53 protein-coding genes, 1 tRNA gene and 1 pseudogene (1 of these 55 running past the window's edge) are annotated in these 57,494 nt (G+C 69.4%); 30 read left to right on the top strand and 25 right to left on the bottom strand.

The window, feature by feature from the left end; genetic code table 11:
- Window positions 1-180: 180 nt before the first annotated feature.
- The 3 genes from NG1_RS26590 to galK form a co-directional block, all read right to left on the bottom strand.
- Entirely contained in the window at window positions 181-435 is a 255-nt protein-coding gene (locus NG1_RS26590) for a hypothetical protein (protein ID WP_040868908.1), read from the bottom strand.
- A gap of 12 nt (window positions 436-447) precedes the next feature.
- A complete protein-coding gene (locus tag NG1_RS26595) occupies window positions 448-2,139 on the bottom strand; it encodes a sodium:solute symporter family protein (RefSeq protein WP_157114255.1) in 1,692 nt (563 codons plus the stop codon).
- A gap of 266 nt (window positions 2,140-2,405) precedes the next feature.
- Window positions 2,406-3,530 carry a galactokinase gene (gene galK, locus NG1_RS26600; RefSeq protein WP_062975239.1) on the bottom strand — a complete coding sequence of 375 codons (1,125 nt, stop codon included), beginning with the start codon at window positions 3,528-3,530 and terminating at the stop codon, window positions 2,406-2,408.
- Between the two features lie 327 nt (window positions 3,531-3,857).
- Between galK and NG1_RS38545 the strand changes: the two genes are divergently transcribed.
- Window positions 3,858-4,052 carry a hypothetical protein gene (locus NG1_RS38545; protein ID WP_245660066.1) on the top strand — a complete coding sequence of 65 codons (195 nt, stop codon included), beginning with the start codon at window positions 3,858-3,860 and terminating at the stop codon, window positions 4,050-4,052.
- A complete protein-coding gene (locus tag NG1_RS26610; protein ID WP_084499208.1) occupies window positions 4,052-5,584 on the top strand; it encodes a GGDEF domain-containing protein in 1,533 nt (510 codons plus the stop codon). The genes NG1_RS38545 and NG1_RS26610 overlap by 1 nt, the downstream gene beginning before the upstream one ends.
- Before the next feature lies 1 nt (window position 5,585).
- On the opposite strand, the gene NG1_RS26615 is transcribed toward NG1_RS26610, so the two are convergent.
- Together NG1_RS26615 and NG1_RS26620 are read right to left on the bottom strand one after the other, a co-directional pair.
- Entirely contained in the window at window positions 5,586-6,347 is a 762-nt protein-coding gene (locus NG1_RS26615; RefSeq protein WP_062975340.1) for a DUF6319 family protein, read from the bottom strand.
- Window positions 6,348-6,678: 331 nt separating this feature from the next.
- Entirely contained in the window at window positions 6,679-7,299 is a 621-nt protein-coding gene (locus tag NG1_RS26620) for a TetR/AcrR family transcriptional regulator (RefSeq protein WP_062975245.1), read from the bottom strand.
- Window positions 7,300-7,509: 210 nt separating this feature from the next.
- Here NG1_RS26620 and NG1_RS26625 point away from each other — a divergent pair, with 210 nt between their 5' ends.
- From NG1_RS26625 to NG1_RS26655, 7 genes are all read left to right on the top strand, one after another.
- Window positions 7,510-8,877, top strand: coding sequence for a flavin-containing monooxygenase (locus NG1_RS26625; protein WP_062975248.1), 1,368 nt, complete (start codon window positions 7,510-7,512; stop codon window positions 8,875-8,877).
- 7 nt (window positions 8,878-8,884) lie between these two features.
- Window positions 8,885-10,042 carry a serine hydrolase domain-containing protein gene (locus tag NG1_RS26630; RefSeq protein ID WP_062975250.1) on the top strand — a complete coding sequence of 386 codons (1,158 nt, stop codon included), beginning with the start codon at window positions 8,885-8,887 and terminating at the stop codon, window positions 10,040-10,042.
- The gene (locus NG1_RS26635) at window positions 10,042-11,088 is read left to right on the top strand and encodes an NAD(P)-dependent alcohol dehydrogenase (RefSeq protein WP_062975342.1); all 1,047 of its coding nucleotides are present in this window, start codon (window positions 10,042-10,044) and stop codon (window positions 11,086-11,088) included. The genes NG1_RS26630 and NG1_RS26635 overlap by 1 nt, the downstream gene beginning before the upstream one ends.
- 28 nt (window positions 11,089-11,116) lie before the next feature.
- Window positions 11,117-12,766: a steroid-24-oyl-CoA synthetase gene (casG, locus tag NG1_RS26640; RefSeq protein WP_062975253.1), complete on the top strand. Its 1,650-nt coding sequence runs from the start codon at window positions 11,117-11,119 to the stop codon at window positions 12,764-12,766.
- Between the two features lie 4 nt (window positions 12,767-12,770).
- Complete coding sequence (locus tag NG1_RS26645; protein WP_062975256.1) at window positions 12,771-14,522, top strand: N-acyl-D-amino-acid deacylase family protein; 1,752 nt, start codon at window positions 12,771-12,773, stop codon at window positions 14,520-14,522.
- Window positions 14,523-14,606: 84 nt separating this feature from the next.
- Window positions 14,607-15,449 carry an alpha/beta fold hydrolase gene (locus NG1_RS26650; RefSeq protein ID WP_062975259.1) on the top strand — a complete coding sequence of 281 codons (843 nt, stop codon included), beginning with the start codon at window positions 14,607-14,609 and terminating at the stop codon, window positions 15,447-15,449.
- Between the two features lie 489 nt (window positions 15,450-15,938).
- A complete protein-coding gene (locus tag NG1_RS26655; protein ID WP_062975262.1) occupies window positions 15,939-17,003 on the top strand; it encodes a DoxX family protein in 1,065 nt (354 codons plus the stop codon).
- A 152-nt stretch (window positions 17,004-17,155) separates the two neighbouring features.
- Here NG1_RS26655 and NG1_RS39090 read toward each other — a convergent pair.
- Window positions 17,156-17,353: pseudogene (locus tag NG1_RS39090) on the bottom strand (STAS domain-containing protein); the annotation flags it as partial.
- A gap of 136 nt (window positions 17,354-17,489) precedes the next feature.
- A complete protein-coding gene (locus NG1_RS26660; RefSeq protein ID WP_062975264.1) occupies window positions 17,490-18,320 on the bottom strand; it encodes a mycofactocin-coupled SDR family oxidoreductase in 831 nt (276 codons plus the stop codon).
- 432 nt (window positions 18,321-18,752) lie between these two features.
- Here NG1_RS26660 and NG1_RS26665 point away from each other — a divergent pair, with 432 nt between their 5' ends.
- The 5 genes from NG1_RS26665 (at window position 18,753) to NG1_RS26685 (ending at window position 24,746) form a co-directional block, all read left to right on the top strand.
- Complete coding sequence (locus NG1_RS26665; protein ID WP_157114249.1) at window positions 18,753-18,980, top strand: hypothetical protein; 228 nt, start codon at window positions 18,753-18,755, stop codon at window positions 18,978-18,980.
- Between the two features lie 112 nt (window positions 18,981-19,092).
- On the top strand, window positions 19,093-19,749 hold the full coding sequence (locus tag NG1_RS26670; RefSeq protein ID WP_062975267.1) for a class I SAM-dependent methyltransferase: 657 nt from the start codon (window positions 19,093-19,095) through the stop codon (window positions 19,747-19,749).
- Window positions 19,750-19,874: 125 nt separating this feature from the next.
- On the top strand, window positions 19,875-22,001 hold the full coding sequence (locus tag NG1_RS26675) for an ArnT family glycosyltransferase (RefSeq protein WP_084499209.1): 2,127 nt from the start codon (window positions 19,875-19,877) through the stop codon (window positions 21,999-22,001).
- Between the two features lie 490 nt (window positions 22,002-22,491).
- Window positions 22,492-23,208 carry a response regulator transcription factor gene (locus tag NG1_RS26680; RefSeq protein WP_062975273.1) on the top strand — a complete coding sequence of 239 codons (717 nt, stop codon included), beginning with the start codon at window positions 22,492-22,494 and terminating at the stop codon, window positions 23,206-23,208.
- The gene (locus tag NG1_RS26685) at window positions 23,205-24,746 is read left to right on the top strand and encodes a sensor histidine kinase (protein WP_062975275.1); all 1,542 of its coding nucleotides are present in this window, start codon (window positions 23,205-23,207) and stop codon (window positions 24,744-24,746) included. Before NG1_RS26680 ends, NG1_RS26685 begins: the two co-directional genes overlap by 4 nt.
- A gap of 140 nt (window positions 24,747-24,886) precedes the next feature.
- Here the strand turns inward: NG1_RS26685 and NG1_RS26690 are convergent, their stop codons facing one another.
- Complete coding sequence (locus NG1_RS26690; RefSeq protein ID WP_062975277.1) at window positions 24,887-25,687, bottom strand: PIG-L deacetylase family protein; 801 nt, start codon at window positions 25,685-25,687, stop codon at window positions 24,887-24,889.
- Window positions 25,688-25,709: 22 nt separating this feature from the next.
- Window positions 25,710-26,105: a hypothetical protein gene (locus tag NG1_RS26695; protein ID WP_245660067.1), complete on the bottom strand. Its 396-nt coding sequence runs from the start codon at window positions 26,103-26,105 to the stop codon at window positions 25,710-25,712.
- A gap of 357 nt (window positions 26,106-26,462) precedes the next feature.
- Here NG1_RS26695 and galE point away from each other — a divergent pair, with 357 nt between their 5' ends.
- Complete coding sequence (galE, locus tag NG1_RS26700) at window positions 26,463-27,440, top strand: UDP-glucose 4-epimerase GalE (RefSeq protein WP_062975279.1); 978 nt, start codon at window positions 26,463-26,465, stop codon at window positions 27,438-27,440.
- 378 nt (window positions 27,441-27,818) lie between these two features.
- On the top strand, window positions 27,819-28,415 hold the full coding sequence (locus tag NG1_RS26705; protein ID WP_062975281.1) for a hypothetical protein: 597 nt from the start codon (window positions 27,819-27,821) through the stop codon (window positions 28,413-28,415).
- Between the two features lie 13 nt (window positions 28,416-28,428).
- Here NG1_RS26705 and NG1_RS26710 read toward each other — a convergent pair whose 3' ends face one another.
- Window positions 28,429-29,754: a cryptochrome/photolyase family protein gene (locus tag NG1_RS26710; RefSeq protein WP_062975283.1), complete on the bottom strand. Its 1,326-nt coding sequence runs from the start codon at window positions 29,752-29,754 to the stop codon at window positions 28,429-28,431.
- A 154-nt stretch (window positions 29,755-29,908) separates the two neighbouring features.
- Entirely contained in the window at window positions 29,909-30,532 is a 624-nt protein-coding gene (locus tag NG1_RS26715) for a lipocalin family protein (RefSeq protein ID WP_309247304.1), read from the bottom strand.
- 166 nt (window positions 30,533-30,698) lie between these two features.
- Here NG1_RS26715 and NG1_RS26720 point away from each other — a divergent pair, with 166 nt between their 5' ends.
- Window positions 30,699-31,544 (top strand): MerR family transcriptional regulator, encoded by an 846-nt coding sequence (locus NG1_RS26720; protein WP_062975347.1) that lies wholly within the window; start codon window positions 30,699-30,701, stop codon window positions 31,542-31,544.
- Window positions 31,545-31,860: 316 nt separating this feature from the next.
- Here NG1_RS26720 and NG1_RS26725 read toward each other — a convergent pair whose 3' ends face one another.
- Window positions 31,861-33,210 carry a TIGR01777 family oxidoreductase gene (locus NG1_RS26725; RefSeq protein ID WP_062975286.1) on the bottom strand — a complete coding sequence of 450 codons (1,350 nt, stop codon included), beginning with the start codon at window positions 33,208-33,210 and terminating at the stop codon, window positions 31,861-31,863.
- Between the two features lie 148 nt (window positions 33,211-33,358).
- Window positions 33,359-34,150: a phosphatidylethanolamine N-methyltransferase family domain-containing protein gene (locus tag NG1_RS26730; protein WP_062975289.1), complete on the bottom strand. Its 792-nt coding sequence runs from the start codon at window positions 34,148-34,150 to the stop codon at window positions 33,359-33,361.
- Between the two features lie 115 nt (window positions 34,151-34,265).
- On the opposite strand from NG1_RS26730, the gene NG1_RS26735 reads away from it, so the two are divergent.
- Window positions 34,266-35,072: a nuclear transport factor 2 family protein gene (locus tag NG1_RS26735; RefSeq protein ID WP_063910444.1), complete on the top strand. Its 807-nt coding sequence runs from the start codon at window positions 34,266-34,268 to the stop codon at window positions 35,070-35,072.
- 42 nt (window positions 35,073-35,114) lie between these two features.
- Here the strand turns inward: NG1_RS26735 and NG1_RS26740 are convergent, their stop codons facing one another.
- Window positions 35,115-36,035, bottom strand: coding sequence for a sterol desaturase family protein (locus NG1_RS26740; protein ID WP_084499210.1), 921 nt, complete (start codon window positions 36,033-36,035; stop codon window positions 35,115-35,117).
- A 223-nt stretch (window positions 36,036-36,258) separates the two neighbouring features.
- On the opposite strand from NG1_RS26740, the gene NG1_RS26745 reads away from it, so the two are divergent.
- Both NG1_RS26745 and NG1_RS26750 read left to right on the top strand, forming a co-directional pair.
- Entirely contained in the window at window positions 36,259-37,416 is a 1,158-nt protein-coding gene (locus NG1_RS26745; RefSeq protein WP_245660069.1) for a sensor histidine kinase, read from the top strand.
- Window positions 37,413-38,069 (top strand): response regulator, encoded by a 657-nt coding sequence (locus NG1_RS26750; protein WP_083863975.1) that lies wholly within the window; start codon window positions 37,413-37,415, stop codon window positions 38,067-38,069. Before NG1_RS26745 ends, NG1_RS26750 begins: the two co-directional genes overlap by 4 nt.
- A 102-nt stretch (window positions 38,070-38,171) precedes the next feature.
- Here NG1_RS26750 and NG1_RS26755 read toward each other — a convergent pair whose 3' ends face one another.
- Window positions 38,172-38,978, bottom strand: coding sequence for a VOC family protein (locus NG1_RS26755; RefSeq protein ID WP_062975293.1), 807 nt, complete (start codon window positions 38,976-38,978; stop codon window positions 38,172-38,174).
- Between the two features lie 646 nt (window positions 38,979-39,624).
- Between NG1_RS26755 and NG1_RS38880 the strand changes: the two genes are divergently transcribed.
- Genes NG1_RS38880 through NG1_RS26775 form a run of 4 tightly spaced genes read left to right on the top strand, consistent with a single transcriptional unit; the run spans window position 39,625 to window position 41,379 of the window.
- Complete coding sequence (locus tag NG1_RS38880) at window positions 39,625-40,050, top strand: SH3-like domain-containing protein (protein ID WP_040868945.1); 426 nt, start codon at window positions 39,625-39,627, stop codon at window positions 40,048-40,050.
- Window positions 40,047-40,346 (top strand): SH3-like domain-containing protein, encoded by a 300-nt coding sequence (locus NG1_RS38885; protein WP_062975296.1) that lies wholly within the window; start codon window positions 40,047-40,049, stop codon window positions 40,344-40,346. Before NG1_RS38880 ends, NG1_RS38885 begins: the two co-directional genes overlap by 4 nt.
- Complete coding sequence (gene scnC / locus NG1_RS26770) at window positions 40,343-41,053, top strand: thiocyanate hydrolase subunit gamma (protein ID WP_062975298.1); 711 nt, start codon at window positions 40,343-40,345, stop codon at window positions 41,051-41,053. The genes NG1_RS38885 and scnC overlap by 4 nt, the downstream gene beginning before the upstream one ends.
- Entirely contained in the window at window positions 41,050-41,379 is a 330-nt protein-coding gene (locus tag NG1_RS26775) for an SH3-like domain-containing protein (RefSeq protein WP_062975300.1), read from the top strand. The genes scnC and NG1_RS26775 overlap by 4 nt, the downstream gene beginning before the upstream one ends.
- A gap of 95 nt (window positions 41,380-41,474) precedes the next feature.
- On the opposite strand, the gene NG1_RS26780 is transcribed toward NG1_RS26775, so the two are convergent.
- Window positions 41,475-41,548 (bottom strand) — tRNA-Met (locus NG1_RS26780).
- A gap of 524 nt (window positions 41,549-42,072) precedes the next feature.
- Between NG1_RS26780 and NG1_RS26785 the strand changes: the two genes are divergently transcribed.
- The gene (locus NG1_RS26785; RefSeq protein ID WP_062975302.1) at window positions 42,073-42,618 is read left to right on the top strand and encodes a transglycosylase family protein; all 546 of its coding nucleotides are present in this window, start codon (window positions 42,073-42,075) and stop codon (window positions 42,616-42,618) included.
- Window positions 42,619-42,707: 89 nt separating this feature from the next.
- Here NG1_RS26785 and NG1_RS26790 read toward each other — a convergent pair whose 3' ends face one another.
- On the bottom strand, window positions 42,708-45,710 hold the full coding sequence (locus NG1_RS26790; protein WP_062975351.1) for a UPF0182 family protein: 3,003 nt from the start codon (window positions 45,708-45,710) through the stop codon (window positions 42,708-42,710).
- Between the two features lie 210 nt (window positions 45,711-45,920).
- Here NG1_RS26790 and NG1_RS26795 point away from each other — a divergent pair, with 210 nt between their 5' ends.
- Window positions 45,921-46,502 (top strand): PPA1309 family protein, encoded by a 582-nt coding sequence (locus tag NG1_RS26795; protein ID WP_040868954.1) that lies wholly within the window; start codon window positions 45,921-45,923, stop codon window positions 46,500-46,502.
- A 243-nt stretch (window positions 46,503-46,745) separates the two neighbouring features.
- On the opposite strand, the gene NG1_RS26800 is transcribed toward NG1_RS26795, so the two are convergent.
- On the bottom strand, window positions 46,746-47,771 hold the full coding sequence (locus NG1_RS26800; RefSeq protein WP_218019003.1) for a YlbL family protein: 1,026 nt from the start codon (window positions 47,769-47,771) through the stop codon (window positions 46,746-46,748).
- Between the two features lie 127 nt (window positions 47,772-47,898).
- Between NG1_RS26800 and NG1_RS26805 the strand changes: the two genes are divergently transcribed.
- The 3 genes from NG1_RS26805 to NG1_RS26815 all read left to right on the top strand — a co-directional run bounded on the left by NG1_RS26805 (window position 47,899) and on the right by NG1_RS26815 (window position 51,664).
- Window positions 47,899-49,311 carry a zinc-dependent metalloprotease gene (locus tag NG1_RS26805; protein ID WP_062975306.1) on the top strand — a complete coding sequence of 471 codons (1,413 nt, stop codon included), beginning with the start codon at window positions 47,899-47,901 and terminating at the stop codon, window positions 49,309-49,311.
- Window positions 49,312-49,396: 85 nt separating this feature from the next.
- Window positions 49,397-50,272 carry a hypothetical protein gene (locus NG1_RS26810; RefSeq protein WP_062975308.1) on the top strand — a complete coding sequence of 292 codons (876 nt, stop codon included), beginning with the start codon at window positions 49,397-49,399 and terminating at the stop codon, window positions 50,270-50,272.
- Between the two features lie 48 nt (window positions 50,273-50,320).
- A complete protein-coding gene (locus NG1_RS26815) occupies window positions 50,321-51,664 on the top strand; it encodes an ABC1 kinase family protein (RefSeq protein WP_062975317.1) in 1,344 nt (447 codons plus the stop codon).
- A 436-nt stretch (window positions 51,665-52,100) separates the two neighbouring features.
- Here NG1_RS26815 and NG1_RS26820 read toward each other — a convergent pair whose 3' ends face one another.
- The 6 genes from NG1_RS26820 to NG1_RS26840 form a co-directional block, all read right to left on the bottom strand.
- Window positions 52,101-52,424 (bottom strand): WhiB family transcriptional regulator, encoded by a 324-nt coding sequence (locus NG1_RS26820; RefSeq protein ID WP_157114250.1) that lies wholly within the window; start codon window positions 52,422-52,424, stop codon window positions 52,101-52,103.
- Window positions 52,425-52,559: 135 nt separating this feature from the next.
- Complete coding sequence (locus NG1_RS37005; RefSeq protein WP_157114251.1) at window positions 52,560-52,898, bottom strand: hypothetical protein; 339 nt, start codon at window positions 52,896-52,898, stop codon at window positions 52,560-52,562.
- 110 nt (window positions 52,899-53,008) lie between these two features.
- Window positions 53,009-55,156, bottom strand: coding sequence for an ATP-dependent DNA helicase UvrD2 (locus tag NG1_RS26825; RefSeq protein ID WP_062975320.1), 2,148 nt, complete (start codon window positions 55,154-55,156; stop codon window positions 53,009-53,011).
- 331 nt (window positions 55,157-55,487) lie between these two features.
- Window positions 55,488-55,952 (bottom strand): MarR family winged helix-turn-helix transcriptional regulator, encoded by a 465-nt coding sequence (locus tag NG1_RS26830; protein ID WP_062975323.1) that lies wholly within the window; start codon window positions 55,950-55,952, stop codon window positions 55,488-55,490.
- Between the two features lie 9 nt (window positions 55,953-55,961).
- Complete coding sequence (locus tag NG1_RS26835; protein ID WP_084499211.1) at window positions 55,962-56,441, bottom strand: EVE domain-containing protein; 480 nt, start codon at window positions 56,439-56,441, stop codon at window positions 55,962-55,964.
- Window positions 56,442-56,548: 107 nt separating this feature from the next.
- Complete coding sequence (locus NG1_RS26840) at window positions 56,549-56,971, bottom strand: SRPBCC family protein (protein ID WP_062975326.1); 423 nt, start codon at window positions 56,969-56,971, stop codon at window positions 56,549-56,551.
- A 117-nt stretch (window positions 56,972-57,088) separates the two neighbouring features.
- Between NG1_RS26840 and NG1_RS26845 the strand changes: the two genes are divergently transcribed.
- A complete protein-coding gene (locus tag NG1_RS26845; protein WP_085994930.1) occupies window positions 57,089-57,319 on the top strand; it encodes a mycoredoxin in 231 nt (76 codons plus the stop codon).
- Window positions 57,320-57,360: 41 nt separating this feature from the next.
- On the opposite strand, the gene nudC is transcribed toward NG1_RS26845, so the two are convergent.
- Window positions 57,361-57,494, bottom strand: the 3' end of a protein-coding gene (gene nudC / locus NG1_RS26850; protein ID WP_062975328.1) for an NAD(+) diphosphatase. The gene runs 772 nt beyond the window's last position; 134 of the gene's 906 nt are visible here — the last part of the coding sequence; its start codon lies off the right edge, out of view — the gene reads right to left on this strand; it ends in the stop codon at window positions 57,361-57,363.

Below are 57,494 nucleotides of genomic sequence, written 5' to 3' on the forward strand. Positions count from 1 at the left end.
CCGGCACCCCTGGTGTCGGCGGGACCGGCACACCCGGAATGGGCGGAACCGGCACGCCGGGCGTCGGTGGTACGCCGGGCACCGGCGGAACCGGCACCTGGCCCGGCGGAACCACCCGCCCCTGACGCCTGATCCGTGCGACAACCAGTGCCCCCGGGTTTCCCCGGGGGCACCGTCGTCTCAGGCGGAGTCGCGCTCCTCATCGGCGCCGTCCGCCGGGCGCGGTTCGGGCGGCACCTGGACCGGGCGCAGCAAGACCCAAGCCACGAAGGCGAGCGCCACGGCCCCCATGCCGAGCCCGGCCCAGAGGTTCACGTTGATCCCGCCGGTCTTGGCCTGCTCCGCCGCGGTGTCGTGCACCAGGCCGGTGACGACGAGAACGACCGCGTAGCACCCGAGCAACGCGCCGACGATGGTGCGGATATCGAAAAGCATTGTGGCGTCTCCTTATCCGACGACAACGTTGAGCGCGATGACGAGCGCGAGCGCGATGCCCGCCAGCAGGACCGGGCGCTGATACCAGGGCAGCGTGCCTGCCTCGGGATCGGTGCGGACCTCCTTGGGTGTCTCCGAGTACACCAGCCCGACCAGTTCGGACGCCGGCTTCGGCCGCGTCACCTGGGTGACGAGGACGCTGACCACGATGTCGACCACGAAGGCCACACCGGCGGCGACGAAACTCGCGCCCTGCCCGGACAACTCGAACACGCCCGTCTCGTGCAGGAGGAAAACCAGGATGGCCGAACCGGTTCCGCAGACCAGCCCCATCCAGCCCGCGGCCGGCGTCATCCGTTTCCAGAACATGCCGAGGATGAAGGTGGCGAACAGCGGCGCGTTGAAGAAGCTGAACAGGGTTTGCAGGTAGTCCATCATGTTGCTGAACCCGGAGGCGATGAACGCGGTGAAGATCGCCGCCACGGTCGCTCCGATGGTGGCCAACCGGCCCACGCCGAGGTAGTAGCCGTCCGGACGGTCGCGGCGCACGTACTGCTGCCACAGGTCGTAGCTGAACACCGTGTTGAAGGCGGAGATGTTGGCCGCCATGCCCGCCATGAACGCCGCGAGCAGGCCGGCCAGCCCGACCCCGAGCAGGCCGTTGGGCAGCACGTCCTTCATCAGGTACAGCAGCGCCTGGTTGTAGGTGGTGTCGCTCTCGAAGTCCGGGTTCGCGGTCACCGCCGCCTTGTACTCCGACATCTGCGGCACCAGCACCGCGCTGATCATGCCGGGGATCACGACGATCAACGGGATGAACATCTTCGGGTAGGCGCCGATGATCGGGGTGCGCCGCGCCGCCGAGATGGAATGCGTCGCCATGGCGCGCTGCACTTCGACGAAGTTCGTGGTCCAGTATCCGAACGACAGCACGAAACCCAGTCCGAACACGATGCCGAGGATCGACAGGAAGTCGTTGCCGAACCCGCTGAGGGCGTTGCCCGGCCAGGATTCCCACTGCTGCGCTCCGCCCGGTGACGCGCCGATCTTGTCGCGCAGGCCGTCCCAGCCGCCGACCTTGTGCAGGCCGACCAGGGTGAGCGGCAGCAGCGCGGCCACGATCACGAAGAACTGGAGCACCTCGTTGTAGATCGCGGCCGACAGACCGCCGAGGGTGATGTAGGACAGCACGATCACCGCGGCCACGATCACCGAGACCCACAGCGGCCAGCCCAGCAGCACGTTCACGATGGACCCGAGCAGATACAGGTTGACCCCGGCGATGAGGATCTGCGCGACGGCGAAACTCAGCGCGTTGACCAGGTGGGCGCCGGTGCCGAAGCGGCGGCGCATGAACTCCGGCACGCTGCGCACCTTGGAGCCGTAGTAGAACGGCATCATCACCACGCCGAGGAACAGCATGGCCGGTACCGCGCCGATCCAGAAGTAGTGGAAGGTCGGGAACCCGTACTCCGCGCCGTTGGCGGACATGCCCATGATCTCCACCGCGCCGAGGTTGGCGGAGATGAACGCCAGGCCGGTCACCCAGGCGGGCAGCGAGCGGCCGGACAGGAAGAAGTCGATGCTGGAGGACACGCGCTGCCTGGCCAGCAGGCCGATGCCGGTCACGAACACGAAATACAGGGCGACCAGCGCGTAATCGACCGGCTGCGCGTCCAACAGGAGGGTCTCGGCGGCTACCAGGTGCGGGGGTGGGGCGGCCGGGTGCAGGTCGGACACGATCGGCACGGCGGCGAGAACGGACGGATCGGCGAGCGGCACAGCGTTCCTCCTGGCGGTGAAACCGGGGCGGCGAGTGAGATCGTCCGTCGTGCGAGAGCATGCGTCGTGCTGGTCCTGCCCGGCGTCGCGCGACCTCCTCGTCGCCCGCCGAATGGTGTCGGCTGACACCACTCTGCGTGATCATGCCCTACCGGCGCGGCACATTCGCGCACAATCAGGTCGGTCGCTCAGCGGGCCCGGTGCGCTCCGGCGGCGGCGACCACCGCGAAGGTGCGCGGAGCAGCCAGACCCGCGTCGGCGAAACGCCGCCGCACCGCCGCCACCACCGCCTCGGTGCCCTCCCGGTCGACGAGCGCGATGGCGCTTCCGCCGAACCCGCCGCCGACCATGCGGCTGCCGTGCGCTCCCGCCGCCACCGCGGCCTCCACCGCCGCGTCGAGTGCCGGGGTGGACACCTCGAAGTCGTCGCGCAGCGAGGCGTGCCCCGCGGTGAGTATCGGCCCGATTCCCCGGGGGTCGACGCCTTCTCGCAATTTCTCGGCAACCGCGAGCACCCTGGCGTTCTCCGTCACCACGTGGCTGGCGCGGCGGCGCAGCACGTCGTCGGCGATCCGGTCGACGTCGGCCGCCGCCACATCGCGCAAGGCGGTGACGCCCAGCGCCTCGGCCGCCGCGGCGCACTGGTCGCGACGCTCGGCGTAGCGGCCGTCCACGAGTTCGTGCGGCTGCCCGGTATCGATCACCAGCAGTTCGAGTCCGAACGCGGCGAGGTCGAAGGGGATCTGCTCGTGCCCGGTGCCGCGCGGCGCGGCGGTGTCGGCGGCGAATGCCCGCACGTCCAGCAAGAGCGCGTGCCCGGCCGTGCACAGCAGCGCTGCCGACTGGTCGAGCAAGCCGGTCGGCGTGCCGACGTAGTCGTTCTCCGCGGCACGGGCCATGTCGATCAGCATCCGGTCGGTCAGGCCGGGCGCGAACAGGTCGCGTAGCACGACGGCCACCGCGCAGGACAGCGCCGCCGAGGACGACAGCCCCGCACCGATCGGCACCGCGCCGTCGAGGTCGAGATCCACGCCGGGAATCCGGTGCCCGCGCCGGGTGAACTCGGCGACCACGCCGAGCGGATAGCGCGCCCACCCGGGCACCAGTGCCCGCTGCCGGTCGAGATCGGATACCGCGAAGAGCACCGGCTCGCCGGGCCGCTGCCGCGAGCCCACCCGCACCAGCCCGTCGCTGCGCGCAGCCGCCGCGCACCGCACCACCAGCGGCAACGCGATCGGCAGGACGTAACCGTCGTTGTAGTCGGTGTGCTCACCGATGATGTTGACCCGCCCCGGCGCCACCCATGTCCGCAAGCTCGTCCCTCGCTGTCCTCGTCGGTCGTGTCAGGGTACGAGACACCCCGCCCGACCGTTGTTCGCGCCGCGCGATCTGCGCTCGTGACGCACAGTCGATTCGACGCAAGACCCGCCTGCGAATTCCGTGGCCGCGCCGGATCGGGAGGGCATCAGGATGCATGACACCCGCGCGGCGATCTCATCGCACGGCAGGTGCCGCATCCCCAGGAGTTTCGCGCCGAGATGGTGGATCCGCGCGTGCGGGAGTACGTGGCGCACACGGTTTCACTCTTGTTGCGCCAACTGCCCGCGAGGGGGCGGCATTCCATGCCATGATCAAATCAGTTGTCCAGGGCATTGGTTGCCGAGCGCGCTGCGGTCGGCTGGGACGTCTGCTCGTACAACAACACTCGGTTCTCGTTCGCCGGCAGCATCCGGGCAGTGCTCGACGAACAGGCGAACGTCGAAGTCGCGGTGGAGGGTTCCCAGATCTATTACGCGGCCCGGTGCACCGGGGATGGAGCGACCAAGGGGGGCTGATGACACCCAGTGAACAGCCACAGCCCGGCTGTCGGCGCGGTATCGGATCGGGCTGGTACGTGGTGCTTCTCGGGGGAGGTGCGGCCGCGATCGCGGTCCACCTGACGCTCGACTCGCAGGTGGTGGCGTTCGCCACGATGGCCGTCATCGTCGGCGAGACCCTCGCCATGATCGCCGTCGGCGTGCGCATCCACCGGCCCGCGCACCCGTTGCCGTGGTATCTGCTGTCCGGCTCGGCGGTGCTGTTCGCCACCGGCACCACGCTGCGTGACATCGGCGACCATGCGCTGCATCCGCTCGACGACGCGTTCACCCTGCTCGGTTATCTCGGCGTGGGGCTCGCCGCGCTGATCTGGTTCTGGCCGCGCCACGTGCACGGCAACTACGACCTGCTGCTGGACTCCGCCCTCATCGGGCTCGGCGCGCTACTGGCGTCCTGGACCTTCCTCATCTCCCCGATCCTCCGGTCCACCGAGACCGGGCTCGACGCGGTGGTGGCCGCGACCTACCCCGTGCTGGACGCCCTGCTGCTCACGTTGGTGGCGCACTCGATGGCCACCTCCACGCGCGCGGAGACCTCGCTGTGGCTGTTGCACGCCGGGCTGATCGCGGTGCTGCTCGGCGACCTGGGCTACAGCCTGGAGACCGCGGGCGCGATCGCGTTCGGGCGCGAGGTGCTGCTGGCTCCCCTGCTCGCTGCCTACGCCACCGTGGGCGTCGCGGCGCTGCACCCGACCATGGCAGCGCTCGGCATGCCGCGGCGCATCCACCCGCACCACTCCCGACAGCGCGCCAGCCTCATCGCGATCGCGCTGATCGTGGCCTCGCTGGTGCCGGTGGTCGGGTCCAGCATGCGCCCGCTCGACCGCCTGGTGGTGTCGTCACTGTTCGCGCTGTTGCTGATCGGGATGCTGGTGCGCAGCGAGCGCGCGATCGTGCGCAGTGCCCGCAGCGAGCGGCGCGCGCAGTACCAGGCCGACCACGACATGCTCACCGGATTGCTGAACCGGGCCGCGCTGCTGCGCGCGCTGCGGCAGCGCGGCGAACAATGGGCCGAGCGACCGATCTGCCTGCTGTTCATCGACCTCGACGGCTTCAAGCGGGTCAACGACAGCTACGGCCACGCCGTCGGCGATGAACTGATCGCGACGGCGGCGAGCCGGATCCGGCGGGTGGTGCGCCAAGAGGACGTGGTGACCCGCTACGGCGGCGACGAGTTCGTCGTGCTCGCCCCGCTCGCCCGGCCGGAGGCCGCCGTGCTGGCCGAACGGCTGCTCGGCGCGTTCGTCCGGCCGTTCGGGCTGAGCGCGGGCGAGATCCCGATCACCGCGAGTGTCGGCGTGGCGTGCCTGGGTCCGCGCAGCTCGGACACCGACGCGCACAGCCTGTTGCGGGACGCGGACGCGGCCATGTACCACGCGAAGCAGTACTCGCTCGGCTACGCGTTCCACGACGACGTGCGGCGCGAGACTCCCGGCGCCGAGCGCCGGATCTGGCGCGCGGCCGCCCGATCCGCCAGTCCCGCGGTGTGACTCAGTCGCTCAGCTCGTTCAGCAGGCGCTTGGCCTCCTCGAGCTCGGCCTGTAACTGCTGCACCTTGGCCTCCTGCACGCCGCGCAACGCGTCGAGGACCCCGGCGACCACCTCGGCCACCTCCGGATGCAGGATCTTCGCCGCCTGCGCCACGGTGGATCCGGCCACCGGAAGGCCGCGCAGGGTGCGCTTCTTACCGCTGACCACGTCGATCGACCACTCGCCGTCGGCGGTGCCGGTGAGCGTCACGGTGACCTCGGGCGCCTTGGTCTTGCGAGCGGCGGCCGTTTTGGCGGGCTTCGGCGCCGTCGCCGCCGCGGCTTGTTTGCCCGCGCTCTCGGCACGGCTCGCGGCCGCGGTGGTCTCCGCGGGCTTCGGGCCTGCCGGCGGTTGGGGTGCGCTCGCCTGCGCGGGCTGAGTCGCGGTGCTCGTCGTGGTCGACGACTGGGTCACAGGGGTTTCCTTCCTAGGGGTCGACTTCGGCTGTGCGGTGGCGCCCGCCGCCCCTCGCGGCGGCTTGGTCAAGGTCACCTCGATGGGAGAGAAGGACAGTACATCCTTCGATCCGGTCGGGCGGACCTGCAGGAAGTCACCGTCGGCAGGGTCGCCGAGGGCGATCACCTTGCCCGAGCGCCCCTCCGGAACGCCGACCGCCGCGGCGGTGAACCACACCATGGGCGGGCGGCCACCGGCGATCTCCGTGGCGATCTGCTGAATCTCGCTGTCCGACAATGGTTGCGGCTTCGTTCGTGGGGAGGGCATGGTGACTCCGAGCGATTTCGTGGTTGGCTGCGTGCACAGATGATGCCCCACGCCGCCGACAGATTTGCGGGCCACCGTCGGATAGAGGCCGCGGATAGTCCGATCCGAGCAACCAGCGAATATCTGGCAACAGATCACGGGCTCCGCGAGCGGCGACTCGGCAGTCGACTCATGCGCGACATGATCCGCTCCGGCGAATCGGTAAGCAGCACCGGCGATCAGGCGCCGCTCCCCTCGAACCGGTATCCGGCAACAGGGCGACATCAGCGATGTGCGGCATACGACGGTGCTCGCCGAGGCGGCACCGCACACCGGATTCCCCGCAGAGCGCTCAGCTCGACGCCGTCGGCGCGCGCAACGCGGGGAACCAGATATCGGTGAGCACCTCGACGGCTTGGTCCGCCGAGACGTCGATGGTGCCCTGCATCGCCCAGCGGGTGAAGAATCGTTCCAGTTGCGCGACAAGCAATTCCACCCGCAACCTCGCTTCGTCGTGCCGATCGGCGGGCCACCCGGCGAGGTAGGCGGTCATCGCGTTGGGCAGCGCGAGGATGCCGTTGCGGGCGATCTCGCGGAACTCCGGCTCCAGCGCGGTCGCCTCGTCCCAGGCGAGCAGCATGTCCTTGTACTCGTGGAACCACTCGATCGCCCGGGTCATCCAGCCGGCGAACTCGTCGCGTGAACCGGTCTCGAGCACCCGGTCGAGGTCCTGATAGAAGTGCAGCGCGGTGGGTGCGGTGCCCTGCTCGGCGATCGCGCGCAGGATTTCCAGCTTCCCCGCGAAGTGCAGGTAGAACGTGGCACGGCTGCAACCGACCGCGGCGGCGATCTCGTCCACCCGCACGCCCGCGTAGCCGCGGGTGGCGAACAGCTCCTTGGCTGCCTCCATCAGGCGGGCCCTGGTCTGCTGCTTCTGCTCGTCCCGCAGGTTCGTGTTCGCGTTGGTCCGCATGGGGAACCGGTACCTCGTCTCCGTAAAAGCCGGGCTGACGTGCTGCTTCCGCTGACCGAGTCTACGCATGAGCGGTCTTGATAGACAGTGCGTCATTCACTGGACGCGATGTCTAGTGAGTGTTATTTTGTTGCCTACGTCACTCCGGCGCTACCCGCGCCGGACGGTTCGGCCGTCATCGACGACGGCCCTCCAGCACGAGGACAGTGAATGACGTCAACCGCACTCCCCCGCGTCTGCGTGATCGGGGCGGGCCCCTCCGGGATCACCGCCGCCAAACGGCTGAACGACCACGGCATCCCCTTCGACTGCTACGAGGCGTCCGACGAAGTCGGGGGCAACTGGTACTTCAAGAACCCCAACGGCATGTCGGCCTGCTATCAGAGCCTGCACATCGACACGTCCAAGTTCCGCTTGGCCTTCGAGGACTATCCGGCGCCCGACGAGTGGCCGGACTTCCCGCATCATTCGCAGCTGTTCCAGTACTTCCGCGACTACGTCGACCATTTCGGCATCCGCGACCGGATCGTGTTCAACACCGAGGTGACCGCCGCCGAGCGCGGGGCGGACGGTCGCTGGCTGATCACCACGAGCGACGGGCGCACCAAGGACTACGACGCGCTCGTCGTCTGCAACGGGCACCATTGGGATCCGCGCTTGCCGGACTACCCGGGCGAATTCGACGGCAGGCTGCTGCACAGCCACGCCTACAACGACCCGTTCGACCCCGTCGACATGCGGGGCAAACGGGTCGTGGTGGTCGGCATGGGCAATTCGGGACTGGATATCGCCTCCGAGCTGTCGCAGCGATTCATCGCCGCGAAGCTCTACGTCTCCGCCCGGCGCGGGGTCTGGGTGCTGCCGAAGTACGTCAACGGCAAGGTCGGCGACAAACGCTCGATGCCACGATGGATGCCGCCGAAGCTCGGTCTCAAGCTCAAGCAGCGATTCGTCCGGAAGGTCCGCGGCAATATGCGGGACTACGGCCTGCCCGAACCGGACCATCTGCCGTTCGAGGCACATCCCTCCGCGAGCGAGGAATTCCTGCACCGCGCGGGCTGCGGCGACATCGTCTTCAAGCCCGCGATCACCGCGCTGGAAGGTCCGCGGGTGCGCTTCGCCGACGGCAGCGTCGAAGAGGTGGACGTGATCGTCTGCGCCACCGGTTACCGCATCTCCTTCCCGTTCTTCTCCGACCCCGAGCTGCTGCCCGACCGCGACAACCGTTTCCCGCTGTTCAAGCAGATGATCAAGCCGGGCATCGACAATCTGTTCTTCCTGGGGCTGGCCCAGCCGCTGCCCACGCTGGTGAACTTCGCCGAGCAGCAGAGCAAGCTGGTCGCCGCCTATCTCACCGGCCGCTATCACCTGCCGTCGGCGGAGGAAATGCGGGCGGCCATCCGATCCGCGGAATCGGCCAGGACGGGCCGCTACTACGACTCGCCCCGGCACACCATCCAGATCGAATTCGAACCGTACGTGCGGGACCTGCGGCGGGAACTCGCGCGCGGCGCGAAACGCGCCACCGCCGCGGGAAACGCGTTGCCGGTGCGGGCCCGGGCACTCGAACAGGTGTGAGGCGGCGATGACCACTATCACGGGAACTGCCACATCGGGCTTCTGCGCCGAGCGATTCGCGCGGGTCCGAACGGAACTGGAGACCCGGCTCGCTTCCGGTGACGAACTCGGCGCCTCGATCTGCGTCACCGTCGACGGTGAACCGGTCGTCGACCTCTGGGGCGGGTACCGCGACCCCGGACGCACCGCGCCGTGGACCGAGGACACCTTGGTCAACGTCTTCTCCCTCACCAAGACCATGACGGCGTTGTGCGCCCTGCTGCTGGTCGAGCGCGGGGAGCTGGACGTGTACGCGAAGGTGGCCGAGTACTGGCCGGAGTTCGCGGCGAACGGCAAGGGCGACATCGAGGTTCGTCATCTGCTGGCGCACACCTCGGGTGTCTCGGGGTGGCAGCCGCCGATCGAACTCGCCGACATCTACGACGCGGAAGCGTCCGCCGCCCGCCTGGCGAGCCAACCGCCGTGGTGGGAGCCGGGCACCGCCTCGGGGTACCACGCGCTCGCCTACGGCCACCTGATCGGCGCGGTGATCCGCCGCGTCACCGGACGCTCGCTGGGCGAGTTCTTCGCCGCGGAACTGGCCGGGCCGCTGGGCGCGGACTTCCACATCGGCACCGCGCCCGAGCACCACGGGCGGATCGCCACCTTGGTACCGCCCACCATGCCGGAGTTCGACATGGCCGCGCTCGACCAGGACAGCGTGCTGGTCAAGACGCTCACCAGCCCGCTGCTCGACATCGCCGAGACGGCGAGCGCGGCATGGCGGCAAGCCGAGATCGGCGCGGTGAACGGTCACGGCAACGCGCGTTCGGTGGCGCGGGTGCAATCACTGGTCTCCTGCGGCGGCGAACTCGGCGGACGGCGACTGCTGTCGGAGGACACCATCGAGCTGATCTTCCGGCAGCAGTCCGACGGCGTGGATCTCGCGCTCGCGACGCCGCTGCGGTTCGGCATCGGCTACGGTCTGCCGCAGCGGCAGACCGCCCCGGAGGTGCCCGACGGCCGGGTGTGCTGGTGGGCCGGGTACGGAGGCGCGATGGTGGTCAACGACCTCGAGCACCGCACCACGTTCGCCTACACCATGAACCGGATGGCGCCGGGCCTGATCGGCTCCGACCGTGCCGACGCCTATCTGCGCGCGACGTTCGCGGCGGTACGCGGATGATGCGAGCATTGCAGCTCACCGACCCCGGCGTGCTGGAACTGCGCGAGGTGCCGATTCCGGAGATCGGGCCCACCGATCTGTTGCTGCGCGTCGGCGCGACCGGCATCTGCCATTCGGACCTGCACGTGCTGCACATCCCGTTCCGGATGCGCGAGGAGCCGTTGACCCTGGGCCACGAGATCGCGGGCACCATCGAGGCCGTCGGCGACGGGGTGGACGGCCGCAGGACCGGCGAGCGCGGCATCGTGTATCTGTGCTGGTCGTGCGGGGTCTGCCGGGAGTGCGCGGGCGGCGACGAGAACGTCTGCCGTGCCGCGGGCCGCACCGCCATGCCGCCGTGCCCCGGTCTCGGGCCGGACGGCGGGATGGCCGACTACATCCGAGTGCCGGCGAGTTCCTTCGTGCCGATCGGCGACCTCGATTTCGCCCAGGCCGCGCCGCTGGCCGACGCCGCGCTGTCGAGTTATCACGCCATCCGCGGCGCTCGCGAGCACCTCGGCCCCGGGTCGGTGGCAGTGGTCATCGGGATCGGCGGGCTCGGTCACGTCGCGGTGCAGATCCTCGCCGCGACCACGGCCACCCGGGTGCTGGCCGTGGACGTGAGCGCCGACAAACTCGAACTCGCCGCGCGCTGCGGAGCGGCGGAGGGATTCGTCGCGGGCGACGACACCGCCGGAGAGATCCTCGACCGGACCGCAGGCCGCGGCGCCGACGCGGTGTTCGACTTCGTCGGCGTCCAGACCACCGCACGGCTCGCGGTGGAGTCGGTGGCGCCCAACGGGGCATACCGCATGATCGGCCTCGGCGGCGGCGCACCGGAGATCACCGCGGCGCCGGCCGACGGCACCGGTTGGCCCTGGGGCGCGTCGGTACGGAAGACCTACGGCGGCACCAGATCCGACTTGATCGACTCCGTGGCACTGGCCACGTCGGGCAAGCTACGCGTCGAGGTGGAGCGCTACCCCTTGGCCGAGGGTCGCGCCGCCCTCGACCGGCTGGAACGCGGCCTGATCACCGGCCGAGCGGTCCTGATCCCCCGGCCGTGACTCATCGACCCACGAGGAAGTACTCGTTATGACAAAGCCCTTCGACCAGCAGGCATTCGTGGCGGAGGCCGCGGGCAGGCTCACCGGCCCCGGCGGTCGATTCGAGATGGTGATCGAGGACGTGCTCGGCGCACCGATGCCGGTGGTACGCCACCGCAGGTCCTCGCTGCGCGAGGTACTCGTCGCGGCGTCGGCGCACGGCGACCGGGACTACCTGGTCACCGCGGACCGCCGGATATCGTTCACCGAGCACGCCGCCGCGGTCGCGGCGCTGGCCACGGCCCTGCGCGACCGATTCGGCGTCGGAAAGGGCGACCGCGTCGGCATTCTCGCGGCGAACACACCCGAGTGGGTCATCACCTTCTGGGCGGCCCAGGCGCTCGGCGCGATCGCGGTGGGTTACAACGCGTGGTGGGCGCCGCGCGAGATCGCCTACGGCGTCGAGCACACCGGCCCCACCGTGCTCGTCGTCGACGCGAAGCGCGCCGCGGCGGCGGCGGAACTGGACATCCGGATTCCCCTGCTCACCATGGAGCACGACGTACCAGCGCTCATCGCCGAACACCGGACCGACGAGTTGCCGCACGCCGATATCGAGGAAGACGACCCCGCGGTGATCCTCTACACCAGCGGCACCAGCGGACGCCCCAAGGGGGCGGTGCACTCGCACCGGAACCTGGTGGCCGTCACCGATTATCACCTCTTCAACGACGCGCTGGCCGCCGCGCTCACCGGCGCGACCGAACTGCCCAGCGGTCGGCGCTTCCTGCTCACCTCGCCGCTGTTCCACATCGCCAGCCTGCACAACCTGGTGGTCCCCCGGCTGGTCACCGGCGACGCGGCGGTGATCCACCAAGGCTCGTTCGACGCCGATCAGGTGCTGCGACTGATCGAGACCGAACGGGTCACCAACTGGGGCGCCATGCCGACCATGGCCACCAGGATGCTGGATCTCGACCTGTCCGGCTACGACCTGTCCTCGCTGTCCTCGTTCTCACTGAACTCGGCGCCGTCGTCGGCCGCGCTGCAACAGAAGCTGCGCGATCAACTGCCCGTCGCCCGCAACGCGCTGGTGACCAGCTACGGGCTCACCGAATGCAGCACTGCCGCGACGCTGGCTAGTCCGGCCGAACTGGCGGCGTTCCCGGACACCGTGGGACGACCGGTCGTCGGGGTCACGCTGGAAATCCGTGACAGCGCGGGCAACGCGGTTCCCGACGGCGCGGAAGGCGAGATCTGGGTGCGCAGCCCCTACGTGATGCTGGGGTACTGGCGGGACGAGACGGCGACCGCGGCGGCGATCACCGCGGATCGCTGGTTGCGCACCGGCGATATCGGGATCCTGGAGGACGGCAGGCTGCGGTTGTCGGGGCGCCGTTCGGATCTCATCCTGCGCGGCGGGGAGAACGTCTATCCCACCGAGATCGAGCAGTGCCTCGAGGAGCATCCCGCGGTGCGCGAATGCGCGGTCCTCGGCGTGCCCGACGCCGACCTGGGTCAGCAGGTCGCGGCGTTGGTCGTGGTCGACAACAGCGCGGCCATCAGCGAAGACGAGCTGCGCGCGTTCACCGCCGAGCGGCTCGCCTACTACAAGGTGCCCGCCCGATGGCGGTTCACCACCACCGCACTCCCCCGCAATGCGACCGGCAAGGTCGTACGCGCCCAACTCGAGGTGTGAAGCCATGTACGACACCATCATCGCGAACGGCCGCTGGTTCGACGGCACCGGCGCGCCCTCGGCGATCAGGCACCTCGGCATCCACGACGGGCGGATCACGACCATCTCGGCCGAGCCGATCGACGACCCGGCGTGCCCGAACGTCGTGGACGCCACCGGGAAGTGGGTGATCCCGGGGATGCTGGACATCCACACCCATTACGACGTGGAGGTGCTCCAGCATCCGGCGCTGACCGAATCGCTGCGGCACGGCATCACCACGGTGCTGCTGGGCTCGTGTTCGTTGTCGACCGTGCACGTCGACGCCTCCGACGCGGGCGACCTGTTCGCGCGGGTCGAGGCGATTCCGCGCAAGCACGTCGTCGCGGCGGTGGGCGAGCACAAGACCTGGCGCTCGGCGCACGAGTACGCCGCCGCCCTGGACCGGCTGCCCTTGGGCCCGAATGTCGCCGCGTTCATCGGGCATTCGGATATTCGTGCCGCCGAACTCGGTCTGGAGCGCGCCACCCGCAAGGACGTCCGGCCCGATGCCGCCGAACTGGCCGGGATGGAGGCGAAACTGACCGAGGCGCTGGACGCGGGCTTCGTCGGCATGTCCTCTCAGCAGTTGCTGTTCGACAAACTCGACGGCGAGGTGTGCCGGTCGCGCACGCTGCCATCCACCTACGCGACGCTGCGGGAACGGCACCGGCTCAACACCGTGCTGCGACGGCGCGGCGGGGCGTTGCAGGGCGGGCCGGACGTGTCCCGGCCGCACAGCCTGGTCACCATGGCGGCCAGCAGCCTCGGCCTGTTCCGCAGGCCGCTGAAGGTCAGCCTGCTCTCGGCCGCGGACATCAAGGCGATTCCCGCTGTCGTGCACCTGTTTCCGCTGATCGCCCGGGTGCTGAACAAGCTGGGCGGCAATTTCCGCTGGCAGCACCTTCCGGTGCCGTTCGAGGTCTACGCCGACGGCATCGACCTGGTGGTGTTCGAGGAGTTCGGTTCCGGCGCCGAAGCGCTGCACCTGGCCGATCAGGTGGACGAACGACGGGAACTGCTGCGCGACGAGAACTATCGGCGCCGCTTCCGCGCGGATTACGACAAGAAGTTCGGTCCGCGGGTATGGCACCGCGACTTCTTCGACGCGCAGATCGTCGAATGTCCCGACCCCACGGTGATCGGCAAGACCTTCGGCCAGGTGGGCTCGGAGCGCGGCGGCGCGCATCCGGTGGACGCGTTCCTCGACCTCGTGGTGGAGCACGGCAGCAAGGTGCGTTGGCGCACGACGATTTCCAATCATCGACCGGAGGTGCTCGATCGGCTCGCCGCCGATCCGGGTGTGCAGCTGGGCTTCTCCGACGCGGGGGCCCATCTGCGCAACATGGCGTTCTACAACTTCGGGCTCCGCTTCCTGCGCCGCGTGCGTGACGCCGCGGACGCCGGTCGCCCGTTCCTGTCGGTGGAACAGGCGGTGCACCGGCTCACCGGTGAACTCGCGGACTGGTACGGCTTGGACGCCGGGCATCTGAGGGCGGGCGACCGAGCCGACCTCGTCGTCCTCGATCCGGCCCGCCTGGACGATTCGCTCGACGCCTACCAGGAATCGCCGATCCCCCCGTTCGACAACCTGCCGCGCATGGTGAACCGCAACGACGACACGGTCACCGCGGTGTTCGTCGGAGGCGTGCGGGTCTTCGGTGACGGCGCTCCCGCCGAGGTCCTCGGCACCAGACGGACCGGCCGGTTCCTGCGCGCGACGACCGCCGTCCGGTGATCGGAACGCCCCTGCCCGGCCGTGCCCGCCGGTAAAATCGCGGGGACCGGCGGCTCGGTCGCCGGTCGTTCGTAGGGAGTCGGCGTGGACGTTTTCGAGCATCGGGGCAGGGCCGTCGTCTACGACCGCGTTGGCAGCGGGTCCGCGATCGTGTTCCTGCACAACGCCGGAACGCAACGCCGGATCTGGGACGACCAGGTCGCCGCACTGCGCGACGAGCACGAAGTCTTCGCGCTCGATCTGCCCGGCTACGGGCAATCCGACCAGCCCGCCACGGGCTACCGCCTCACCGATTACGTCGACATGCTCGCGGCGTTCCTGGACGCCCACGGGCGCACCGACGTGGTGCTGATCGGCAACTGCCTCGGCAGCGCCACCTCGCTGCGCTACACCATGGGTCATCCGGAGCGGGTGCGCGCGCTCGTGCTGATCAATCCGCTCACCCTGGACACGGTCGGTTCGGGACAATCGGCGGGCTTGGCCTGGCTCGACGCGCGGCTGCCGCTGGCGCCGCTGGCCCGCCGGATCAGTCTGCCGGACCCGGTGGTCTCGCTGATCGTCGGCAACCAGCTCGGCCCCCGCGGGCGAGACCGGAACATCCGGCACGAGCCGCGCGTGCGGGCGCATTGGACGGATCGGGGCAGGCTGCTGGCCCTGCACGGCTTGGTGCAGGATTTCCCGTCCTACCGCGCGCTGGACACGTTCGATCCGCCTGCCGGCTTCCCGCCGATCTGCACGATCTGGGGGCGGCGCAATCGCATTCTGTCGGCGAAGGCGGGCGGGCGGCTCAACCACAGGCTGCGCCCACACACGGCGGTGGAGCTAGCCGACTGTGGTCATCTCCCGATGGTGGAGGCCCCGGAGCGGGTGACTTCGATCATCACCGGCTTCCTCGCCGATACCGGCGCGCGGGAGCGGGCGGGCTAGCGCTGAGCCGCGCTCAGAGCGGAGCCGCGGTCGGGCAGAGTTCGGCGAAACTGTCGGAGTGCACGCCGCATCCGGCGCATTCGAACACCATGCCGATATCAAGCATCCAATGGATGCGGGTATGGCAGGTCTCGCAGAGGAAATCCACACCCGCCGGGTGGCAGCAGGACCGTTTACGGATGAACCATTCCGCGCGATGGCGACACGGGACGGAGTCGAAGCGGAACGTGCACCTCGGCGCAGCGGGCAGCTCGGCGACAACGGCTTCGAAAGCCGTTGTGGCCGTATAGGTGTTCACAGCGGATACCTTCCAGCGGAGCAGGGCGGGAGGCGGGAGCGTGAGCCGCGGCGCCTTTCCCCCTGAATCGATCTCTCTCGATTAGCTGTTACCCGGATGAGGCGGCCTTCACACGGCGGCGGACCGGCTTGTTTGGTGACGAAGCGGGCGGGAATCCGATTCGTGACTACATCAAGGGAAGGGGTTCTGTCATGTTGTTGCGCCGACTCGCCCGGCCGCTACTGGCCACCGCGTTCGTAGTAGACGGGGTCGATACGCTGCGGCGCCCGGATGAGCGGGTCAAGGCCGCGAACGCACTGCTCGAACGGGGGCACCGGCAGCTGCCCGAAGAAATAGCCACAAAATTGCCGTCCAATCCGACGACGGTCGTCCAGGTCAACGCCCTCGCTCAGGTGAGCGGCGGCGTGCTGCTGGCGCTGGGCAAGGCGCCACGACTGGCCGCCTTGGTGCTCGCGGCGACCGTCGTGCCCGCGGCGGTCACCGAGCAGGATTTCTGGAACGAGCAGGATCCGGCCCGCAAATCGGCGAAGCGGACCGCGTTCCTCAAGGACCTCGGTCTCCTAGGCGGGCTGATGATCACCGCGGCCGACACCGAGGGCAAGCCGTCGCTGGGCTGGCGCGGCCGCCGGGCCGCCCGCGACGCCGCCGCCGCGGTCACCGCCGCACTGCCGTTCGGCGCTACCTCCGATACCGCCACCGGCGCGGCATTGCGCAAGCAGGCGCAGGAGGCCGCGGAACGGGCGCGCGCGCTCGGAGCGGCGGCGGCGAGCAAGGGCGCGGAACTCGCCGAGACGGCTCAGCGTCACGGCCCGGGATGGGCGGAGGCGGCCAAGGAACACGGCAGTGAGCTGGCCGGTACCGCCAAGGAACACGGGTCGGAGTGGGCCGAGGTCGCCAAAGAGCGGGGCGCCGACTGGGCGGAGGTCGCCAAAGAACGGGGCGCCGACTGGGCGGAGGTCGCCAAAGAACGGGGCGCCGACTGGGCGGAGGTCGCCAAGGAGCGCGGCGCGGAGTGGGCGGAGATCGCCAAAGAGCGGGGCGCTGAGTTCGCGGAGATCGCCAAGGAACGGAGCGCCCATCTCGCGGATCTGGCCAAACAGCGCGGGGCCGAGTGGGCGGAGGTCGCCAAGGAGCGCGGACCGGAGATCGCCGACGCCGCCCGGGAACGCAGCGCGCACACGGCGCAGCTGGCTCGCGAACGGGGCGTCCGGAAAGCGCAGGCGGCCCGCGAGGCGATCGAGTCGCGGCGCCACTGAGGCTGCGGACGAGCAGGGCGGGCGCCTCGCCTCGGGGCGCACCGCCCACGCGTCGGCGACCCCTCTCCGGCCGCGCCGGTCAGGCGGTTTCGTCGTAACCGGGCGCTAGGCCGACGAGGGCGCACCCGATGGAATCGGCCGCTCAGCCCCGCCGCCGCCAGGAAGGTGACCGGTGAGAGGTCGAGCACGAGTGTGGCCGCGGGGCGCAGGCAGGCGCCCGCCAGCTCCGCGCGAAACCGGGGCGCCGTCGCGGCATCGATCTCGCCCTCGACCATCAGCAGGATGACGTCGCGGCGCGGGCGGCACACCGAAAAACGAAGCGGGTCAGTCCATTCGGCGTGTCGGGACATGCGCTGACTCCTGGCCGGAAGCTGGCACTGCACAGACTTTGCGCTTCCAGTGAAGCATGGTGCGCGAGGTCTGTACAGGAGCGCCACGGCGCGAACTGTGTTCGCGGACTACGCTTTCCGGTCAGGCGCTCGGACCCTAGGACGTACTCGCGCTTCCGCCGCAGGAGATGGTGACGGCCTCCCCGTTGAAGTGGCGGCCGTGCTCGGAGACCAGCAGCAGCACCGCCTCGGCCACCTCGGCGGGCTGGATCAGATCGCCGTTGGGCGGGCCGGATTCGATGATCGCCATCCAGTCCTCCTTGGTGGGATTCTCCTTGTCCGGCATCATGAGCCGCCAGGTGGCGGGGTTCTGGATCATGTCGGTGTCCACCCCGGACGGCAGCAGGGCGTTCACCGTGATGCCGTACTCCGCCACCTCCAGGGACAGCGACTTCACCAAGCCCAGCACGCCCCATTTGCTCGCGGCGTAGTGCGCCGCGTTGCGCACGCCCATCTTCGCCACGATGGACGAGGTGGCCACCACTCGACCCCACCGACGCTCGATCATGTGCGGCACGACCGCGCGGAAACTGTGGAACACGCCGGTCAGGTTGGTGTCGATCATGTCCTGCCACAACTGCTCGTCCATCTCCGCGACGGGCGAGTTGGAGGCGATGCCCGCGTTGGCGATCAGGATGTCGATGCGGTCGAATTCCTCCAGCGCGCGCTCGGCGACCGTCCGCATCTGTTCCAGGCTGCGCACGTCGGCCCGCACCGCGACGCAGCGGCGGCCGGTGCGCTCGACCAAGGCGGCGGTCTCGGCCAGATCGTCGGGAGTACTCAGCTCGTAGGGAAGGCCGGACAAGGGTGCGGCGATGTCACACACCACGATGTCCGCGCCCGCGTTCGCCAGCGCGAGGGCGTGCGCGCGCCCCTGTCCGCGGGCGCCGCCGGTGATCACCGCCACCCGATCGTCGAGATGCCCCATCACTGGCCCTTCATCGGTCGGTACCTGCTTCGGCCGCCACCCATCGTGTCATGGGTGGACGGCGTGGGCTCCCGATTTTCGGCAGGCCGGGCCACCGTCGAGCGATTTCCCGCCGATGGGAACGAGCGGCGGGCGCGTCCGCGCGTGGCCACCGGTGTGCGCAGCGCCACGTCCGCGACCTGCGCCGACGAGATGGTTTGCCGAAATCTCCAGGGACAGTGGAACAATGGGTGCGGTCTCGGCGCCGGAGCGGGCACGGCCACGGCGCGCACGAACCGACCCGACTGCGGCACGGAGACAACATGCAACCTTTCCGACCCGGTCCAGCGACCAACTGGGTGCGATGTACGCTGCGCCCCGGAACGATTTCGCCCGTGCCTACCCATCGTTCCTGGCACGGTCGGCGCATCCACAGTGGTTCCAGGGGGCCCGATGACCGATTGTGAGTACCTTCCCGTGAATCTCGACCGACAGCTCGACACCGAACCGACCGAGCACGACAGCACCCTGGCCGCCCGGCTGACCAGCCCGCGGCTGCGCAAGCTGCTGCACACAGCCATCGGCCTCTCCGAGGATTCCGTGGATCTGCTGACGACCATGACCACGCGCCTGCGTGCCGCCGAGGGCATGATCCTGCGCGACCCGCTCGACGACTGCTGACACCCGGGCGGGCGTGACGGGGCCCCGGCGGCCCCGCCGCGGCCGTCCGAGGTGGTTGCCGAACCGGCAACGATATTTGCCGATACGTCCGGTCCGGTGGATGGTGGGACGCATGAGTGCGACACACCACCACCGGGACGGGACCACGTCGACGACGGTCGAGTTCTGGGAGTCCTTCTACCAGGAACGCGAGCAGATCTGGTCGGGACGGCCGAACTTCCTGCTGGTGCGGGAGATCGAAGCGGTCGCCCCGGGTACGGCACTGGACCTGGGCTGCGCCGAGGGCGCCGACGCGATCTGGCTGGCCGAGCGCGGCTGGCGGGTGACGGCGGTGGACGTCTCGGAGACCGCGCTGGCCCGCGCCAGGGCACAAGCGGCGCGACAGCAGTTGGCCGGCGAAATCAATTGGCAGCGGCACGATCTCGACCACACCTTCCCGTCCGGGCGCTACGACCTCGTCACGGCGCAGTATCTGCACTCACCGGCGGCCCAGGACGGTGAACGGACGCGAATCCTGCGCCGGGCCGCGGAGGCGGTGGCGCCCGGCGGGCTGCTGCTGATCGTCGGGCACGCGGAGTGGCCCAGCTGGGTGCTGGAACCGCCCGCCGACGTGCACTTCCCGACCACCGCCGAGGTGCGCGCCGACCTCGCGCTCGACCCGGCCGAATGGCAGGTGGAAGTGGAGGACGTGGTCGAGCGCGAGCACGCGGGCCCGGAGGGGCAGCCGGGCACGCGGAAAGACAACATCCTGCGAATTCGCCGCCGCTGACCCGAGCCGGAAACCCGCTCGGCGCCGTCGGCCCGCACAGCGCACTCCCAGGTTTGCCCCAGGTTGCGGGCAGACAGCCTTCCTAGCCTTCGAAGTGAGGTTCACACGGAAGGAAGGCGAACATCATGGCGTCGATTACGAGCGTCCCGCCGGGCGTGGAGGCCGTCGCGAGACCCGTCGGCGCCCATCGCGCCTCCACCCACGAGCGATCCTGGGCGGATCGCGCGTTCTTCGGGCCCGCGACCCAATCGCGGTGGGCGCGCCCGGCGCTGTTCGCGCTGCTGCTCGCGACCGCGGTGCTGTATTTCTGGAATCTGACGGTCTCCGGATGGGCGAACGAGTATTACGCCGCGGCGGCGCAGGCGGGGACGCAGAGCTGGAAGGCGCTGCTGTTCGGCGCGCACGACGCGGGGAACGCGATCACGGTGGACAAGCCGCCCGCGTCGCTGTGGGTGATGGGGCTGTCGGGGCGGTTGTTCGGATTCGGCTCGTGGTCGCTGCTGGCGCCCCAGGCCTTGATGGGCGTCGGCTCGGTGGCCCTGCTGTATGGCGCGGTGCGACGGTGGAGCGGCCCCGGCGCGGGCCTGCTGGCCGGTGCGGCGTTGGCGGCCACTCCGGTGGCCGCGTTGATGTTCCGCTTCGACAACCCCGACGCCCTGCTGACGTTGCTGCTGGTCGCGGCGGCCTACTGCACGGTGCGGGCGATCGACTCGCACGGGCTGCGCTGGCGTTCGGCGAGTACCGGCTGGCTCGCCCTGGCCGGTGCGGTCATCGGTTTCGCGTTCCTGACCAAGATGATGCAGGCGTTCCTGGTCCTGCCCGCGCTGGGGCTGGTGTTCCTGGTCGCCGCGGCGGGAGGCTTCTGGGCCCGGATCGTCAAATTGATCACCGCGTGCGCGGCCATGGTGGTCGCGGGCGGATGGTATGTGCTGCTGGTCGAGCTGTGGCCCGCGGATTCGCGCCCCTACATCGGCGGGTCGACCGACAACAGCCTGTGGGAACTGGCGCTCGGCTACAACGGGATGGGCCGACTGCTGGGCGGCAGTGGCAATCCGAGCGGGGGCTCGGGCGGCCCCGGAGGCGGCGGCATGGGCGGCGCGTTCGGCGGCGACACCGGACTGGCCCGGCTGTTCAGCGGCAGCATGGGCACCGAGGTGTCCTGGTTGCTCCCCGCGGCGCTGATCGGCCTGGTCGCCGGACTGTGGCTGAGCCGCCGCGCACCGCGCACCGATCGGCTGCGGGCGGCGATGATCCTCTGGGGCGGGTGGCTGCTCGGCACCGGCCTGGTATTCAGCTACATGAGCGGCATCATCCACCCGTACTACACGGTGGCCTTGGCGCCGGGCATCGCCGGTGTCGCCGGAATCGCGGTGACACAGTTGTGGCGGCGGCGCGGGCACGTGGCGGCCAGGATGACGTTGGCGCTGCTGTCGGCGGTCACCGGCGTCTGGGCCTTCGTCCTGCTGGACCGCACGCCGGACTGGTTGCCCTGGCTGCACTGGACGGTGCTGATCTCGACCGCGCTCGCGGCGATGGGCCTGTTGGTGGGCGCGCACCGGTCGCGTGGGATCGCCGTGACGATCGCGGCGGCCGCGTTGCTCGGCGGGTTCGCCGGATCCACGGCCTACGCGGTCGAGACGGTCACGCACGCGCACAGCGGCGGCATCCCCACCTCCGGGCCCGCGCAGGCGAGTTCGATGGGCGTGCCCGGCGGAGGCGCAGGAGCGGATGGTCCGCCCGCCGACGGCCGCACCGGCGCGACGGACGGCACCGATCTGCCGACCGGAGACGCGGCTCCCAGCGGCAGCGAGCTGCCGACCGGCGACATGCCCGCCGCCGACGGCGGACGGTCGACCGGCGACTCGACTCCCGCGAGCGGCGCGGGCGGGCCGAGCGGAAACGCGGGTAACGCGGAGCTGGACGCCCTGCTGGAGAACACCGACAGCCGGTGGTCGGCGGCGAGCATCGGCTCCGGTACCGCGTCGAGCCTGGAATTGCGCACGGGCACGTCGGTGATCGCGATCGGCGGCTTCAGCGGTGGCGACGACGCGCCGACGTTGGCGCAGTTTCAGCAGTACGTGGCCGATGGCGAGGTGCACTACTTCGTCGCGCAGGGTCAGGGCATGCGCCCCGGCTCCAGCGGGGAGAAGTCGGCGGCGGACGAGATCACCGAGTGGGTGAAGGCGCACTTCACCGCGAAGACGGTCGGCAACATCACCGTCTACGACCTGACCGCACCCACCGGCAGCTGATCGCCCGGATCCCGACCGCAGGAGTATCGCCGCAGCGTAGGGTGCGCGATACTCCTGCGGCATGTTCGGCGGCAGCGCCTCGAACATCGCCGCCGACGGCCCTTCGAGTTCGCCCGGCACCGGAAACCGCCGGAGCGGCCGACGCGGATCGCACCGGCGAGGGCGCGCCGAGGCGTATAGCGAGCCCATGTTCAGTTCGCCGGTCCGACGATCGACACGAACCAGGGGGCCGCAACCCAGGGCACGCACCGTCGCAGACAGTGATGATCTGCGGTTTGCGGCGCACAGCATGCCGATCGGCAAAGACCCCTCGCTGACGCCCACCGCCTCGCTTGCCGCCGACGAGCGAGGTCACCCGATCGGACACCAGCCCCACCAGGCATGATGGACGCGGACGGCGGCGAACAGCGCGCCGGGCCGGTGGCGCGCTCCCAGGAAACACCCAGCTTGCTCGCAGGTTGCTCCGTGCCTGCGAGGCAATCATGGACTCATGACCGGCACCGAACCCGAAGCCCGCGTCCTCATCGTGGACGACGAACCGATGATCATCGAACTGCTCGCCGTGAGCTTGCGGTTCCAAGGGTTCGAGGTGGCCACCGCCCTCAGCGGCACCGAGGCGCTGGATCGGGTGCGCGGATTCCGGCCGGACGCGGTGATCGTGGACGTGATGATGCCCGGCATGGACGGGTTCGGGATGCTGCGGCGGCTGCGCGCCGACGGGGTGACCGCGCCCGTGCTGTTCCTGACCGCCCGCGACGACGTCGACGACAAGCTCACCGGACTCACCCTCGGTGCGGACGACTACGTGACCAAGCCGTTCAGCCTGGAGGAGGTCATCGCGCGACTGCGAGTCATCCTGCGCCGCAGCGGAATACAGTCCGCTGTCGAAGGCGTCAACCGGATGACGGTGGGCGATCTGGTGCTCGACGACGACAGTCACGAGGTGTGGAAGGCGGGTGCGCCGGTGTCGCTGTCGCCGACCGAGTTCACCCTGCTGCGCTACTTCATGGTCAACGCGGGCAAGGTGCTGAGCAAGCCGAAGATCCTGGACCACGTCTGGCGCTACGACTTCGGCGGTGACGCGGGCGTGGTCGAGTCGTATGTGTCGTATCTGCGGCGCAAGGTCGACACCACCGAACCGAAACTGCTGCACACGCTGCGCGGCGTCGGTTACGTGCTGCGTGAACCCCAGGTGAGCCGGAGGTGAGCGTACGAACGGAACTCGCGCGGCGGATATCGGCGGTCCCGCTGCGGGTCGGGCTGGTGATCGTGCTGCTGCTGCTGACCGCGGCGGCGCTGTTCGCGTCGGGTGCGGCGGTGACCTCGGCGCTGAGCCGATCGCTGACCCAGCGCACCGACGAACAGCTCTACGACGCGGCGCGGTCCTGGGCGCAGCCGCGTCCGATGCGGCAGGTGACCACCCCCGACGGTCGCACGCAATGGATTCCGGCTGATCTCCCGGCCGCGCCGGTGCAGCCGAGATCGGTGGGCGAGCAGCCGCGCCGGTTCTTCGAACTGCGCACGGGAGCCGACGGCCAGGTGTATCCGGACCCGCCCGGCGGCAACAGCGCCGCGGGGGTCCCGGATCTGGGCGGCTCGAGCGCCCAGACGCCGAGAACGGTGGATTCCTCGGACGATTCGTCGGTGCGCTGGCGGGTGCTGACCACGACCAACGAATACGGTTCCACCACCATCGGCCTGCCGCTGACCGACAACCAGGAGACGGTCTCGCGGCTGATCTTCTTCGAGGTCGGCACGGGGGCAGCGGCTCTGCTGGCCCTGGGCGCCGTCGGCTACCTGGTGATCCGGCGCAGCCTGCGGCCGCTGCGCGAGGTGGAGCAGACGGCGGCGGCGATCGCGAGCGGCGACCTGCACCGACGGGTGCCGGTGCGGGGCGTCGACACCGAAGTCGACCATCTGGCGCGGTCCCTGAACGAGATGCTCGCGCAGATCCAGCACGGCGTTGCCGCGACCGAGGCCTCCGAGGAAGCCGCCCGCCGCTCGGAGGCGCGGATGCGCCGCTTCGTCGCCGACGCCAGCCACGAACTGCGCACGCCGCTGACCACGATTCGTGGTTTCGCCGAGCTGTACCGGCAGGGCGCCAGCACCGACGCGGTAATGGTGGTCGGCCGGATCGAGGCCGAGGCCGAGCGCATGGGTGTGCTCGTCGAAGATCTGCTGCTGCTGGCGCGGCTGGACGAGAAGCGCCCGCTGGAGCGCAGACCCGTCGACCTGCTCGCGCTCGCCGGTGACGCCGTGCACAACGCGCGGGCCATCGCCGCCCGCCAGAAGCCGTCGCCCGACGCGCCGGACCGCCCGATCACCCTGGTGATCAGCGAGGGCGAGGGAACCATGGACGTCGTCGGCGACGAGGCGCGCCTGCGCCAAGTCCTGGGCAACCTGCTCGGCAACGCCCTCACCCACACCCCGCGCGAAGCGGCGATCACGGTGCGGCTCACGGCCGCGCCCGATCGCGTCCGCATCGACGTGATCGACACCGGCCCCGGCCTGTCGCCCGACGCCGCCGCGCGGGTATTCGAACGCTTCTACCGCGCGGACGCCTCACGCACCCGCACCAGCGGCGGCACCGGCCTCGGCCTGTCCATCGTCCAGGCGCTGGTAACCGCCCACGGTGGACGCGTCTCGGTCGACAGCGAACCGGGCCGCGGGGCGACCTTCACCGTGGTGTTGCCCCGTGAACCCGCCGATACGCGGCCCACAGGAGAGTGGGCTCGATCCGGGTAGCACGGGTCCCTCGGCGCGATCACAACCGGAACCCGCGCCGTGCCGATGCGCGGCGCCGCCGAGTCACCGATCGCGCCGACTGGTGGATCGCCTGGTTCGGCGGTGCGCATCGGATCGCCGATGGCGAAGAAGGCGGCCGCTCAGCGCGGCGCGGGTAGGAAGATGTCGTCGAGCGGGGCCCCGGAGCCGGGGGTGGCACCTTCTTCGGCGAACCATTCCCAGTGCATCACGCGGGCGAGGATCGGGGTGGGCAGGCGCAGGAGCACTTTCGCGATGGTGGCGAAGCGACTGGAGCCCTCGGCGATCGAGCGGTGGGCGGCCAGAGCGGTTCTGCGTTGCGCCGCGTGGGCGGCGACGTCGATGCGATGGGTGATCGCCGAGCGCGGACTGAACAGCGAGGCGAGAACCGAAGGGTCATAACGAAAGGGGACCCGCAATCGCTCCAGCGAACGAACGAGACGCGTGTAACCCTCGCGCGGCAAGGTGGCGTCCAGGACTCGCGACACGCCGGCGAGTTCTGCCGCGCGCTTGCCCACCTGGTGCACGCGGACGTGGTCGCGATGTCCGTATCCGCCGTTGCGGTCGTAGCTGAGCAGAATTTCGGCGTGCTCCTCGCGCAGGATCGCGGCCAACCGCCCCGCCGCCTCCTCCGGATCCGCGCGGGCGAATCGCATCCGGTCCGGCGGGTCGGCGTACAGCACCGCGCCGTGTCCGCTGTCGGCGTAGCCGAGGTGCACCACCCGGTGCACGCCGAGGGTGGCGGCGCTGGCCGCCAACTCGCCGAGGCGCAACGGCTTGCGGCCATCCAGATCCGCCATGTGGCCATCGGTGGCCACCACGATCACCGTCCGGTGCCCGGCGGCGGACAGCTTGGCCAGGGTCCCGCCGGTCAGCAGGGTCTCGTCGTCCGGGTGCGCGTGGAATGCCACAACGGTCGCCATCGCACCAGTGTGCCAAAGGCATTCACGAGAGATCCTCGGCCAGCCGGGTCGCGCCGACGAGCATATAGCCGCCGGTCAGGGCGACCATGGCCACCGCGGCCGGGCGCGGGGCGTCACTGCGCAGGAGGCGCACCCCGCCGTGCGTGGTGTCCAGGATGTCCACCAGCAACGCCAGACGCTGCCAGCGTGGCAGTTCCTCGGCGGGCGCGGTCAGATACCCCAGGCCCAGCGCGATCGCCCGTGCGCCGAAGATCCGGGTCATGTAGTCGAGTTCGGGCGTAGGGCGTACGCCGAGCGCCTTGGTCAACGTCCGTGGCGCCACGAGCGCGGCCGACCCCAGCGCGACCCGTCCGAGCGCCAGGCCGCGCAGCGCACCGGCCAGTGGGGAGCGGGTTTTCCGCATGCTGTTCGTCACCATGTCCCGAGCCTCGCCCATAACGCCGATCAGGTCGATTACCTGCGAGGTAATCGACCTGACGACGGTAGGGGCGAAGGACTCATGGCAGCGGAACCCACCGCCGCCTTCGCCACCTTGGACTTCAACACCTTCATACTTCTCCTCGATCCGGCCCGTCGGGCTCCCGGCCGAACTTCGACCGCGCAGACAATCCTCGGTGCGCGATCTCGAGACACCCCGATACTGCGCTGGGAACCTCCTGGCAACCCGAATCTGCTCCTACAGCGAACTCCCAGCTTCGAGAACGCTCCGGCTCCGGGCGTTCGCCACGGTCTACCCTGAGGTCTTCCGCGAGCCACTGACCAGGAGAGGACAGCCGTGCAGCTTCTCGTCACCGGCGGCGCCGGTTACATCGGCAGCGTCGTCGCCCACCAACTCGTCGCCGCGGGCCACGAAGTGGAGATTCTCGACGACCTGTCCACCGGCTTCCCGGAGAACCTTCCGGCGCGCGCGGCATTTCACCAGCTGCCGGTTCACCGTGTCGCCGACGTGCTCACCCCCGCGTCCGGCTTCGACGGCGTGCTGCACTTCGCGGCCAAGATCGAAGTCGCCGAATCGGTCGCGAACCCCGAAAAGTACTGGTGGAACAACATCGAAGGCTCGCTCGCCTTGCTGCGCGCCATACGCGCCGCAGGCACCCCGCGACTCATCTTCTCCAGCACCGGCTCGATGTACACCGGCGACGGGAGCACACCTTTCGACGAGAACGCCGAAGTGCGTCCGGCCAATCCGTACGCGGCGACCAAGGCGACCGTGGACATGATGATCGCGGGCGAGTGCGGCGCGAGCGAACTCGGCGCCGCGTCGCTGCGTTACTTCAACGCCTCCGGCGCCGTCGTCACGCACGACGCGCGGCTGGGCGAGCGGCACGACCCGGAGTCGCACTTGATCCCGATCCTGCTGCAAGCCGCGGCGGGACAACGTGATTCGTTCACGCTCTACGGCACCGACCATCCGACGCCGGACGGCACATGCATCCGCGACTACGTGCACGTGGCCGACCTCGCCGCCGCTCATCTGCTGGCGCTGGAGGCCATCCGCCCCGGCGAATACGACGTGTACAACCTCGGCAACGGCAGCGGCTACTCCAATCGGCAGGTGCTCGACACGGTGCGGGAGGTCACCGGACGCGACTTCCCGGTCCACTACGGCCCACGCAGGCCGGGCGATCCCGCCGTCTGCGTGGCGGCGAGCGGCAAGGCGGGCACCCGGCTCGGCTGGAAGCCACAGCGACCGGATCTGGCCGACATCGTCTCCGACGCATGGCACTTCCACCGGTCGGTGTACGGCGACTGATCGACCGAGCAACGTTTCGGCGTATTTCCGCGAAGTCCCGGGCAACCTCCATTCGCGCGCCCGGGCATCGCGAGTCGATCAGAGAATGAGCAGAATCAGCGCCTTCTGCAGCGTGTCCACGATGCGGCCGATGGTGATCGCGATTTCGACGGTGCCCACGACAGGCCCCTTTCCTCGGACATGGCAAATCCTCGACACATCAATTCAAGCGCGCGCGAACGCGATTCGCCAAGCTCGCGCCGGGTCTCGTTCGGGCGGATCGGGGAGGTTCATCCACGGCGCCCCGCTCTTCGAATCATCTGTGTCGCGCGATCGGTCGCGACAGCGGGGCGGATCAGCGCACCGCACACGCATTTCGATCCATCGACAGGAGCACAGGTGACGTCGTCGCAACCGTTGGTCCGGGAGGACTCGCACGACTGTTCTCGGCATGCGGCCGATACGGTCGGGCAAGCCGCGGCGGTACTCGGCATGCTCCATCGAATCCCCGCCGACCACGCGGAGGTCTCCGCGCGCCTTGCGCTGCTCGCCGAGCGCAGTGCCGACATCGCGTGCGAACTGCTCGGCGAGTCGGCAGGCCGGTGCGCGCTCGGCCGGGCGCTGCACGGCGTCGTCATCCATCTCCGGACGACGGCCGAGCTCGCCGACCGGCACCGCGTGACAGTGCTCGCCGACGAACTCGTCGAGGTCATCGGCATAGTGCAGGAGTGCGGGCAGAACACGGCCCGATCCCTCACGGCGCCGCTGGATTCCGTGTGGGCGGCGCACTACCGCGCCGAGGTCCTGCGACTGGCCGACGACGCCGACGACGCTTTCCGCCGCCTGTTCGCGCGGTGGTACTTCGACACCGACGACCTGACGACAGTGGCCGGTATGCGGGAGGTCGGCGACGAACTGGAGAACGTGATGCGAGCCTTCGAGTCGGTCGCCGATGCCGCGGTGGCCGCGGACCGGCCGGGTGAGCCACTCAGGTGACCGTTCGCGGCCACTACATTCCGACGAAATCGATGATCGGCGCCGGGTAGTCCGCCGGATCGATCCGCTCCCGCCACGGCCGGTGGATGCGCGCACCGGGCAGGTGCGCCAACTCGGGGATCCAACGCCGGACGTACGCGCCGTCCGGGTCGTAACGCTCGGCTTGGCGCAGCGGGTTGAGCACCCGATTCGGCCTGGTGTCGGTCCCCGTCCCCGCGACCCACTGCCAGTTGAGCTGGTTGTCGGCCAGGTCGCCGTCCACCAGCCAGCGCAAGAAGTGCTCCGCCCCCACCCGCCAGTCGACGCGCAGCGACTTGGTCAGGAAACTGGCCGTGATCAGCCGCGCCCGGTTGTGCATCCAGCCCTCCGCGCGCAGTTGCCGCATGCCCGCGTCCACGATCGGATGCCCCGTGCGCCCCTCCCGCCAGGCGTCGACGGCTTGCGGGTCCTCGCGCCAGCGGATGTCGCGGGCACGGTAGTCCGACCAGGCCGCGGACGGGCGGGCGGCCAGCACCTGGTGGTGGAAGTCCCGCCAGGCCAGCTGCCGGGCGAACGCGCGCCCGCCCTCGGTGGACATGTCGACCCGGTGCACCAGCTCTACCGGGGACACGCAGCCGAAATGCAGATACGGCGACAGCCGCGAGGTGGCGTCGGCGGCGAGGTCGTCGTTGTCACGCGCGTAGTGCTCGACCGGCCCGGACAGCCAATCGCGCATCATCTTTCGGCCCGTCGTCGCACCGCCCACCGCCAGCCGCGGCGATGTCCGGCTCGCGCACAGCTCCCCCGCGTCGGGCAGGGGCAGGCTCGACACGCGCGGCACCGTGAGGCCACGCGGCGTGCCGAGCGGTGTGCGCCGCGGCGCTTCGGACCAGCGCCGGAAATACGGGCCGAAGACGGCGAAGTGGTCGCGCCCGGTGGCGGGCAGCAGCGCTTCCCGATCGGCGGCGGTGATGGTGGCGGGATGCGTGTGCAGCAGACAGTCGCGGCGCGCGAGTCGTTCACGCAGAGCGCGTTCCCGGCGGAGGCTGTAGGCGCTGACGTCGGCGGCGACGTGCACGCTCTCCGCGTTCACCTGGGCGACCACGCGATCGACCTCCGCGGCCACGTCCCCCCGGCGCAGGACCAGGTTGCCGCCGATGGCACGCAGTTCGTCGTCCAGCTCGGCCAGAGCGGCGGCGAGGAACCGGGCACGGTTCGGTGCGGCGAAGCGGCCGGAGAGGATGGCGTCGTCCAGCACGAACAACGGCACCACCGCGGCGCCCTCCCGGTGCGCGGCGGTCAGCACCGGGTTGTCCCGCACCCGCAGGTCGCGGGTGAACAGAGCGATCGTCACGGTCATCGCGCACCCACCCGTCGTACGGCGCGAATTCTCATCCTCGGGCCTCCTCGCCGGAAGGTGCGCTCGGCGCCCGTGAGGGCCGCGCCGGCGCGGCATCGGGCGGCTCGGCCATACCGCCGACGACGCGACCCTCGCGGGCGCCGAGCATCCCGGATCACCCCGCGCAGAGTGGGACGATGCGCGACTCACCGCCCGTCGTCGGCGAGGTCAGGTACAGGCACGGGTTCTGGCCGGCCGCGGTGATCGCCGTGCGCGCCTGCTGCCAGGTATCGGCGTCCAGCGAAGCCGCGCGAGCCAGGACGAACCCGGAAATCCGGCTCGGGTCGGTCACCACCGCCCACGAATAGTCCGGGCCGAGCGCGGTGACGATGTAGTTGGTCGGCCCTTCCCTGCGATCCTGGGTGGGCACGCCGGGGAAGCTGACGTGCAGCTGCGCCCCGGTCTCCCGGTCGTTGACCGTCGCGGTGCCGTTGATCTCGTTGCGCGTGTTCGCCCACGTGGTGCAGGTGTTGCGCACCGCGATGTCGCCCTGCGGATCGAGTGCGTAACTCGCCTGCGTGTCGCGCGCGCAGTCCAGATCGAAGTATTGCGGGACCGCGGCGAGCTGACGCCAGGTGCCCAAGTACCGCTCCAGCTCGAGCCGCGGCACCGGCGCCGGCCCGTCGGCAGGGCTGGGCGCCGCGGCGGAACCGCCCGCCGCCAGCGCCGTCGCGCACAGTGCCGATACCACCCCGGCGAGCAGTCGGGTCGACCTACGCAGCAGATTGCGACGATGCACGCTAACTCCTAGAAATCGGCGACGCTGTCCACGCTAGCACAGAACGATGCATAATTGATGCATCCTATTCATTTCCCGGAGGATCGATGACGTGGCGCCGGCGCGCGGACCCACCGACAACCCGGGCGGGACGGATCCCGTCGGCGGCGACGGGCAGAATAGGGCGATGCCCGCCGGTCCCGTCCCCGTGTCCGACGCGGCCGGATACACGGTGCGCGCGGTCGCCGAACGTCTCGGTATCCCGACCGCGACGCTGCGCAGCTGGAATCGCCGCTACGACATCGGTCCACCGCAACACCGCCCGGGTAAACACCGCCTCTATACCGAGGCCGACATCGCCATGCTGGAGCGGATGCTGACCCTGATCCGGGCGGGTGCGAGCCCGGCGGGCGCGGCGGCGGCGGTGCGCGGACCCGCGCCCACGCTCGGCCGCCGGGAATCGCTGCTGGCCGCGGCTTTCGCGCTGGACACCACCTCGGTGTCCGCCCAGCTCGAAGCGCACGTGCGCGCGTTCGGCGTGGTGGACACCTGGGACCTGCTGTGCCGCCCCGCTTTCGCCGACATCGTCGACCGCCAACTCGGTGGCGAGGGATGCATCGATGTCGAGCACCTGCTGTCCTGGTGCGTCATCTCGGTGCTGCACCGCACGAACCCGCCGTCGGTGGCCGGCGGCACCACACCGGTGGTGCTCGCCTGCACCAGCGGAGAGACCCATTCGCTTCCACTGGAGGTGCTGCGAGCGGCCCTCGCCGAACGCGGCGCGGGAGCGCGAATGCTCGGCGCCGACGTGCCCGCCGCGGCGCTCGCCGACACCCTCGCTCGGTTCGACCGTCCCGCCGCCGTTCTGCTGTGGTCGCAGCAGGAGTCAACGGCGTTGACCTCCGCCGTCCGCGCCTGCCTCGGCGCGGGCGCACGGGTGCTCGTCGGCGGCCCCGGATGGGAGGCGGTATTCCTCCCCGAGGGCGTGGAACGAGTCGACAGCCTGCTCGACGCCGCCGACCGGCTCGCCTGAACGCACAACTCGGCTTCGACGCGGAGGGCCGTGGGCCAATCCATCACCGAACCCGACACGAATCCCCTCCCGACGCGCTTCGGGCTCATGCCCTACGAAAGTAGCTTGCTTCGCTCCACATTCGATGCGAAATCAATGCACGTGCCACTTGGAGGCCGTTTGCCGCTGAGCGAGCCGCAACGTTCGCGCACACGTCGCCGCACTCGGCACCGATCCGATTTGCCGATGGCGCTATCTCGCCTACGCCGAAGCCGGGTCCCACAGCCGCTATCCCAAGGGGACACCTAGAGCCCGGCTGGGACCAGGTCCCCCCGAGTCACCCCGCGGGCCTGCCGAGCAGATGACGCAGCGCAGGTTCCAGGGCCGGGGCGCGGAATCGGTGACCGGCTTCCGTCAGCCGGGTAGGAACGACGCGCTGACTCGCGGACGCCACTTCCCGGTTCCCTTCGCGGCCCAACAGGAACGCGGGACCGAACCCGGGTACCGGGAACAGCGCGGGCCGGTGCAGCACGCCCGCCAGGACCTTGGTGTACTCCGCGTTGCGAACCGGTTGCGGGGCAACGGCACTGACCGCTCCGGACAGGCCGGTGTCCCAGAGCGCCCGATGGTAGACGTCGATCAGGTCATCGATCCCGATCCACGACAACCACTGCCGCCCGCCACCGATGCGCCCGCCCAGCCCCGCCGAGAACAGCGGGCGCAACAGCCGCAGCGTGCCGCCGCGCGGGGACTGCACGATCCCGGTACGCACGCGCACCACCCGCACACCCGCTTCGGCGGCGGGCACCGTCGCGGCCTCCCACTCCTCGACCACGTCGGCAAGGAAGCCGTCGCCGCGCATCGACCGCTCGGTCAGCGTCTCGTCGCCGCGATCGGCGCCGTAGTAGCCGATCGCGGAGGCACTGGCGAAGACCGGCACCGCCGCCCGCGCCGCCACTTCGGCGAGTCTCCGGGTCGGCCCGATCCGGCTGTCCGCGATCGCGCGCTTGTGCCGCGCGGTGAATCGGCCCGCGATGGAGGCCCCGGCCAGATGCACCACCGCGTCCACGCCGTCCAGCAGGTCCGGCGCGGGATCCGCGGGGTCCCATCGTCTTTCGTCCGCGGCGCGCGGCGCGTGCCGGACCAGGCGCACCACACGATGCCCGCCGGTGGACAGGAACGCGGTCAGCGCCGAACCGACCAGGCCGGACGCTCCGGTCACCGCGACGGTCCTGGACACGAAACCCTCCCCCGCCGCCCGCGCGTGCGCCGCGAGGTCGTCGGCGAGCTGCCGGTGGCGGTAGGCGAACATGGGCCGAAGGACCGTGGCGGGCACCGGCGCGTCCACCCGGTCGACCACCCGGGTATGCGTCCGGTCGACGACCTCGAAATCGTGGGTGTGCCGCCACGGCAGCAATCCGGCAGGCAGCGAGCCGACGCCGTCGACGGTGACCGCGTCGACGAACCGGCGCGGCGGGTCGTACTCGGCGGGATCGTGCCGGGCCACCCAGCGCAGGCCACCGGGCAATCCGAGCACCGCCTGCCCGTCGGACAGCGAGTCCGACTCGGCGCGCGGTGACACCGGCTGCCACGGCGGCGCCAGGCGGGTCAGCGCCCCGGGGCGGGCGTGCCAGGCGAACACCTCGGACCGGGGTAGATCGATGACGCTCGCGTACTCGATACCCATGACCCGACTGTAGCCCGAAACCGACCCGATGCAGCGTTTCTGCATCGTTCCTCGACTCACAATCTCATAAACCACAGGAAACGGTCGATGAACAGGACGTCCGATGCAATTTTCTGGCTCGAAACCCCTCGGTCGGCAGGGCCGCGGGTCAGACCACGAAGGGAATCAACGCTTTCCGGTCCGCCGGATAGTCGGCGAACTTCTCCCGGTACCACTTGTGCGTGGCGAAGGCGCGCGGTACCAGATTGCCCGCCGTGATCAGGAAGATCACCACGCCGGCCAACGACCACGTCGCCAGCGCGAAGCCCGCCCATGCGATCAACTCACCCAGGTAGGCCGGGCTGCTGACGAATCGGAACCCCGCGCCGTGCGGAATCCGGTATTCGGCGGCGCCCGGATCGTTCTTGTCCCGCAGGTTGCGCACGATCGATTCCGAGCGCACCAGCAACGCGAACCCGCCCAGATAGACGACGAGCCCGAGCAAGAACCGCGGATCGGTCAACCACTCCGGTCCGTATTGATCGAGATAATCGTGACCGAACAAGGTGCCGTTGAGATAGCCGTGCAGCGCCGTGACGAACATCCCCGCGGCGAGCACCGAGATGTTGAAGCTGCTCCGCTTACCGGGCATCTGCCGGATGGACAGCGGGAAGAACCAGCCGCGGTTGCCGTAGTGCAACACCCAGATCGCGGCGAGCGCCAAGGAGGTGGGTTCGAAGCGGTTCGGGCCCGCGAGGTAGCAGATCGCGAAGATCACCGTCGCCGGAATCTCCATCAACCACCAGCCCAGCTTGGTATCGAGATTGAAACCGATCCCGGTCGAGGCGAACCGCCCGTAGGGACTCTGCGCGAAGAAGCCGCCGACGACCACGAACGCCGCGAACGCGAAGCCGATCGTCAGTACGGTGTCGTAGGCGGTGTTCCCGGTATACCAGTCCATCGAGTTCCCTTGCCGTGCGGAGGCGACCGGCGTGAGAACCGGAACGCGACGCCAAAATTAGAACTTGTTCTACCATGTGTCCAGTCCCGGCTCGTTGTCAACGGAGGTACTGCCCATGCCGCTGGATCCCTCGGCCGCGGCGCTGCTCGCGGCCGTCGAGGCGTCGCCGCGCGCGGTCGGCGCGCACGACAGGTCCGCGTGGGTCGGCCTGTTCGCCCCCGGCGCGGAGGTCAACGACCCGGTGGGATCCCGCCCGCACGTCGGCCGCGCCGCCATCGAGCGGTTCTACGACACCTTCATCGGGCCGAACACCATCGCGTTCCGGGTCGACCGCGACCTGGTCCATCCGCCGATGGTGGTGCGCGATCTGACCATCGTCACCACGATGTCCACCGGCGCCACCGTCTCCGTCCCGATGCATCTGCGCTACCGGCTGGTCGAGCGGGACGGCGCGTGGCAGATCGTCCACCTGGCCGCGCATTGGGAGCTGGCGGGCATGATCTGGCAACTGCTGCGCACCGGGCTGCCCGGATTGGCCGCCGCGCTGAAGCTCGGGCCGCAACTGATCGTCAACCAGGGCGTCGGCGGGGCGCTGGGCATGCTACAAGCGCTCGGCGGCGTGGGTCGCCGCGGAAAACGTGCCACGACAGGGCTTTTCGCTGCCGCGGCGAGCACCGACCTGAGCCGCGTGCGCGAGTTGCTCGGAGATCGGGCCGATCTCGAGTTGCCCGCGGGCACGCCGGTATCGGTGGAGGAATTCACGAATCGGGTGCGCAACATGCGCTGGAGCAAGGTGATCGCCGCGGGCAGCACCGTCACGGCGAGTGTGCGGCTCGGCGCGGTAGCCGGAGTGGCGGTCGTGGAGTTCGCGATCGGCAGCGACAGCATCGCGAGTGTGACGTTCTATCTCGACGGTGACTGACCCCGGGATCATCCGCCGCCGCACCCGGCTACCGCACCGCGATCAGGACGTGAGCTGTCCCGCGCGTTCCACCGTCCGGCCGGTTGCCGGAACTTCGACCACCTCGGACGCCGGTGCCGCATGCTCGGTCCAGCCGGGCGGACCGAAAACGTATCCGAGCCGCCCGCGCCAGGTGCTCGCTCCGCGCACGTCGCGGATCAGCGCGGCCAACTCGTGATAGTTGACCTTCAGCGGGTTGTCGGTGCCGATGTTCTTGATGAGGCCGTATCGGACCGGTTCCGATTCGGCGGCGAAGCTGCCGAACATGCGATCCCAGATGATGAGGATGCCGCCGTAGTTCTTGTCGATGTAGGGCTTGTTCGAACCGTGGTGGACACGATGGTGCGACGGCGTGTTGAACAGGAACTCGATCGGGCGTGGCAGCGTCCGGACACGCTGGGTGTGGATCGGGAACTGGTACAGCAGCCCGATGCCCTGCAACAAGAAGATCATCCAGGCCGGGAACCCCAGCAGCGCAGCGGGCACCCACGCCAGCCCGCGCAGGATGTTGGGGACCGGATGCAGCCAGGAGAGGCGGATCGCGGTGGAGAGGTTGAAGTACTCGCTCGAGTGGTGCACGTTGTGGGCGGTCCACATCAGCCGCACCCGATGGTCGGCGCGATGCGCCCAGTAGTAACAGAGATCCGTGACGATCAGTCCGAGTACCCAGACCCACCACGAGCGCGGCGAAAGGTGCAGCGGAGTGATCGCGGCGGCGCCGACCACCGCCGAGAACGGCAACAGGTACTGCATCAGCGGTTTCACCAGCCGGCCCAGGGTGAACGTCGCGATGTTGGACGCGGTGTCGCGGGCCGACCCGCTGTTGCCGGATCGGTCGGGATCTCGCCGATAGGCGAGCCATTCCACCAGCATGAGCACCGCGAACGCGGGAATGGCATAGCTCAACAACTCCACACGGCCCATGAGTTCTCCTTCATCGTCCACCGTCGGCTTCGACGCTACGGCTGCGCGGCCGCGAGAACATCGCGCCGACGAGGGATCGCGCGTCCCCCGCGCGGGGGACGCGGGCGGCTCGGTCGGCGGGCACAGTGAGTGGTCGGCGTCCCCGGCGCGGCCGGGCGCGCTCGCTAGGATCGCCGCGTGACTCGGCGCTGAACCGGACGGAGGCGGTGGCGAACTGTTGGATGTGAGCAGGTCGCTGGCCCGGCAGTCGGTGGTGGTCGCCGTCGCGGCGGCCCTGATCGACGCGGTGGTGCTGGGGCTGTGCGGCGTATTCGCCGTTGCACCGTGGCAGACGGCCGCCGCGATCACCGCGATCGTCGCCGCCGATCTGGCCTTGGCCGCGCCGCCCAGGACCGCCGGGGTGGTGGCGGTGGCGCAGGTGCTCGTGCGATTGCTGGCCGCATTGTTGCTGCACCGCCACGGGTTCCCGGTGCGGTTCGCCGACGTGGGTTTCCTGGTGGCCGGATATCGCGCGGGTGCATGGCTCGCCGGGCCGAAATCCGTGCTGACCATGCTGCTGCTGTGCGGCGGCGTGGCCACGGCCCACGTGCTCACCGGCAGCAACGCCGCCCAGGACTGGCGGCTGCTGCTCGCCTCCACGGTGGCCGCGGGATGCGTGCCCTGGCTGGTCGGCCGTTACACAGCCGCGCGCGGCGCCTACATCGCCGACCTCGAGCAGCGTGCCCGGTTGCGACAGCAGGAGCACCGGGCGGCTCTGGAGCGAGCGGTCACCGAAGAGCGGGCGGCCATCGCCCGCGACCTGCACGACGTGATCTCGCATCACGTCAGCGCGATCGGCATCCACGCCGGCGCCGCCAGGCTGGCGCTGGGCGGCGCGGCGCCCCCCGCCGCCGCCCGATCGCTGTCCGCGGTGGAATCCAGCAGCCGGGCCGCGATGGTCGATCTGCGCCGCCAGCTCGATCTGTTGCACGGACGCGATGACGACGGTCAGCGCCAGCCGGGACTCGCCGACATCGACGGGCTGATCGAGCACGTCCGCGCGGCCGGGCTCGAGGTCGAGACGACGGTGCGCGGGGACGCGGTCGAACTGCCCGACTCGCTGAACATCACCTTGTACCGCATCGTGCAGGAGATGCTGACCAACGCGCTGCGGCACGGGGACGGCACGCACGCGCGACTGGAGGTGGAGTACCTACCGAAGCGGGTGGTGCTGCGCGCGACCAATCCCCTCGCCCGCGAACCGGCCGCCGCCGACACCTCGGTCCCGCGTGGACTCAACGGGATCCGCCGCCGCGCCGAGCTGTTCGGCGGCGAACTGGACTACGGCAGCGACGCCGCGCAGTGGCACACCACGGTGTCCGTGCCGATCGGAGGATCGTGAACCCACCCATCCGCGTCCTGATCGCCGACGACCACAGCATGTTCCGCTCCGGCCTACGCGCCGTCGTCGACAGCCAGGCGGACCTCGATTGCGTCGCCGAAGTGAGCGACGGCCGCGCGGCCATCACCGAGACCGCCCGGCTGCGACCGGATGTCGCGATCCTCGATGTCCGGATGCCGAAGCTGGACGGGCTGGCCGCCACCGGCGCGATCGTCGCCGCGGGCGGAACGCACGTCCTGGTGCTCACCACCTATGACAGCGACGCCAACCTGTATCGCGCCTTGCAGGCGGGTGCGAGCGGATTCCTGCTGAAAAGCCTGCCGCCAGAGGAGTTGGTCACGGCCATCCGGATCGCGGCACGCGGCGACGCGCTGATCGATCCCTCGATGACCCGCCGCCTGGTCTCCCGCTTCGCGAGCACGCTCGCACCGCCGCGCACCCCGCAGGAAGTCCACCAGCTCACCGCTCGTGAACTCGAGGTACTGCTCCTGCTGGCCGACGCGCGCAGCAATGCCGAGATCGCCGCGCAACTGGGCGTCGGCGAGGAGACGGTGAAGACCCATGTCTCCCGTATCCTCGCCAAACTCGGCGTGCGCGATCGCATCCACGCCGTCGTCTACGCCCATCAGCACGGGCTGGTCACGCCGGAATAGGCGCGCTCGCCTGTGCCGCCGAGGCGCGGGACCACCCGACCACTCCTCGACGCCGGCCACTACGGCGGAGCGGCGCTCACCTCGCCGCTCCGCCGACACGGCTCAGGCGCCGCTGGGCGCTTCGCCGACGGTGGTCGTGGGATCGATGATGCCGAAGACCTCGCCCTGCGGGCCCTGGACGATGCCCATCCGCCCGAAGGGGCTGTCGTCGGGCCCGGACATCACGGTGGCGCCGAGATCGCCCGCCTGGGACAACGCCTGGTCGGTGTTGTCGACCTGGAACCAGGCCAGCCAATACGACGGGTTGTCGCCCGGCATCTTCGTCGAGTCGTTGACGCCGCCGACGGCGTCGCCGCCGGGCGTCAGGCTGATGGTGGAGTAGACGAAGCGCTCGCCGTCACCGATCTCGGCGTAGTGCCAGCCGAACACGTCGGCGTAGAACTCCTGCGCCTGCTTGTAGTCGCTGGTGTGCAGTTCGTTCCAGCAGTAGGCGCCGTGCTCGTTGTAGATGCCCGCGCCCGCGTGGGCCTTGGCCTCCCAGACCCCGAACACCGCGCCGGTGGGGTCGGCGCCGACGAACATGCGGCCGACATCGAGCACGTCGAACGGTTTCATCATCAGCGCACCGCCCGCCGCGCCGACCTTCTCCCCGATCGCGTCGGCGCTGTCGGCGGCGAGGTAGGTGGTCCACACCGAAGGCATCGGCATGCCTTCCGGCTTGGGGCCGATGCCCGCGGCCGCGCGGCCGTTGCGCATCGCCATCAGATATCCACCCGCCTCCGGCGGGCTGTCCTGGATCTCCCAGCCGAAGAGGGCGCCGTAGAATTCGCGGGCGCGCGCCGGATCGTCGACCTGGCAGTCGACCCAGCACGGCGTTCCCTGCGGCCAGCTTCCGTCATGAGTGGGCATTGCGAGTGCCTCCTGACACGGGTTGCCGATGTGCGGCCGAGACAGCCGGCACACGGCTAGTCAACCACCAGCACTCCGTGGAAGTGAGCCGATTCGGCCGACCGCTCGATCGGGTTCACGAGCGTTGGGGACTCAGGGGAAAGACCCCTTACACAGATCAGTCCCCGGTAGTCTTATCGAAACCGTGAGCGTCGGTCGTCGCTGACGACTCCGGTGTTTCGACTGGCTTGCCGGGGGCCTAGCCGGATCCTGGGTCGGTGTCTTCACTGCCTGCCGACGTCTCGGCTGACAGTGCGCTCACCTACCGGTGCTCCGGTGTAATAACTAGTCTCCTCCACATTTTCCGCTAGTCAAGAGGTCGAACCGCCGATTCTCCGAGCCGGCGCGCGGCCGCGCCGCGCACCACAGACATCCTTCAGCAAATCGATCTTGACGTGTACTCTTGGCATCCGAACCATGCGATTGTGACTGGGGTCACAGCCCCGTCGCCCGACTGCTCCCGTCTGCCCGATGGCCGGGCAGACCGTCCCGTTGGAGTCCCCATGGCGCTCGTCCTCGGTCCCGCTTCGACGAGTGCGGGCGTGCGCGCACATATCCACCGCAACCGCGCCGCCGGGGACACCGGATCCGTCGCTACGGAGTCATCATGAGCGCACCGAACCGATTCGACGAGTTGCAGCATCGCGTCGCGGACCTCGCACCGGTCTTCCGCGAGCCGCTCGACTCGCCCTACGAGATCTCCAACGAGTTGTTCGCCGCACTTCGGCACGTTCTGCACGACGTGGGCGGCCAACCGGACATCCCGGTCGAGTACCGGGAGAAGGAGGAAGAGCCCTGGGAGATGAGCACCTACGTCACGTGCGAATGCCTCGGGTGGCGCGGGGTGTGGAACTCCGAGGAACGCAGGCGAGCGGAGAACGATCTCGGCGCGACGCTGTATTTCGGTCTCCCCTACTACGCGCGCTGGGCGACCGTCGCGGCGAAGACTCTGGTCGCCAAGGGATTGATCACCCCCGACGAACTCTCGGCCAAGTTGGACGAAGTGCGCGCCCGTAGGGAGGCGCGGCCATGAGCAGGAAGTATCGGATCGGCGATCGCGTGCGGGTGCGCGACGCCACGTCGATGTTCCACACCCGTACCCAGGCCTATACGCGCGGGCACACCGGCGTCGTCGTCGAGCACCGGCCGGAGTGGATCATCCCCGAGGACGAGGCGTGGGGACGCGAGGACGGTCGCGTCGAGCCGTTCTATGTCGTGCGATTCCGTCAGAAGGATTTGTGGCCCAAATACACCGGCTTCGACGCCGACACCTTGGAGACTGAGGTCTCCGAGCGCTGGCTCGAGCCCGCAGAGGAGGACGCCCAGTGAGCCGGACCCACGATCACGACACCCACGCGCCGATCCGGACGAGCGACGAGATCAGCGAATTCGAAGTGCTCGAGACGGCGGTCCGCGAACTGGCCATCGAAAAGGGGCTCTTCTCCCAGGAAGACCACCGCAGGTTCGCCGAGTGGGCCGAATCGGTCGGTCCGCACGGCGGATCGCGACTGGTCGCCAAGGCGTGGACCGATCCCGACTTCAAGGCGCGCCTGCTCGCCGACGGGACCGAGACGTGCAAAGAGGTCGGCATCGACTGGCACGATCCAACCGGCTCCGGGACGCCGAGCGACTACACCTACTTCTACGTGCTGGAGAACACCCCGCAGGTGCACAACGTCATCGTGTGCACGCTGTGTTCGTGCTATCCGCGACCGGTTCTCGGTATGTCCCCCGACTGGTATCGCACACCCAATTACCGTCGCCGCCTGGTGCGCTGGCCCCGCGAGGTACTCGCCGAGTTCGGCTTGCACTTCCCGCCCGACGTCGAGATCCGGGTGCACGATTCGAACCAGAAATCCCGGTTCATGGTGCTGCCGATGCGCCCAGAGGGCACCGAGGGCTGGACCGAGGAGCAGCTGGCCGCCATCGTCACCCGGGACACCATGATCGGAGTGGCGCTGCCCCAGGTCGACTGGACCGCGCAGCAGCCGCCGAACCGAGTCGAGACCGCGACAGGACAGGAGGGACGCCGGTGACGAGCGGTCCGTACGAAGTGCTGCTGAACACCCTGGGTCCCGCGTCGCACCGGGAGAGCACCCTGCCCGAACTCGATGGCAAGCCGGACCCGTGGGAGTCCAGCATGCAAGCCACGTGCGAATGCCTCTCCTGGCGCGGCGCCCTGGACAACCTGGAGCGCCGCCATGCCGAGGACGAGCTCGGCGAGACCATCTACCAGGACTTCCCGGTACGCACCCGATCGGTGGTGGTCACCGCGCACGCGCTGATGGACTTGGGCGTGATCAGCCCGGAGGAACTGCACGCCCGCATGGAAGCGGTCCGGGAGCGATTCCACCGGCAGTAGGCGCACCAGAACCGGCGGGGAGCCGCGGAGACCGCCGAACGAAGCATCGCAAACGAAAAGGCCCGGAACCTCATGGTTCCGGGCCTTTTTGCTAGTAGCGGGGACAGGATTTGAACCTGCGACCTCTGGGTTATGAGCCCAGCGAGCTACCGAGCTGCTCCACCCCGCGTCGGTGAACACAACATTACACACGGGTTCACGCAGTCTGCAAATCACCAGCTCAGCAGCGGTTTCGACGCGGTATACGGACCACAAACCGTCGGCGGGACCCTGTAGCCACCCCGGAACGCGCGATGCGATCTCGGCGAGAAGCACATTCGACACCGCGCGCACAAGATTTGCCACACGTTGACCACTTCAAACGTGACGTACTTCACTATTTCGACGTGATCTCACTCACATAACGATGCGATAACTTACCACTGCCCCGGCGTGTTGATGCCGTTTCCCACCTGGAAAAACGGGGATATTCCTGTTATTCGCTTCATGCAATTCCGGCGTTATCCAGATGTGATCTGCTGAGATTTCTTCGTTACCGTCAATCCACGGCCCGGATCATCCGAGACGGGCTCGAACTCGAACCGCCGAACACCGGCAACCCTGTCCCGCGGTTCGAGGATCCCCGACGACCTGGGGACAGGGACGCGGCAGAGTTCCATCGCCGTGCCGGCGGGCGCAGGGAGGGAAACGACCATGACTGAGAACCGGAAGATCAGCACCCGCGCCCTCGGCTTCGCCGCCATCACCGGCGCTCTTGTTGCCGTCCCGTTCGCATTCTCCACCGCCTCCGCCTCCGCGGCGTCCCACAACTGGGACGGCGTCGCACAGTGCGAGAGCGGTGGCAACTGGGGGATCAACACCGGGAACGGCTACTACGGCGGCCTGCAGTTCTCGCAGAGCACCTGGGCCGCCAACGGCGGCAGGGGCTCGGCGCACAACGCGAGCAAGGAAGAGCAGATCCGGGTGGCGGAGAACGTGCTCGCCACCCAGGGCCCCGGCGCGTGGCCGGTGTGCGGCCAGTACCTGCGCCAGGGCACCTCCGAGCCCGAGCCCCTCGTCGCGGCCGAGGAACTGCCCGCCGTGCCCGAACCCGCCCAGCCGGCCGTCGGCGCCGCGCAGTCGGCGGCCGAGCAGGCCCGGTCCGCCGCGGACGAGCTCGCCGAGCAGTACGGCGTGAAGGACCAGTTCCAGCAGATCCTCAGCCAGAACAGCGCGCTGATCGACGCTCTCGGTCGCTGACCCTCCCGCGTCACGAACACCGAAGACGCCGCCATCGTGAACGATGGCGGCGTCTTCGGTGTTCGGGGCTGTTCGAACGGCGTCGCTATTCAGCGACCGGCGTCCTGGTACGCCTTGACGGCGGCTTCCAGCTCGTCCAGTGCCCGGCCGAAATCTTGGAAGTTCCCGCTGCGCATGGCATTTCGCACATTCTCGATCTTCCGGTTCAGCTCGGCCGCCGCGGCGTCCTTGGCGGGGGACGATCCGGGCACGGGCGGCGAGACCGATGCGGGCGGCGGCGTCGCGGCGGTGCCGGTCCCGTTGTTGCCCTGATCGGCGGGCGGCGGAACGGTACCCGGCTTGGGCCTGGTGCCCGAGTCACCGCCGAACGGCGTCGCCAGCGCGCCCGCGCCGGGGAGGACCTGGTTCAGCGCGTCCGCCAATGTCGAGGCGTAGCCCACCTTGACGTTGCCCGCCTCGTCCCGATAGCTCACCAGCACGCGCAGCAGCTGCGGGAAGGTCGCCGTGTTCGGCCCGGTGTTGCGTTCGTTGTAGAACGGCTCCACATAGAGAATGCCGCCGTCCGCGACCGGCAGGGTCAGCAGATTGCCATATTTGATCTTGTTCGAATTCGACAGCAGCGTTTTCTCGCGCGATACGTCCGGCGAGGTCGTCATCCGGTTCTGTGTCTGCTGCGGACCCAATGTCTGTGTATCCGTGGGCAGTCGAAGAATCGTGAATTTCCCGTACCCGTCCGGATCGGAGCGCACCGAGATATACGCCGCGAGGTACGGCCGGTTGTAGCCGGTCATCGCGCTGGTCAAATTGAACGTGGGCTTGTTCGTCTTCGAGTCGCCCAGCAGCACGTAATACGGCGGCTGATTGGCGGTGGTCCCGCCCTCGGTCGTGGGATCGGCGGGCACCGACCAGAAGGCGTTGTTGGTGAAGAACTCCCGTGGATCGTCCACGTGGTACTTCGACAGCATTTCGCGCTGGACCTTGAACAGATCCTCCGGATAGCGGAAGTGCGCCCGCAGTTCCGGCGAGATCTCGCTCTCCGGCTTCACCGCACCGGGGAACACCCCGCGCCATGCCTGCAGCACCGGATCCGACGAGTCCACCTCGTACAGGGTGACGCTGCCGTCGTACGCGTCGACCGTGGCCTTCACCGAGTTACGGATGTAGCTGACCGACTTGCGCGGCAGCAGACGCCCGGTCTTCTTGTCGATGCTGTCCTCGACCGCGCCCTCCAGCTCGGTGTTCTGCGCGTACGGGTAGTTGTCCAGCGTGGTGTAGGCGTCCACGATCCAGACGATCCGTCCGTCCACCACCGAGGGGTAGGCGTTCCCGTCGGTGGTCAGCCAGGGCGCGACCTTCTGCACCCGCTCGCGCGGGCTGCGGTTGAAGATGATCTTCGAGTCGTCACCGATGGCCGAGGAGAAAAGGATGTTGCGCTCGGCGTACTTGGCCGCGAAGGCCAACCGGTTGAACCAGTTGCCGATCGGCACGCCGCCCTTGCCGGTGTAGGTGAATTGCGCTGTGTCGGAGTCGTACTCGCGCGGACGCTGGCCGTCCATCGCGCCGACGATCGCGTAGTCCGGGTTCGCCTGTGAGATCAGCTCGCCGAAATACACCCGCGGCTGGTCCACCCTGATCCGCTGCTTGTCCGCGGGCGTGAACAGGTCGCTCACCATGAAGATCGGGTAACCGCCGTCGCCGCTGCCCCCGGCGGCGTTGGGATCGTCCGACGGCGGCTTGTTCACCCGGTTGGCGGGGGCGGCGACGAAGCCGTTGCCGTGGGTGTAGACGGTGTGCCGGTTGATCCAGTCGGTCTGGTTGCCGCTCAGCGCCGCGGGCGAGAGCTCCCTGGCGGCGACGATGTAGTCCTGTACGTCGCCGTCGAGGTTGTAGCGGTCGATATCCAGTGACTCCGGGAAACCGTAGAAGTTCTTCAGCTGGCGCAGCTGAGTGAACGTGGGCGAGAGGATGTTCGGATCGAGCAACCTGGCGTTGCCGATGGTGGCGGCGTCCACCGGCACCTCGAGCGGGTTCTTGTTGCTCTCGCCCTTGTAGTCCTTGTAGTCGATCCTGTCATCGGTGATGCCGAACGCCTGCCTGGTCGCGGCGATGTTGCGTTGGATGTACTCGCTCTCCTTGTCCGCGGCGTTGGGACGCACGGAGAACTGCTCGACCACCAGCGGCCACACCGCGCCGACCAGGATCGAGGACAGCACCAGCAGCGCGGCGGCCATCGCGGGCACCCGCAGATCGCGCAGCACGATGCCGGCGAAGAAGGCCAGCGCGCAGATCACCGCGATGGACAGCAGGATCAGCTTCGCGGGCAGAACCGCGTTGATGTCGGTGAACGAACCGCCGGTGAAGGTGGGCTCCTTGCGGCTGCTGGAGAGCAGTTCGTACCGGTCGAACCAGTACGCGATCGCCTTGAGCAGCACGAAGGTTCCGGCCAGCAGCGCGAGCTGGATCCGCGCGGCGCGGGTGAGCGTGCCCTCGCGACCGGTCAGGCGCAGTCCGCCGAAGACGTAGTGGGTGACCAGGCTGGCGAAGAACGCGATGACCACCGCGACGAAGAGCCAGTTCACCACCATGCGGTAGAAGGGCAGGTCGAAGGCGTAGAAGCCGACGTCGAGGCCGAACTCCGGGTCCTTCTCGCCGAACGAACCGCCGTGCAGGAACAACTGCACCGTCACCCAGTTCGACTGCGCCACCAGGCCCGACAGCAGGCCGAGCAGCACCGGGATGCCGATGCCGAACAGCCGCAGCCTGCTCATCACGGTGGTGCGGTAGCGCGCGATCGGATCGTTCGGGCCGGCCACCGGCACGAACACCGGCCTGGACCGGTAGGCCATCAGCAGCGCCAGCCAGACCACCAGTCCGACGAAAGCCGCCACGACGAGGAATAGCAGGACCCGGGTTCGCAACACCGTGAGATACACGTTGCGGAAACCGACCTCGCCGAACCACAGCCAATTCGTGTAGGTGTCCGTCAGCCGCGGCCCGAGCAGCAGCAATGCCGCCAGGACGATGGCTGCCACCAGCAGCACACGGCTGCGTCGGGACAGCGAAGGTAAGCCGGTGGGGGGCCGCATGCCCACGATGCCACTCTCCAAGGTCCGGCGACGCTCGCACCGAGAGGCCCGGCCGATGCGCCGCAGTCCGATGTTGCGGGTGGTCCTTCCGGACCGTCCCGGCCCACTCTACGGAAATCGGACACCGTGCAGCTGACAGGGTTGCGCTTGCCGCGCCGGAGAAACCAACCTCCGGGCTTCCGGCTGCCCCCGTGGGCGGTTTGGTTGGATGGTCGCGTGACCCCAGACCTGCACGCCGAACTCGTCCTTGCCCGATCCGTCCGGGAGGTGGCGGAATTCGTCGACGCCGAGGGGTGGGGGAATCCCCCGCAGATGTTCGCCTTGGTGCCGACCGCGGACCTGGTCGCGGCGCAGCCGGAACTGGAGGAGCAACTCGACGAGGGCGACGAGCTGACGCCGGTCGCGCAGGAGGCTTTCCCGGACGACATCACCGGCGGTTCGATCGCCTTGGACGAGTTCCTGGCCACCACCAGCTGGCCTCCCGCCGTCCGCGGTTGCGTGCTGGTGCAGGAGATCGTGGTGCTCCCGCCGGACGCCGAGTCGACGCTCGACGACGCGCTCGCGCCGCTGCTGGCCGATCACGACGCCGCCGACGCGGCCGCGCGCGCCGCCGCCGAAGCGCACCCGGAGCGCCGGGAGGCCCGGTTGTTCGCCGCGGTGCTGCGCGACGGCGCGTCGCTGTGCCTGCTGCAGCTGCGCCCCGAGGACGACGCCGACGATTTCGGCGACCTCGACCTGCGCACCTATCCCAACCTGGCGCCCAACCTGGTCGAGGCCCTGCACCATACGTTCGAGTGAACGAACCCGGTCAGGTGCTCGGCCGGCTCGCCACGGACATCGGACGCCCGCAGGGCCCCACCGCCACGGCGGCGCTGCTGCCCGCCGCAATCCCGGATGCAGGGCCCGGAGCGGCCGGAGAGCGAGAGCCTGCTGCTCCTCGCCGCACGGGAAGCCGCCCACCTGCCCTGCTGAGCCCTCGCGGTGAACACCCGAACGGCTCGCACGGCTTCCGGCCGGGGTCACCTGCCTCGCGTTGCGACCTCAGCCGCAGCTGACCGGTTCCTTGCCGGTGTTGATCTCGTTGAGCGACTGCACCGCGCCGGTGAGGTTCTCGACGCGCACCAGCCGCAGGCCGTCCGGGGTCCGCTGCTTGGCCTCGTTGCAGTTGGCGGCCGGGACCAGGAAGGTCTCCGCGCCCGCGTCGCGCGCGGCCATCATCTTGTACTGGATGCCGCCGATCGGACCGACCTTGCCGTCCTGGTCGATGGTCCCGGTGCCCGCCACGAACTTGCCGCCGTCCAGCTCGCCGGGGGAGAGCTTGTCGATCAGGGCCAGGCTGAACATCAGTCCCGCGGAGGGCCCGCCGATGTCGGCGAGGTTGAAGGCGACCTGCACCGGCGGGCGGGCGCCCTCCCCCGGCGTCACGCCGAGGTAGCCCTTGGCCGGGTCGCCGGGGCGCGCGCCGAGCACGATCGTCGCGGTCTGCTCGGCGCTGTCGCGCCGGTACACCACGGTCAGCGTGCTGCCGGGCGCCTGGGACGAGACCGCGGTGACGACGTCCTCGGGCGCCGTCACGGGCGTGCCGTTGATGCTGATCAGCTCGTCGCCCGCGCGCAGCACATCGTGGGCGGGCCCGTCGTCGGTCACCTTGCGCAGCAGCACCACCGTGGGCAGCCGCAGGTAATGCAGCGCGGCGACCTCGGCGTTGCCCTCGGAGTCCTTGAAGTCCTCCTGGTTGGACTTGTCGATCTCCTCACGCGAGACGCCCGGCGGGTAGACCTCCGAACGCGGCACCAGGCCGTGCTTGCCGCTGGCCCAGAAGCCGAATGCCTCGAAGATGCTCAGCCCGTCGCGCACCGACACCGTGGTCATATTGAGATGGCCCGTGGTCTGATCGACTTCGGTGCCGCGCACGTCGACGACGTCCTTGCCGTCCACCTCGCCGAGGGTGTCGAAGGTGGGGCCGGGCCCGAGTGCGACGAACGGCACAGTCAGCACACTGCCGACGACACCGAGCACGAGCACCGGGATCAGAGCGGCCACCAGGGTGAGGATCCGACGATTCACCCGGACCACAGTAATGACAGCAGGCGACGCGAGGCGCCGGAGGCGGTCATTTTCCCCGGGCGCGCCGCCCCCGGTTTCGCGCCGCGCGAACATCGGGACGCTGTGCTACGCGCGTAACGTGAAGGGCATGAACGACCTCCCCTTCGGATTCTCGAACCGCGACGACGACGATCGTAAGCGCGGTGACGAGCCGGGCGGTCCCGGTCCGAACGACCCGCTCGGTTTCGGTATCGGCGGGTCCGGCGCGGGCGGATTCGACCCGGCGCAACTCGGGCAGATGCTGACCTCGCTCGGCCAGATGCTCAGCGGCATGGGGCAACCCGGCTCGGCGCAGGCCGGGCCGGTGAATTACGACGTCGCCAAGCGGCTGGCCCGCCAGCAGCTCGGCTCGACCATCGCCCCCGTCTCCGCGGGCGCCGCGAGCGCGGTGGCCGACGCCGCGCATCTGGCCGAACTCTGGCTCGACAGCGCGACCACCCTGCCCGCGGGCGCCACCAGGACGGTCGCGTGGACCGCCAACGACTGGATCGAGCAGACCCTGCCCACCTGGCAACGCCTGTGCGACCCGGTGGCCCAGCAGATCTCGGGAATGTGGACTTCGGCGCTGCCCGAGGAGGCCAAGCAGTTCGCCGCGCCGATGGTCGGCATGCTGGGCCAAATGGGCGGCTTGGCCTTCGGGTCGCAGCTCGGCCAGGCGCTCGGCCAGCTCGCCAAAGAGGTGTTGACCTCCACCGACATCGGACTCCCGCTGGGACCCACCGGCACCGCGGCGCTGCTGCCAGCGGCGATCTCGGAGTTCAGTGCGGGGCTGGAACAGCCGGAGAGCGAGATCCTGGTGTTCCTCGCCGCCCGGGAAGCCGCCCACCAGCGACTGTTCGCCCATGTGCCGTGGCTGCGCCAGCAGGTGCTCGGCGCGGTCGAGGACTACGCGCGCGGCATCCGGATGGACTTCTCCGCGCTGGAGCAGGCCGCGCAGGACATCGACCCGATGTCGCTGGCCGATCCCGCGAAGCTCGAGGAGATCCTCTCGCAGGGCACCTTCGAGCCGCAGACCACCCCCGAGCAGAAGCAGGCGCTGGAACGGCTGGAAACACTGCTGGCGCTCATCGAGGGCTGGGTGCAGGTAGTGGTCGCCGAAGCCGTCGGCGACCGGTTGCCCGGCGCGGGCGCGCTGGCCGAGACGCTGCGCAGGCGGCGCGCCACCGGCGGGCCCGCGGAGCAGACCTTCGCGACGCTGGTCGGTCTGGAATTGCGTCCGCGCAAGCTGCGCGAGGCAGCGGCGCTGTGGCGCAGACTCACCAACGATGCGGGCATGACCGCGCGCGACCAGGTCTGGGCACACCCCGACCTGCTGCCGGACTCCGACGATCTGGACTCCCCCGCCGGCTTCATCGACTCGGTGATCGGCGGCGGCGCGGCCGTGTTCGACGATCCGCTCGCGCAACTGGCCGAAACCGAGGCGCGCGAGCAGGCCGCGCGCGAGAACAAGGATGACGACGCCGGGCCCGACCTGGGCAAAGAGGGCGGCGAATCCGCCTGAGCCGCCTTGTGGATGAAGCGAAATCCTGTGGATAACTGAGGATTTCGGAGCAAGTCGCGCACACCGCGATCCGCATACTGATGACATGACAGCGATTTGTCGTGGTCCTCGATTGCGCCCGAGGGTGACCGTGCTGGTCCGCCCGACCGGTGTCGTCCAACTCGGGTGCGATCCGGAAACCGCGGTGGTGCTCGGCCCGGAAGGCATGGACGCCGAGACGGTGCTCACTTTCCTCCGCCTGCTCGACGGTCTGCGCACCAGGCCGCAGATCATCTGGCGAGCCGGAGAATGCGGCATAGACGCCGAACGGGCTGTGGCATTGCTCACGCTGGTCGACGAGGCCGGGCTGCTGGACCATCCGCAGGACCGAGCCGTCCAGGTGCGGGCGGTGCGGGTGCACGGGCTCGGTCCGCTCTCGGACGCGGTCTCGGCCGGGCTGCGCGCGCTGGGCGTGCGGCCGAGCCGGTCCCGGGACTATCCGTCGGGCCCGGCGACGGTGCGGTCCTGGGGAGCGGACCTCGTCGTACTCGCCGACGCGCTGATGCCCGATCCGCGGCTGGTGAGCGAATTGGTGCTGCACCGCATTCCCCATCTGCAAATGCGCATCCGGGACAACAAGGGCGTCATAGGGCCTTTGGTGCTGCCCGGCGTGACCAGCTGCCTGCGTTGCGCGGACCTGATCCGCTCGCAGAACGACGCCGATTGGCCGCACCTGGCGGCCCAGCTGCTCGGCCGTATCGGACACGCCTCCCCCGCCGGCATCGCGGCGACGACGGCGGTCGCCCTCGGCGAGCTGGAGGCGATCATCGCCTGCTCGGCGCGGCGCACGCCGGCCACCCTGGACGCGACTCTGGAACTGGATCTCGATTCACATGTCCTCGATCGGCGCAGATGGGACCGCCATCCCGCATGCGCGTGTGCGCGCGTTTCCGCAGGCCTCGCGGCCGGAGCCCCGACGTGATCAAGATTGCCGTGGCAGATCGGCCGGTCCGTCCGCCATGATGGGTACGTGTCTGAGATCGTGCGCCGTCGCTCGTCCCGCAACGCCAAGTTGGCCAAGATTCCGCTCGGCATCGCCGGACGGGCGGCCGTGGGGTTCGGCAAGAAGCTCGCCGGAGGCGACAAGTCCGAGATCAACGCGCAGCTCAACCAACGCGCCGCCGAGCAGCTGTTCACGGTGCTGGGCGAGCTCAAGGGCGGCGCGATGAAGTTCGGGCAGGCGCTCAGCGTGATGGAGGCCGCGGTCCCGGAGGAGTTCGGCGAGCACTATCGGGAGGCGCTCACCAAGCTGCAGGCCGCCGCGCCGCCGATGCCCGCCGCCACCGTTCACCGGGTGCTCGACCAGCAGCTCGGCACCCAGTGGCGCACCCGCTTCCGTGAGTTCGACGACACCCCTGCCGCGTCGGCCAGCATCGGGCAGGTGCACCGGGCGGTGTGGTCGGACGGGCGGACCGTGGCGGTGAAGGTGCAGTACCCCGGCGCCGACGAGGCGCTGCGCGCGGATCTCAAAACCCTGTCCCGCATGTCCGGTCTGGTCGCGTCCGTGATCCCCGGTGCGGACGTCAAGCCGATCCTCGCCGAGATCACCGAACGCACCGAGGAAGAGCTGGACTACCGTAACGAGGCCGCCAACCAGCGCGCCTTCGCCAAGGCCTTCGAAGGGCACGCCGAGATCGTGGTGCCCAAGGTGGTGGCCAGCGCGCCGAAGGTGATCGTCACCGAGTGGCTGGACGGCGTCGCCGTCTCGACGATCATCAAGCAGGGCGCCGAGGATCCGGCGGGTACCCGCGCGCTGCGCAATCGCGTGGCGGGGCTGATGGGCCGGTTCCACTTCTCCTCCCCGGAGGTCGTCGGACTCCTGCACGCCGACCCGCACCCCGGTAATTTCATGATGCTGCCCGATGGCAAGCTCGCGGTCATCGATTTCGGCGCGTGCGCACCGATGCCGGACGGCTTCCCCGCGGTGCTGGGCCGCATGCTGGCCCTCGCGGTCGAGGAGCGCTTCGCCGAACTCACCGAACTGCTGTACGACCACGGCTGGGTGATCCCCGGCCGGGTGGTCACCCACCAGGAGATCGCCGACTATCTGCGGCCGTTCACCGACCCGATCCAGACCGACTCGTTCCACTTCACCCGCAGGTGGATGCAGCGGGTGGCGGGCAAGGCGTCGGAGTTCGCCAGTCCGGAAATGAAAACAGCACGGGCACTGCAACTTCCGGCGGAATACGTGATGATCTTCCGCGTGCTCGGCGGCTCCGTCGGCATCCTGGCCCAACTCGACGCCGAGCTGCCGTTCATGGAACTCGTCCGAACCTGGATGCCCGGCTTCAGCGAGGAGCGCACGGCCTCCTGAATTCCACCCACCCGACTCGGTCGAGCCGCGAGCCTCCAGCACTGTCCCGCCCAACCACAGATGCCCGACCATCGCCCTTCCGCCAACCCGCCGAGCCGCGAGCCTCCAGCACTATTCCGCCCAACCACAGATGCCCGACCATCGCACTCTGCCAACCCGCCGAGGTGCGAGTCTTACGAGCACCGTTCGCGGCCCGTCTCGCGTCCGAGTGACCGAAGCGCATGCGACGAAGTCGCGAGTCTCGGTCGCTCGGACGCGAGACTCCCCAGGGCCGCGAACACGCAGCGCCGCAGGCGCTGCAAATCGAACACAGCAGGCCAGCCGCCCACCGTCGTCCGGTGGGCGGCTGGTCTGCTTTCTCGTTCGTTGGCTCGGTCCGTGTCGGGACCGACGGAATCGAGCACATCGACCGGAGGGAGGGAAATCACTCCCCGGCTCATGCCGGGACCGCGACCTTGCGCGGACGACCGCGGGGACGCTTGCGGGCGATCACGACACCCTGGTCGAAGATCTCGCCGCCCCAAACACCCCACGGCTCACGACGATCCATGGCGGCGCTCAGGCAGCCCTTGCGGATCGGGCAGGTCGCGCACAGCGCCTTGGCCTGCTCCAACTGGACCGGGCTCTCGGCGAACCAGAGGTCCGGGTCTCCAGCACGGCAGGGCAGGACCTTGGTGATCTCCTTGGTCCGGGTAGTCGACGCCACGGTTCGGCATGTCACGTCAGTAGTGGCCTGCGGCCAACCCTGTGCGGTGAACACGTCGTTCTCCTTCAGCTCGTTGCAGCGGTTCGTTTGTTGTGGCGAAACCGGTGCCGGTCGGCTGAAGGGCCGGAGAATACTGGCCACGGTTTCGCTGTCGGGCGATCCGTGGCCAGGAGGTCGGGGAGGAGTTCCCTACCTAGGTCGACATCTGTGTCGAGTCCTGAACACGATCGCTGGGTGTGCGGTGCGGAGGCGTGCTGCCCGCGGATCCGCCGGCTCGAAGCCGGCTTCAGCCGCGAAGACACCGACTGCTGCCTCGGCAGCCGCCGGGTGCCAGCCCGCGCTGGGCTTGCCCTGGATCTCGGTACGGATAGACGTATGCATCGCAACGGAATTCACTTGCTTGCACGACGTGCCGAACGCACCGATTCCGGACACACCGATCCCCTGCAAGGCGAGGATCCCCCGGGAGGCCGCCATGGGCGCATAGACCGCAACGCCACTGGCGCCGAGGTTCATGATGTTGTCCACTGCTCCGCCTCCCTCCTGTACTCGTTGTGTCGCTAACTGTGCGCGCCGAGATGCCCTCCCGGTGCGTAAAAACACCATAGGCAAGATCTTCGAGCGCGACAACCTATTTTCTACCTGCGGTTTTGTGATATGGATCGAAGCCGGGACGCGACGATCGCGAGCACGTCGGCCCCGAACTGGTCGATCTTCTTCGCACCGATGCCCGCGATCGCGGCCAGCGCGGCGTCGTCGGCGGGCAGTTGTTCGGCGATCGCGGTGAGTGTGGTGTCGGTGAATACGACGAATTCGCGGACCCGCAGCGCCTCCGCCTTCTCCGCACGCCAGTCCCGCAGTGCCGCAAGCAATTCCGCGTCCAGTTCGGCCGGGCAGCGACGGCAGCGGCCGAGCATGGTGGCGTAGGTGCCGATCAACGGTTTCGCGCAGACCCGGCAGGTCGGGCGGACGCCGCTCGACGCCGACGGCGGGGCCGCGATACGCGAGGCGGGCGAATCGTCGGGGACGAGGCCGTTGAGGAATCGCGAACGCCGCCTGGAGCGCCTACCGCCCTCGTTCCTGGCCAGCGCCCAGGACAGCCGCAGATGTTCGCGCGCCCTGGTGACGCCGACGTAGAGCAGCCGCCGCTCCTCCTCGAGCGCCGCCTCGTCGGCGACCGAGCCGTCGTCGGCGAGGACGTGCGCGATCGGCATGGTGCCGTCGGACAAGCCGACGAGGAACACGGCATCCCACTCCAGGCCCTTGGCGGCGTGCAAGGAGGCCAGCGTTACCCCCTGCACCGTGGGTGGGTGCCTGGCCTCGGCGCGGGTCGCGAGTTCGCGCAGCAGGCCGGTCAGGTCGAGCCGCTCGTCGTGGCCGATCAGTTCCTCGGTAAGGCGCACCAAGGCGATCAGCGAGGACCAGCGTTCCCGAGCCTGCGCGCCCGCGGGCTCGGTGGCGGTGAGCCCGAGCGGGGCGAGCACCGCGCGCACCAGCGAGACCAGCGCATTGCCACTGCGCGCCTGGTCGGGCAGATCCTCGCGCGCCGCGGCCTGCCGCAGCGCCTGCACGGCCTGCCTGACCTCCGCCCGCGCGAAGAACCCCTCGCCGCCGCGCACCTGGTAGGGAATTCCGCGCTCGGTGAGCGCCTGCTCGTAGCTCTCGGACTGGGCGTTGATCCGGTAGAGCACGGCGATCTCGGCGGCCGGTGTGCCCGCCTCGATCAGCCTGCCGATCGCCGCCGCCACCGCCGCGGCCTCCGCGGGCGCGTCGTCGTATTCGGCGAACACCGGCTCGGGTCCGTCGGCGCGCTGGCCGATCAATTGCAGCCTGGTGCCCGCGATGCGCCCGCGCGCCGAGCCGATCACCCGATTGGCCAGCGACACCACCTGCGGAGTCGAGCGATAGTCGCGTTCCAGGCGGACGACGGTGGCATCGGGAAAGCGACGGGAGAAGTCCAGTAGGTAGCTCGGCGTGGCGCCGGTGAACGAATAGATCGTCTGGTTCGCGTCCCCGACGACGGTCAGGTCGTCGCGGTCGCCGAGCCACGCGTCGAGCACGCGCTGTTGCAACGGCGTGACGTCCTGGTACTCGTCCACCACGAAGCTGCGGTAGCGGCCGCGGAATTCGTCGGCCACCGCCGGATAGTCCTCCAGCGCCGCCGCCGTGTGCAGCAGCAGGTCGTCGAAGTCCAGCAGCAGGCCGTCCGGCGTCGCCTTGAGTTTCTCGTAACCCGCGTAGACATCGGCGACCCGCAGCGCATCGTAGGGCGTCTCGCGCCGCTGTTTCGCGACCGCCGCCACGTAATCCTCCGGCGCGATGAGCGAGCCCTTCGCCCACTCGATTTCGCTCAGCAGGTCGCGGACGCTGTCGGTGGCCGTGGAGAGCCCGGCTCGCTGCGCCGCCTGCGCGACGATCGGGAACTTGGCATCGATCAGTCGCCACGGCACGTCACCGACGATCTGCGGCCAGAAATACTTCAGCTGCCGCAACGCCGCCGCGTGGAACGTGCGCGCCTGCACCTGGCTCGCTTCGCCGCCGAGGCCGAGCGCGCGCAGCCGGGTGCGCAACTCCCCCGCCGCCCGCGCGGTGAACGTGACCGCGAGCACCTGATCGGCCTTGACATGGCCCTGCGCGATCAGATGCGCGATGCGATAGGTGATGGTCCTGGTCTTGCCGGTCCCCGCGCCCGCGAGCACGCACACCGGGCCGCGCGGCGCGCGCACGGCGGCGGCCTGCTCGGGATCGAGGTCTGCGAGGTCGAGAGCGGGCACGCGGTCCATCATGACAGCGCCCACCGACACCCACCGTGCGGGCGTCGACCCGAGCCTGCGCCGACGTCATCACGGACAACCGCAGCGACGCGGCCCGACCGCTGTCGACGTCATCCGACACATCCTGATGTCGGCGACGCAGCTGAGAACCGCGACCCATCGACATCACCGACACATCGAACTCGGCCCTCCACATCACTGCCGACGTGCCGGGTTTCGAGGCGAGTGCGGCGCCGTGTTCCACGCACCTGCGCGGAAGGTCCAGGGGATGCCGCTTGTCCACACGCGTGGTAACCCCACGATTCGCAGACGGGCGCAGAGCGGGTGGACAGCCTCCCACCTATCAGCGGTCGCGCAATAGCTGTAAGGACCGGAGAAAAGCGCCGCCCGATGCACCGAGCGGGGCGAAGTACTCCTCGTCGCACGCCTCGACCGCGACGATGGCCCGGTTGACCAGTGCCACCCCGGCTTCGGTGGCGACCAGGGCCTTCGCCCGGCGATCGCTCGGGTGGTCGCGGCGTTCCAGCAGGCCCTTCTGCGCCAGCGTGCGCACCACCTGGGAGGTCATCATCGGGTCGGTCGCGGCGTATTCGGCCAGGTCACGCTGTCGAACCGGGTCCGCGCGACCGGCGGCGAGGTAGGTCAGCGAGGCGAGCAGCACGAACTGCACATGGGTCAGATCGAACGGGGCGAGTGCCGCCCGCTGCGCGGCCTGCCAGCGATTGGTCACCTGCCACAGCAGCAGGCCGTGGCTTTCCTCGGCCGTGCGGAATCTGGAGCGCAGCCTGCCATCCTCCGCCTCGTGCATCGGCCTCCCTCACTCCTCGGTCATCGCCCGCGCGATCAGCGCGTAGTCGTGCGGGCTGAGTTCTATCAGGCCGCGGCGCAGGACCATCCCCCAGTTCGGCACGCTGGTGAATTCCAGATCGGCGCGCAACTCCTCGATCGGGGTCTCCCGCGCCCCGGCTCGGTAGCTGACCGAACGGCGCCACGGCTGGAAGCAGCCGCCGTCCTGGGGGTCGGCCTGCCAGGCCGGGCGGTCGTCGATGGTGCCGATCGCGGTGAACGAACGCACCGGCGCTCCGGTGCGCATGCCCTCGCGCGGCGAGTAGTAGATCAGCCCGTCGCCCGGCCGCATGCGTTCCACCGCCGTGCGCTTGCCGTGGTTGGCCTGCGCTATGCCGATTTCGACACCGCGCCGGACGTGTTCCCGGGACACGACCGCCAGCCAATATCTGGTGGACGACCCGGTGACCGTTCCGCGGTCGACGCCACTCCTCGATGACTGGGCACTCATGTCGGTGCTCCTTCCGTGCGTGTGGATCTCGGTGGGTACTTCGGCCGACGCTCGCTCACCACGACAGATCCGCCCGGGCGGCGGGCGTCCGCCGAGGGTGCGGCCGCTCACGCCGCGATCCCCTCCGCGACGGCGACCAGCGCGTCCAAGTCGGGCTGCACGGATCTCGCCAGCCCCGCGCCGAGGATCTTCGTCCACAGCAGCCGCAGCGGTCCGTCGATCGAGACCGTCACCGTGATCGTGGTGCGGCCGTCGACGGCGGCGACTTCATGGGCGAAGGTGAGCCGCGCACCCGGCAACTTCGACACATCGACGAACTCGCGGTCGGTCAGGCGCTCGATCACGAACCGGACCTTCGGACCGCCTTTCGGTCGCAACGTCCCGGTCGAGCCCTCGGCGAACGGTCCGTCCAGCCGAGCCCACTCGGTGTCGGTGTTCCATTCCGGCCAGGTCGCCATGTCGGCCCAGCGGGCGAAGAAGGCGGTGGGCGGGGCACTCGAGCAGGCGTGCGCGGTGGCGATGAGCGTCATGCATTTAGTATGCGCGCATACTAAATGCGGCACAAGGCGAGAAGAAGTTCGAGTTGGAACAGCGGGCAGCCGTCCGGCGTTGCAGTGTCCGTGACTGACGCGAACCCCACTCTGACGATGTACTCGACCACCTGGTGCGGCTACTGCCGCAGGCTCAAGAAGCAGCTGGAGGAGGCGGGCATCACCTACGTCGAGATCGACATCGAGCAAGATCCTGCGTCGGCAGAGTTCGTCGGCAGCGTGAACGGGGGCAACCACGTGGTGCCCACCGTGAAGTTCGCCGACGGCTCCACCGCGACGAACCCGTCGCTGGCCGCCGTCAAGCAGGTCCTCGCCGGTCTGTCCTGATCCGCCGCCACGCGCGGGTCGCATCGGCCCGCGCGGGTGCGTCAGTCGATCGCGGCCCAGGATTCGACTATGGTGCGCGCGATCGAGATCGAGCCGGGCAGCAGCAGCCGGGTACCTTCGTCCCGCTGCGACCAGTCGCCCACCGCCAGAGCTTCCCGCACCTGCGCGCGGGTGA

This window comes from Nocardia gamkensis NBRC 108242, assembly GCF_001612985.1.
Taxonomy (GTDB): Bacteria; Actinomycetota; Actinomycetes; order Mycobacteriales; family Mycobacteriaceae; genus Nocardia; species Nocardia gamkensis.

Bases quoted from the DNA above. Each gene is read 5' to 3' on its own strand.
- NG1_RS26625 (WP_062975248.1), top strand. From the start codon at position 7,510: ATGACGTCAACCGCACTCCCCCGCGTCTGCGTGATCGGGGCGGGCCCC.
- NG1_RS26630 (WP_062975250.1), top strand. From the start codon at position 8,885: ATGACCACTATCACGGGAACTGCCACATCGGGCTTCTGCGCCGAGCGA.
- NG1_RS26845 (WP_085994930.1), top strand. From the start codon at position 57,089: ATGTACTCGACCACCTGGTGCGGCTACTGCCGCAGGCTCAAGAAGCAG.
- NG1_RS38885 (WP_062975296.1), top strand. From the start codon at position 40,047: ATGAGCAGGAAGTATCGGATCGGCGATCGCGTGCGGGTGCGCGACGCC.
- NG1_RS26810 (WP_062975308.1), top strand. From the start codon at position 49,397: ATGACAGCGATTTGTCGTGGTCCTCGATTGCGCCCGAGGGTGACCGTG.
- NG1_RS26740 (WP_084499210.1), bottom strand. From the start codon at position 36,035: ATGGGCCGTGTGGAGTTGTTGAGCTATGCCATTCCCGCGTTCGCGGTG.
- NG1_RS26680 (WP_062975273.1), top strand. From the start codon at position 22,492: ATGACCGGCACCGAACCCGAAGCCCGCGTCCTCATCGTGGACGACGAA.
- NG1_RS26755 (WP_062975293.1), bottom strand. From the start codon at position 38,978: ATGCCCACTCATGACGGAAGCTGGCCGCAGGGAACGCCGTGCTGGGTC.
- NG1_RS26710 (WP_062975283.1), bottom strand. From the start codon at position 29,754: ATGACCGTGACGATCGCTCTGTTCACCCGCGACCTGCGGGTGCGGGAC.
- NG1_RS26825 (WP_062975320.1), bottom strand. From the start codon at position 55,156: ATGATGGACCGCGTGCCCGCTCTCGACCTCGCAGACCTCGATCCCGAG.
- NG1_RS26635 (WP_062975342.1), top strand. From the start codon at position 10,042: ATGCGAGCATTGCAGCTCACCGACCCCGGCGTGCTGGAACTGCGCGAG.
- NG1_RS26670 (WP_062975267.1), top strand. From the start codon at position 19,093: ATGAGTGCGACACACCACCACCGGGACGGGACCACGTCGACGACGGTC.
- NG1_RS26675 (WP_084499209.1), top strand. From the start codon at position 19,875: ATGGCGTCGATTACGAGCGTCCCGCCGGGCGTGGAGGCCGTCGCGAGA.
- NG1_RS26835 (WP_084499211.1), bottom strand. From the start codon at position 56,441: ATGAGTGCCCAGTCATCGAGGAGTGGCGTCGACCGCGGAACGGTCACC.
- NG1_RS26660 (WP_062975264.1), bottom strand. From the start codon at position 18,320: ATGGGGCATCTCGACGATCGGGTGGCGGTGATCACCGGCGGCGCCCGC.
- NG1_RS26690 (WP_062975277.1), bottom strand. From the start codon at position 25,687: ATGGCGACCGTTGTGGCATTCCACGCGCACCCGGACGACGAGACCCTG.
- NG1_RS26590 (WP_040868908.1), bottom strand. From the start codon at position 435: ATGCTTTTCGATATCCGCACCATCGTCGGCGCGTTGCTCGGGTGCTAC.
- NG1_RS26730 (WP_062975289.1), bottom strand. From the start codon at position 34,150: ATGGACTGGTATACCGGGAACACCGCCTACGACACCGTACTGACGATC.
- NG1_RS38880 (WP_040868945.1), top strand. From the start codon at position 39,625: ATGAGCGCACCGAACCGATTCGACGAGTTGCAGCATCGCGTCGCGGAC.
- NG1_RS26720 (WP_062975347.1), top strand. From the start codon at position 30,699: ATGCCCGCCGGTCCCGTCCCCGTGTCCGACGCGGCCGGATACACGGTG.
- NG1_RS26725 (WP_062975286.1), bottom strand. From the start codon at position 33,210: ATGGGTATCGAGTACGCGAGCGTCATCGATCTACCCCGGTCCGAGGTG.
- casG (WP_062975253.1), top strand. From the start codon at position 11,117: ATGACAAAGCCCTTCGACCAGCAGGCATTCGTGGCGGAGGCCGCGGGC.
- NG1_RS26610 (WP_084499208.1), top strand. From the start codon at position 4,052: ATGACACCCAGTGAACAGCCACAGCCCGGCTGTCGGCGCGGTATCGGA.
- NG1_RS26615 (WP_062975340.1), bottom strand. From the start codon at position 6,347: ATGCCCTCCCCACGAACGAAGCCGCAACCATTGTCGGACAGCGAGATT.
- NG1_RS26805 (WP_062975306.1), top strand. From the start codon at position 47,899: ATGAACGACCTCCCCTTCGGATTCTCGAACCGCGACGACGACGATCGT.
- NG1_RS26655 (WP_062975262.1), top strand. From the start codon at position 15,939: ATGTTGTTGCGCCGACTCGCCCGGCCGCTACTGGCCACCGCGTTCGTA.
- NG1_RS26785 (WP_062975302.1), top strand. From the start codon at position 42,073: ATGACTGAGAACCGGAAGATCAGCACCCGCGCCCTCGGCTTCGCCGCC.
- NG1_RS26695 (WP_245660067.1), bottom strand. From the start codon at position 26,105: ATGGTGACGAACAGCATGCGGAAAACCCGCTCCCCACTGGCCGGTGCG.
- NG1_RS26620 (WP_062975245.1), bottom strand. From the start codon at position 7,299: ATGCGGACCAACGCGAACACGAACCTGCGGGACGAGCAGAAGCAGCAG.
- NG1_RS26645 (WP_062975256.1), top strand. From the start codon at position 12,771: ATGTACGACACCATCATCGCGAACGGCCGCTGGTTCGACGGCACCGGC.
- NG1_RS26830 (WP_062975323.1), bottom strand. From the start codon at position 55,952: ATGCACGAGGCGGAGGATGGCAGGCTGCGCTCCAGATTCCGCACGGCC.
- NG1_RS26735 (WP_063910444.1), top strand. From the start codon at position 34,266: ATGCCGCTGGATCCCTCGGCCGCGGCGCTGCTCGCGGCCGTCGAGGCG.
- NG1_RS26840 (WP_062975326.1), bottom strand. From the start codon at position 56,971: ATGACGCTCATCGCCACCGCGCACGCCTGCTCGAGTGCCCCGCCCACC.
- NG1_RS26665 (WP_157114249.1), top strand. From the start codon at position 18,753: ATGACCGATTGTGAGTACCTTCCCGTGAATCTCGACCGACAGCTCGAC.